The following is a 46737-nucleotide window of genomic DNA, read 5'->3' as shown; positions in this document are numbered from 1 at the left end:
GTCCCGCAGGACCCCGGCGCGCTGGCCCCCGCCGGCCCCCGGCCGCGCCGCCGCTGGGGACGCCTCGCCGTGGTCGCGGCGATCGCCGGACCCGGCCTGGTGGCGGCCAACGCCGGCAACGACGCCGCCGGCATCGCCACCTACGCCACCGCCGGCTCCCAGTACACCTACGGGACCCTTTTCTTCATGGTCCTGGTCACCGTCGCGCTGGTGATGGTCCAGGAGATGGCGGTCCGCCTCGGCGCCCACACCGGAAAGGGCCTGGGCGCGCTGATCCGCGAGCAGTTCAGCCTGCGTCTGACCGCGCTGGCGCTGTTCTGCCTGCTGCTGGCCAACACCGGACTGGTCGTCAGCGAGTTCGCCGGCATCGGCGCCGCCTTCGAACTGCTCGGCGTGCCCAAATGGGCCGTCATCCCCCCGGCCGCGCTGATGCTGTGGTCCCTGGTCCTGTTCGGCTCCTACCGCTACGCCGAGCGCATCTTCCTGCTGATGTCACTGGTGTTCTTCGCCTACCCCCTCGCGATGATCCTGGGCCGACCGCACTGGGCCCAGGTCGGAACCCACCTGGTCATCCCGCACGTCCAGCCCGACAAGGCGTTCATCCTGCTCGGCGTGGCCCTGATCGGCACCACCGTCAGCCCCTACATGCAGTTCTACGCCGCCGCCGGCGTGGTCGACCGCGGCGCCAAACCCCAGGACTACCCGCTGATCCGGGCCGACGCCGTGCTGGGCGCCCTGTTCGCCTGCGTCATCAGCATCACCATCATCATCGCCACCGCCTCCGCCATCGGGGGCACCGGACCGCTGCAGTCCGCCGCCCAGGCCGCCTCGGCCCTCAGGCCCGTCGCCGGGCAGAGCGCCGAACTCCTCTTCGCCCTGGGCCTGATCGGCGCCTCCGCCCTGGCCGGAGCGGTCGTCCCGCTCTCGGCCAGCTACGCGATCGGCGAGGCGGCCGGGGTGGAACGCTCGGTCTCCCGCAGCTTCCGGGACGCGCCCCTGTTCCTGGGGCTGTTCACCGCCCAGATCGCCCTGGGCGCCACTGTCGCCATGACCCCGGTCGACGTCATCAAACTCCTCATCGGCACCCAGGTCCTGCAGGGCCTGATCAGCCCGGTGGTCCTGGTCTACCTGCTCATCCTCACCAACCGCCGCAGCGTCCTGGGCGACGCCGCCAACAGTCCCCGCTACCGCATCGCCGCCACCGTGGTCGTGGTCGCCGTCGGAGCGATGTCCACGATCCTGCTCCTGCAGACCGTGCTGGGCTGGTTCGGCCTGGCCTGATCCGAGCCTGCTCCCGCCGAGCCGCCGGAGGGCCGGGGCGGTTCGTCCGACCGGGCGATGTGCGGGCGTGCCTTCGGACGGTCGCGGCGGGGCGGCTGGCAGGATCCAGGGATGGCCGCGCCGGAGGTACCGCCCAGTCACGACACGCAGTACCTGGACGCGCGGGCCCGCGTGTTCGGGTGGCAGGTGGTCCGTGACCGGGACCGCCTGGTGCTGTCCCTGCCGGACCACACGGTGCACGCGGTGTTCTGGCACGACGGCGGCTTCCGGTACGCGCGGTGCACGGGCCCGGGTGCCGGCGGAACAGAGCTGACGCTGACGCAGACCATCGAGTTCCTGCGGGAGCACGGCGCAACGACACCCCCGCTGTAGCACGGCGGCGGCGGGGTCAAATGGACGTCACCCGGGTGACATAGCACAATTTGTCCGATTCTTACGCGACGCGCATTCTGGAGAGTATGGAGAACGGAGAGGCCGTTTCCCCTGCAGCCACGGCCACCGTCAGCCTCCAGGGGATCGTGACCGGGTGGAGCGAGGGGGCCCGGCGACTGCTCGGCTACTCCGCGGCGGAGGCCGTTGGGCGGGCCGCGGCCGAACTGCTCGCCGACCAGGAGTCGGGAGACTCGGACGGCCGCTCCCCGTCCGGTTCGCAGGAACGGGGCGGGGCAAAGGAGTGGGGCCGGGCGAAGGAGTGGAGCGGTTCGGCCGCGCTCCGGCACCGGGACGGCCGACGCGTCGAGACCGCACTGCACGCGTACCCGTCGCTGGACCGGGACGGCGGGGTCCAGGCGTTCGTCGTCTCCGCAGGCCATGTGTGCGGGCCGGACGGACAGGACTCGGCCCGGCAGCGGCTGGCGCTGCTGAACGAGGCGGGCATGCGGATCGGCACCACCCTGGACGTGGTGCGCACCGCGCAGGAGCTGGCCGAACTGGCCGTACCGCGGCTCAGCGACTTCATCAGCATCGATCTGCTCGACTCCGTGCTCCAGGGCGAGGAGCCGGTCGCCGGCCCGGTCGACGCGGACGTGGTGCTGCGCCGGGTCGCCCACCTGTCGGCGACCGAGGGTGCTCCGGAGGCGGCCATCGGCCTGGGCCAGGTGGACACCTACCCCGGGTACTCGCCGCCCGCGCGCTGCCTGGCGACGGGCAGGCCGCTGCTGAGCAGCACCGCGGACCCCGATGTCGTCGAGTGGCTCGCGCACCACGACTCGAGGAGCAGCACCGTCCGGGACTACGGCTTCCACTCGGTCATGTCGGTCCCGCTGCAGGCCCGCGGGATCACCCTCGGAGTGGCCGTCTTCGCCCGGCTGGGGGATTCGGAGCCGTTCGAGCAGGACGACCTGCTGCTCGCCGAGGAGCTGGCCCGCCGGGCCGCCGTCGGCGTCGACAACGCCCGCCGCTACACCCGTGAGCACACCACCGCGCTCACCCTGCAGCGCAGCCTGCTGCCGCAGGGGCTGTCCGGACAGGCCGCCGTCGAGGTCGCGTTCCGCTATCTGCCGGCCGGTGGCCGGGCCGGGGTGGGCGGCGACTGGTTCGACGTGATCCCGCTGTCCGGCACCCGGGTGGCCCTGGTGGTCGGCGACGTCGTCGGCCACGGCATCCACGCCTCCGCCACCATGGGGCGGCTCCGCATGGCGGTCCGCACCCTCGGCGACGTCGATCTGCCGCCGGACGAACTGCTGACCCACCTGGACGACCTGGTCAACCACCTCACCTCGGACGACGCCGACCTCACCGGCGACCTGGGCGCCACCTGCCTGTACGCGGTCTACGACCCGGTCTCCCGCAGCTGCACCCTCGCCAGCGCCGGCCATCCGCCGCCGGTCGTGCTGCTGCCCGACGGCACGGTCGGCGTGGTCCGGCTCTCCCCCGGCCCCCCGCTGGGCGTCGGCGGCCTGCCGTTCGAGGCGGCCGAGCTGGAGCTGCCCGAAGGCAGCCTGCTCGCCTTCTGCACCGACGGCCTGATCGAGAGCCGGGAGCGCGACATCGGCACCGGTCTCGACCTGCTGTGCCAGGCCCTGGCCACCCCGGGTCCGACACTGGAGGCCACCTGCGACGCCGTGCTGAAGGCGGTGCTCCCCGACAACCCGGTCGACGACGTCGCGCTGCTCCTCGCGCGTACCCGCGTGCTGCACGCCGACCAGGTCGCCACCTGGGCGCTGCCCGCCAACCCCGCGATCGTCGCCGACGCCCGCGCGCAGGCATGCCGCCAGCTCACCGCCTGGGGGCTGGAGGAGTCCGCGTACATCACCGAGCTGGTGGTGAGCGAGCTGGTCACCAACGCCATCCGGTACGGGGGCGTCCCGATCGGGCTGCGGCTGATCCGCGACCGTACGCTGATCTGCGAGGTCTCCGACGCCAACAGCGCCACCCCGCACCTGCGCCGGGCCCGCACCTACGACGAGGGCGGCCGGGGGCTGCACATGGTCGCCCAGTTCACCCAGGGCTGGGGCACCCGGCAGACCCCCACCGGCAAGACGATCTGGGCCGAACAGTCCCTCCCGGTCGGCTGACCATGGCGAAGCACACGCTCGGACTGGTCTACCCACGGGCCGGACGCAACTACACCGCGATGCAACTCGACTTCATCGGCGGAGTCGCCGAGGCTGCCGCGAGGCACGACTACGATCTGCTGCTCTCCCCCGGCGACACGGCCGACGTCCCCTCGTTCCGGCGCATGATCGGCGAGCGCCGGGTGGACGGCGTGATCCTCATGGAGATCCGGCTGGCCGACGACCGGGTCGCCCGTCTCGCGGAGGACGCCTTCCCCTTCGTCACCATCGGCAGGACGCACCAGGCCGACGAGTCGGGATGGGTGGACCTGGATTTCGCCGCCCTGGCGGCCGGCTGCGTGCAGCACCTCGCCGACCTCGGCCACCGCCGCATCGCCTTCGTCAACCGGTCCGAACAGCTGTTCCGGATCGGGTACGGCTTCGCGCACCGCGGGCTCGAAGGATTCACCAGCTCCATCGCCGAGTCCGGGCTCACCGGGCAGGCGTACCACTGCGACGACGACGCTTCGGCCGGGGAGGCCTGCCTGGAGCAGATCCTGCGGGACGACCCGGCGACGACGGCGGTGGTCACCACGAACGAGGCGGCCCTGGGCGGCCTGCTGCTCGGACTGACCCGCACCGGCCGCGCCGTGCCGCGCGACTTCTCGGTCGTCGGGGTGGCCGCCGGGCGCTGGGCCGAGCGGGTGAGCCCGCCGTTCACCGCGGCCGACATCCCCGCCGAGGAGATGACCCGGGTCGCCGTCGACCTGATGCTGGAACGGCTCGCCTCGCCGGACGCCCAGCCCCGGCACGTCCTGTTGAAGCCGCTGATCTCCCTTCGCGCCAGTACCGGACCGAGGCGTCAGCTGTCCGGAGCAGGGTCCGGGGAGTTCGACCTGCTCGGGAACCCCGGGGATCACCAGGATCTCGGGAATCTCGGTGAATTCGGAGAGGATTTCTGATGTCCCGCACCTTCAACCGCCGTGACTTCCTGCGTACTGCGGGCTCAGCGGCGGCTGCCGTCGGCCTGGGTGCGGCCAGTGCGTCCTGCGGCTCGAACCACCAGGGCGGCCGGCCGAGCACGACCACCCTCACCTGGTGGGACTACTTCACCGCGCCGAACTTCCAGGCCGGCATGAAAACGCTCATCGCAGGCATCGAGGCCAACGTCCCCGGGGTGCGGATCCAGCGTCGGACCTACCCCTTCGCCGACCTCGGCAACGCGCTCACCCTGGCCGCGGTCTCCGGTGACCTGCCGGACATCGCCATCATCGACAACGTCTCCATGAACGCCCTGGGCGGCAGCGGCCTGCTGGCCGACCTCACCGACCGGGTGAAGACCTGGGGCCAGGCCGACAAGTACTCCCACGGCCCCTGGGCCAGCTGCCAGGTCGGCGGGAAGACCCTGGGAATCCCCAACAACAGCAACTGCCTCGCCCTCTACTACAACACCACGATGCTGCGCGCGGCCGGCGTGAAACCCCCCACCACCTGGGGTGAGCTGGCGGCCGCGGCGCAGCGGCTGACCAGCGGGGACCGGTTCGGGCTGGCGCTGAGCGCGATCAGGACCGAGGAGGGCGTCTTCCAGTTCCTGCCGTTCCTGTGGCAGTCCGGCGGCGACCTCAGCACGTTCTCCACCTACGGCGCCACCGCGCTGGCCTTCCTCGACGACCTGGCCACCAAGGGCTCCCTCTCCCGCAGCTGCGTCGGCTGGACCCAGCAGGACGTCAACGCCCAGTTCCTCAGCGGGCGCGCCGCCATGCAGATCAACGGCCCGTGGCAGATCCCGACCCTGAGGAAGTCCGACCTGGAGTGGAACGTCGTCGCGCTGCCCTCCGACCGGACGTCCGCCACCTGCCTGGGCGGGGAGAACTGGGTGCTGACGGCGGGAAGCAAGCACCTGGACCAGGCCTGGGAAGCTCTGGAGTACACCCAGAAGCCGTCGGTTCTGGTGCCGTACCTGGAGTCGTTCGGGGACCTCCCCGCCCGCGACGACCTGGCCCGCACCGGCACCTGGGCGTCGGACCCCGCCCTGGAGCTCTTCATCGGCCAGCTGGCCCTCGCCCGGCCGCGGATCTACGGGGCGCACTACGCCGACGCCTCGCAGGCCATCGCCCTGGCCGAACAGGCGGTGCTCACCGGCTCCGCCACCCCGGCCGCGGCCGCGGCGGCGGCCGCCGTCAAGATCAGCACAGCGCTGGGACGGACGTGAGGCCCGGTCGTCCGGGCGACACCGGCCCGCACGCCGCACGCCGACGGCGCACCGGCTACCTCTTCTCCTTCCCTGGCCTCGCCTTCCTCGCCCTGCTCCTTGCCTACCCGCTGCTCTACAACGCCTGGATCTCCGTCCACGACGTGGGCCTGAGCGGCCTGCTCGGCGGGCCGGAACCCTTCAACGGGCTCGCCAACTACCGGGCGACCGCGGCCGATCCCGCCTTCTGGCACGCGGTGCGGCTGTCGGCGGTGTTCACCGCCGGATCGCTGCTGTTCCAGTTCACCCTGGGCTTCGCGCTGGCCCTGCTCTTCGCCCGGCCGTTCCCGCTCAACGGCCTGCTGCGGTCCCTGCTGCTGATGGCCTGGCTGCTGCCCCCGGTGGTCAGCGGCACCCTCTTCAAGTGGATGCTCGACGGCGACTCCGGCGCGTACAACGCCCTGCTGCGGTCGACCGGCATGGGCGCGCTGTCCCACGACTGGCTCAACGACCCGGCCACCGCGCTCGGCGGCGTCATCCTCGCCAACGTCTGGGTCGGCGTCCCCTTCAACATGCTGCTGCTCCTGGTGGGGCTGCACGGAATCGACCCGGAGCTGCACGAGGCCGCCGCCCTGGACGGCGCGAACGCGTGGCAGCGCTTCCGCCGGATCACCCTCCCGCTGATGCGGCCGGTCTCGGTGACGGTGCTGCTGCTCGGCCTCATCTACACGTTCAAGGTCTTCGACCTCGTCTTCGTGATGACCGGCGGCGGCCCGGTGGACGCCACCGACGTGCTGTCCCTGTACGTCTACCAGGTCTTCTTCACGTCCTTCCGCTTCGGCCGGGGCGCCGCCGCGGGTCTGCTGCTGCTCGCCGTGCCGCTGCTCGCGGCCGCGCTCTACGTACGCCGGCTGCGCCGGGAGGCACGTGAGGGGGAGGCGGCATGAAACCGCCCCGCCGTCCCTGGCTGCTCACCGCGACCGCCGCAGCGATCACCGCGGCGTTCCTGCTGCCCGCCTACTGGATGGCCGCCACCAGCCTCAAGCAGCCGGACCGGATCCTGGTCGCGCACCCGCAGTGGGTCCCCGCACCGGTCACCACGGTGAACTACACCGCGGCCTTCGCCGACGGCGCACTGGCCCGGGCGCTCGCCAACAGCCTGGTGATCTCCTGCGGCGTGGTCCTGCTCACCCTGCTGCTGGCCGTCCCGCTCAGCTACGCTCTCGCCCGGCTCCGGATGCGCGGCTCCGGCACCATGGTGCTGGCCCTGCTGATCGCCCAACTGCTGCCCAGCATCGTGCTGGCCGCCCCGCTGTTCATCCTCGAACACCGGGTCGGGCTGGACAACACCTACCTCGGCCTCATCGCCGCGGACACCACCCTCACCCTGCCCTTCGCGGTGATCGTGCTGCGCCCCCTGCTGCAGGGCGTCCCGGTGGAGCTGGAGGAGGCCGCCCTGGTGGACGGCTGCGGGCGGCCCGGCGTCCTGCTGCGCGTCGTCCTACCGGTGATGGTGCCCGGCCTGATCGCGGTGGCCGGCCTCTCGTTCCTGCTGGGCTGGGGCGAGTTCATCTTCGGACTCACCCTCGCCAAGAGGCCCGAGGTGCAGCCGGTGACTGTCGTGCTCAACAGTTTCGTCGGCGCCTACGGCACCTCCTGGGGGCCGCTGATGGCCACGGCCACGATCGTCAGCCTTCCCGTGGTCTGCCTCTTCGCCGTCCTCCAGCGCTTCGTCGTCGGCGGGCTCACCGCAGGAAGCGTCCGGGCCTGACACGGGGTCAGGTCGGACGGTGTCCCCCATCGGCCCCGCGTCCCCACGCGCGCGGGCTTCAGGACCGTACGAGGAGCTGGAAGTCGAAGGCGTAGCGCGAGGCCCGGTAGATGTGGGAGCCGTACTCCACCGCTCGGCCGGTGTCGTCGTACGTGGTGCGCTGCATGGTCAGCAGCGCGGCGCCCTCGCACTCGTCGAGCTGAGCCCCCTCGTCCGTGGTGGCGCTGCGGGCGCCGATGGTCTGGCGGGCGCTGTGCAGGGTGATCCCGGCGCTGCGCATCAGCCGGTACAGGCCGGTGGCCTCCAGCTGCGCCGTCTCCAACTGCAGCAGGCCCGGCGGCAGGTAGTTGCGCAGGCGGGCCATCGGCTCGCCGTGGGCGGAGCGCAGCCGCTCGATGACGATCACCTCGGCGCCCTCCGCGAGGCCCAGGGCGGCGGCGACCTCGGCCGAGGAGGGTTCGGTGTCGTTGCGCAGAACCCTGGTGGCCGGGCTCTGGCCGGCCTCCAGCAGGTCGTCGTAGAGGCTGCTCAGTTCGAGGGGCCGCTTGATCTGGCTGTGCACCACCTGGGTGCCGATGCCGCGGCGGCGGACCAGCAGCCCCTTGTCGACCAGTGACTGGATCGCCTGGCGGACCGTGGGGCGGGACAGTCCGAGCCGCCCGGCCAGCTCGATCTCGTTGCCGAGCAGGCTGCCCGGTGAGAGCCGGCCGTGCTCGATGGCGCTCTCCAGCTGCAGCGCGAGCTGGTAGTAGAGCGGCACTGGGCTGGACCGGTCCACCACGAAGTCGAGGGACGCGGACTCAGGTTTGGACACGTGAGGAGAGTATCCGGCTGTTGCCGTGACAGGAAAGTCTGACATTACATTGTCCTAACAAATAGGACTATTTCTGCTTCAGTGATTGCTGGGGAAGCCCAGGTTGATCCCGCCGTCGGAGGGATCCGGCCAGCGGGTGGTCACGACCTTGCCCCGGGTGTAGAAGTGCACGCCGTCGCTGCCGTAGATGTGGTGGTCGCCGAAGAGCGACTCCTTCCAGCCGCCGAAGGAGTGGTAGCCCACCGGCACCGGGATCGGCACATTGACGCCGACCATGCCCGCCTGGACCTCCAGCTGGAAGCGGCGGGCGGCGCCGCCGTCGCGGGTGAAGATCGCCGTGCCGTTGCCCCAGCGGGAGCTGTTGACCAGCCGGAGGGCCTCCTCGTACGTCTCGGCCCGGACCACGCACAGCACCGGGCCGAAGATCTCGTCCTGGTAGGCGTCGCTCCCGACGGGCACCCGGTCGAGCAGGCTGACGCCGAGGAAGTGGCCCCGCTCATGACCCTCGACGACCAGGCCGGTGCCGTCCACGACGACCTCGGCGCCCTGTGCGGCCGCGCCGGACACATAGCCGGCGACCTTGTCCCGGTGCTCCCTGGTGATCAGCGGGCCCATCTCGGACGCCGGGTCGTCGCCCGGGCCGATCCTGACGGCCCTGGCCCGCTCGGCGATCCTGGCGACCAGCTCGTCGCCGGTCGCGCCGACCGCGACGACCACCGACACGGCCATGCAGCGCTCGCCGGCCGAGCCGTACGCGGCGTTCACGGCGGAGTCCGCGGCCAGGTCCAGGTCGGCGTCGGGAAGCACCAGCATGTGGTTCTTGGCGCCGCCGAGGGCCTGCACCCGCTTGCCGTTGGCCGTGCCGGTGGTGAAGATGTGGCGCGCGATCGGGGTGGAGCCGACGAAGCTGATCGCGTCGACGTCCGGGTGCTCCAGCAGCCGCTCGACGGCGACCCGGTCACCGTTGACGACGTTGAGCACGCCCTCCGGCAGCCCGGCCTCCGACGCCAGTTCGGCGAGCCGGTAGGCAGTGGACGGCACCTTCTCGCTCGGCTTCAGCACGAAGGTGTTGCCGCAGGCGATGGCCAACGGGAACATCCACATCGGCACCATGGCCGGGAAGTTGAACGGGGTGATGCCGGCGACCACGCCGACCGGCTGCCGGATGGAGCTCACGTCGACCCGGGTGGAGACCTGGGTGGACAGCTCGCCCTTGAGCAGCTGCGGTATGCCGCAGGCCAGTTCTACGATCTCCAGTCCGCGCGCGACCTCGCCGAGCGCGTCGGAGTGCACCTTGCCGTGCTCCGCGGTGATCAGCTCGGCGAGCTCGTCGCGATGCGCGTCCAGCAGCTCGCGGTACTTGAACAGGACGCCGGTACGCCTGGCGAGCGAGAGAGTGCCCCAGTCGGCGGCCGCGGCCGCGGCGGCGGCGACGGCCTGGTCCACCTCCTCGACGGAGGCGAGCGCGACCCGCTTGGCCTGCTCGCCGGTGGCCGGGTCGAACACCGGCCCCCAGTTGCCGGAGCCCCCCTCGACCGGCTTGCCGCCGATCCAGTGGTCGATGGTCTTCATGGGAATCAACGTGCCTTTCCGAGTGGGTGGTTCGGCTGTGGGATCAGAGGTGGCGGCGGCGGTCGGCGACCCGCCGTTCGTATTCCTCGCGGGCCTTGACGGCGGCCGGGCGGGTGGCGGTCTGCGCCACCGGCACGTCCCACCAGGCCTGCGCGGCCGGGGCGGTGCCGGTCGGGTCGGTCTCGACGTAGACGCACGTGGGCCGGTCCGACTCGCGGGCGGTGACCAGCGCGGCGCGCAACTCCCGTACGGTGCCGGCGCGGATCACGTCCATGCCGAGGCTGGCGACGTTGGCGGCCAGGTCCACCGGGAGCGGGGCGCCGCTGTACGTGCCGTCGTCGGTCCGGTAGCGGTAGGCGGTGCCGAAGCGTTCGGCGCCGGTCTCCTCGGAGAGGCCGCCGATCGAGGCGTAGCCGTGGTTCTGGATGAGGACCAGGTTGACGTTGATCCCCTCCTGCACGGCGGTGACGATCTCGGTCGGCATCATCAGATAGGTTCCGTCGCCGACCAGTGACCAGACCGGTCTGTCGGGAGCGGCGAGCCGCACGCCGAGGCCGGCCGGGATCTCGTAGCCCATGCAGGAGTAGCCGTACTCCAGGTGGTACTGGCGCGGCGAGCGCGCCCGCCACAGCTTGTGCAGGTCGCCGGGGAGGGAGCCGGCCGCGTTGACGACCACGTCCAGGTCGCCGACCACGGAGTCGAGCGCGCCGAGCACCTGGGTCTGGGTCGGACGGGCGTCCTGGTCCGCCGCGGCGTAGGCCGCGTCGACGATCCGTTCCCAACGCGCCTTGCCGGCACGGTACTCGGCCTCGTAGGCCTGGTCCACGCGGTGGCCGGCGAGCGCCTCGGTGAGTGCCGTGAGTCCCGCCCGCGCGTCGGCGACCAGTGGGCGTGCGCTGAGCTTGTGCGCGTCGAAGGCCGCGACGTTGAGGTTGACGAAGCGGACGCCGGGGCCGGCGAACAGCGTGCTGGAGGCGGTGGTGAAGTCGCTGTAGCGGGTGCCGACGCCGATGACCAGGTCGGCGGTGCGGGCCAGCTCGTCCGCGACGGCGGTGCCGGTGTGGCCGACGCCGCCTAGGTCCGCCGGGTGGTCGTAGCGCAGCGAGCCCTTGCCCGCCTGGGTCGAGCCCACCGGGATGCCCGTCGCCTCGACCAGCGCCTTCAGCGCGTCCTCGGCCTCGCTGTGGTGGACCCCGCCGCCCGCGATGATCAGCGGGCGGCGGGCGGCCCGGACGGCGCGGGCGGCCTCGGCCAGCTCGGCGGCGTCCGGCGCCGGGCGGCGGACGTGCCAGACCCGGTCGGCGAAGAACTCCTCGGGCCAGTCGAACGCCTCGGCCTGGACGTCCTGCGGCATCGCCAGGGTGACCGCGCCGGTCTCGACCGGGTCGGTGAGCACCCGCATCGCCTGGAGGGCGGCCGGGACCAGCATCTCGGGACGCACCACCCGGTCGAAGTACCGCGACACCGGCCGCAGCGCGTCGTTGACCGACACATCGCCCGCCGAGGGGTGTTCCAGCTGCTGCAGCACCGGTTCGGCCGGACGGGTGGCGAAGGCGTCGCCGGGCAGCAGCAGCACCGGCAACCGGTTGACGGTGGCGAGCGCGGCGCCGGTGACCAGGTTGGTCGCCCCGGGGCCGATGGAGGTGGTGACGGCGTGGGTGGACAGCCGGTCGGACTGCCGGGCGTAGCCGACCGCCGCGTGCACCATGGCCTGCTCGTTGCGGCCCTGCAGGTACGGCATGGTGGTCCGGCCGCACTCCAGCAGCGCCTGGCCGAGGCCGGCCACGTTGCCGTGGCCGAAGATCCCCCAGCAGGCGTTGATCAGCCGCCGGCGCCGGCCGTCGCGCTCGGTGTACTGGTGGGCGAGGAACTCCACCAGGGCCTGGGCGACGGTGAGCCGCCGGGTGGATCCGGTCATGGGGTGCCCCCTTCGGGCGCGGTGCGGAACGGCAGCCGCGGGTCGAGGGCCTGGCCGGCCCAGTCGGCCCGGACCCAGGCGTGGTCGGGGTGGTCGCAGATCAGCCAGGCCCGGTCGTCGCCCGGACCGGCCATCACATTGAGGTAGTACATGTCGTGGCCGGGAGCGGCGACCGACGGGCCGTGCCAGCCGTCCGGGATCAGTACCGTGTCGCCGGTGCGGACCTCGGCGAGCAGGTCCGTGCCGCGGCCGTGGCCGGAGGGGGTGACCCGCTGGTAGCCGAGGCCCGCCGTCGCGTGCGAGGGCGCGATCTCGAAGTAGTAGATCTCCTCCAGCTCGGACTCCTCCCCCGGGCGGAACTCGTCGTGCTTGTGCGGCGGGTACGAGGACCAGTTGCCGCCAGGGGTGAGGACCTCGACGGCGATCAGCTTCCCGGTCTCGAAGGCGCCCGCCGCGGCGAAGTTGTTGACCTGGCGGGAGCAGTTGCCGGCGCCGCGCAGTTCGACCGGCACCTCGGACGCCGGCCCGTAGCGCGCGGGCAGGCGCGCGGTGCAGCGGGCGCCGGTCAGCGCGAACCGTCCGCCGGCCTCGGACACGACGGACACGTGGGCGTCGCGCGGCACGTACGCGAAGTCCGTCACCCCGTCGAAGACGCTGCGGCGCCCGTGCAGCCGGAAGGTCTCCCCGTCCGCGGTGACGCTGCAGGAGCCGGCCAGGGGCAGCACGATCCATTCGCTGTCGCGGGTGTCGAAGCCGTGCCGGCCGCCCGGCGGCAGTTCGAGCACGCGGAGCGAGGAGAAGCCCCAGCCGGCGCGCGGGGGGTCGATGTCCACGGCGTACGGACCGCGTGCGGCCCCGCCCGCCGGGAAGTGGAGTCCGGTACCGCCCACGGGTGCGGCCCCCTTGTCGTCGACGCCTGTCACAGCAGGCCCACGGCGGTGTCGACAGCGTTCTCGACGCTGCCGTCCGCCGGGTAGAGCAGCGAGCGGCCCACCATCATCCCCTGGACGGTGGGCAGTCGCAGCGCCTTGCGCCACTTCTCGTACGCGCCCTCCTGGTCCCCGTTGACCTCGCCGCCGAGCAGGACCGAGGGAAGGGTGGAGGTCTCCATGACCGCGGCCATGTCGTCGGGGTCGTCGGTCACCGGCACCTTCAGCCAGGTGTAGGCGGAGGTGCCGCCCAGGCCGGAGGCGATGGCGATGGACCTGGTGACCACCTCGGCGCTCAGGTCGTTCACCACCTTTCCGTCGACGCGGCGGGAGATGAACGGCTCGACGAAGAGCGGGAGCCGTCGCTCGGCCATCTCGTCGACGGCGCGGGCCGCGGACAGCATGGTGGTCACGGAGCCCGGATCGTCGTAGTCGATGCGCAGCAGGAGCTTGCCGGCGTCGAAGTTGAGCCGCGCGAGGTCCTGGGGCCGGTGGCCGGTGAACCGGTCGTCCAACTCGAAGGAGGCGCCGGCCAGGCCGCCGCGGTTGAGCGAGCCCAGCACGACCTTGTTTTCGAGCGCGCCGAGCAGCAGCAGGTCGTCGAGGATGTCGGCGGTGGCGAGCACGCCGTCGACGCCGGGCCGCGACAGCGCGACGCACAGCCGCTCCAGCAGGTCGGCCCGGTTGGCCATGGCGAGCCTCTGGTCGCCGACCGCGAGGGCGCCGCGGGCGGGGTGGTCGGCGGCAACGATCATCAACCGTCCGCTCGGCCCGATCAGGGGGCGGCGCGCCCGGCGCGCCGCGGCTTCGGCCACGGCCTCGGGATGCTGGGTGCGCACTTTGACGAGGTCGCTGATGCTGATGCTCAAGAGAGGCTCACTTTCATGGATTTGCGTGCGGCTGGTCCGCCGGCCGGGGCCGGTCAGCCGCGGGCGAGGACGGCTTCGACCTCGGACTCGGTCGGCATGGCCGAGGAGCAGGCGAGGGCGGAGGCCACGATGGCTCCGGCGGCGTTGGCGTAGCGCATGACGGGCTCCAGGTCCCAGCCGGCCAGCAGGCCGTGGCACAGGGCGCCGCCGAAGGCGTCGCCGGCGCCGAGTCCGTTGACCACCTCGACCGGGACGGGCGGGACCTCGGCGCTGGAGCCGTCGCGGTGCACGGCGAGGACGCCCTTGGGCCCCTGCTTGACCACGGCCATCTCGACGCCGGCGTCCAGCAGTGCCTCCGCGCAGGCACGCGGCTCACGGACACCGGTGGCGACCTCGCACTCGTCGAGGTTGCCGACGGCGACGGTGGTGTACTTCAGTGCCTCGGCGTAGTGGGCGCGGGCCTCGGCCGGATCGGCCCAGAACATCGGCCGCCAGTCGAGGTCGAAGACGGTGGTGCCGCTCCTCGCACGGGATTCCAGGGCTGCGAGGGTGGCCGAGCGGCTGGGCTCCTCGGACAGGCCGGTGCCGGTCATCCAGAAGATCCGGCTGCCGCGGACGGCGTCCAGGTCGAGCTCGCCGGGGTGGATCTCCAGATCGGGTGCCTTGGGCCGGCGGTAGAAGTACAGCGGGAAGTCGTCCGGCGGGAAGATCTCGCAGAAGGTGACCGGCGTCAGGTAGCGGGCGACCGGGGTCACCCAGCGATCGTCGACGCCGAACTCCTGGAGCGCCTGGTGGATGTAGGCGCCGAACGGATCGGCACCGGTCCTGCTGATCACCGCGGTCCTACGGCCCAGCCGTGCGGCGGCGACCGCGACATTGGTCGCCGAACCGCCCAGGAACTTCGCGAAGGTCTCGACCTGCGCGAGCGGCACGCCGGTCCGCAGCGGGTACAGGTCGACCCCGATCCGGCCCATCGTGATCAGGTCGTACGGCTCGGTCATGGGCAGGGCTCCTCGTGATCCGTCACGGGCCGGGGCTGCGCGTCCGGCTGTGCCAGGTCTAGCCCCGCAGGGGGAAGCATGTCAATACTTTGTCATTACATTCGAACGTCTAGACCCTGCGTACAGCATGGCACTACGGTGTCGTTACGTCGAGATGAATTTATGTCCTAACAAAGTCTTGACAGCAGTCCGCCGAGAGAGTTGGCTCCCGTTCAGCAACGGTCGCGTTACCGGCGTCACACTCCGCGACCCGGCCCGCCAAGCCCCGATGCCCTGCTCGGAGTCCCGCTACACCCCTTCCCACCCAGCAGCGGGGTTGCGACACCGACGCCGTTGCGGTCCGCCCCTCCGCACCACGCATGTTGAGGAGAGAACCACCGATGACGATGCCCGTCGACAAGCTGATCCTCGGCTCCGCCCCGGACTCCTGGGGCGTCTGGTTCCCCGAGGACGAGCACCAGCTGCCGTACCAGCGGTTCCTGGACGAGCTGGTCCAGGCCGGGTACGACTGGCTGGAGCTGGGACCGTACGGCTATCTGCCCACCGACCCGGCGCGGCTCGCCGAGGAGGTCGGCAGCCGCGGGCTGAAGGTCTCCGGCGGTACGGTCTTCGGCGCGCTGCACCGGCCGGACCAGTGGGACGAGATGCTCGCCACCGTCCGCAGGGTGGCCGCGCTGACCGCCGCCGCCGGAGCGCACCACCTGGTCTTCATCCCCCCGCTGTTCCGCGCGGAGAAGGGTGGCGCGTTCCTGGAGCCGCCGACCCTGGACGCCGACCAGTGGGCGCTGCTCACCCGGGCCGCCGGCGAGCTCGGCAAGCGGCTCACCGAGGAGTACGACGTCCGCCTCTGCCTGCACCCGCACGCCGACAGCCACATCCAGACCCAGCCGGAGATCGAGCGATTCCTGGACGGGACCGACCCGGAGCACGTCTCGCTCTGCCTGGACACCGGGCACGTCGCCTACGGCCGCGGCGACAACGTGGACCTGATCCGCCGCTACCCGGAGCGGATCGGCTACGTCCACATCAAGCAGATGGACCCGGCCGTGCTGGACGCCGTCGCGGCCGAGGACCTCTCCTTCGGCGAGGCGGTCAAGCGGGGCGTCTGCGTCGAACCCCCGGCCGGCGTACCGGAGATCGGCCCGGTGGTCGACGCCCTCGCCGGACTCGACGCCCCGCTGTTCGTCATCGTCGAGCAGGACCTGTACCCCTGCGCCGCCGAGGTGCCGCTGCCCATCGCCGTCCGCACCAGGCAGTTCCTGGGCGGCTGCGGACTCGGCGCCGCCGGCACGCGGGTCGGCTGAACCCCGGCCAGGACCACCCGCCCCACCGGGCGACCCACGCCCTTCACCGACCTCCCCCGCCGTCCCCCGTCTTCCCCCGAGCACAGCGAGGTGCGAGTAATGATGAACCGCTCACGGAGATCCACCCGCAAGACCGTCCTGGTCGTCGCCGCAGCGGCCACTGCGACCGCCCTGCTCGCCGCCGGCTGCAGCAGCACCGGGGGCGCCAAGGCCGCCTCCGGCGGGTCCGCCGTCTCGGCGGGCAAAGCCGGCACCGCCCACATGACCTTCGCGATGATCACCCACGCGGCGCCGGGCGACACCTTCTGGGACATCGTGCGCAAGGGGGCCGAGGCCGCCGCGGCCAAGGACAACGTCACCCTGCAGTACTCCAACGACCAGGTCGCTTCCAAGCAGGCCGCCCTGGTCAACAACGCCGTCGCAGCCAAGGTCGACGGCATCGCGCTGACCCTCTCCACCCCCGACGCCATCATTCCGGCGGCCAAGCAGGCCGAGGCGGCCGGCATACCGGTGTCCGCCTTCAACCAGGGCGAGAGCTACTGGCAGCAGGCCGGCGCCATCGGCTACTTCGGCTCCGACGAGAAGGTCGCCGGCGCGGCGCTGGCCGACCGGCTCAACACCCTGGGCGCCAAGCACGATCTCTGCGTCATCCAGCAGCAGGGCAGCGTCGCCCTGGAGGACCGCTGCGCCGGTGTGAAGTCCAGCTTCAAGGGCACCACCGACACCATCTACGTCAACGGCGCGGACATGTCCTCGGTGCTGTCGACGCTGGAGGCCAAACTCAAGCAGGACTCCTCCATCGACCAGGTCACCGCGCTGGGCGCGCCCATCGCCCTCACCGCGCTGCAGGCGATCAGCGCCGCGGGCAGCAGCGCCAAGGTCAGCACCTTCGACCTCAACCAGCAGGCGGCGGCGGACATCAAGTCCGGCAAGATCGAGTTCTCGGTCGACCAGCAGCCCTATCTGGAGGGCTACCTGGCCGTGGACGCCCTGTGGCTCTACAAGATCAACGGCGACACCGTCGGCGGCGGCAAGCCCACGCTGACCGGTCCGGCGTTCGTGGACAGCTCCAACATCAGCGCCGTCTACCAGTACGCGGTGAACGGGACGAGGTGATCGGACGATGACTGCCCCCGCCACGACCCCCAGCCCACCCCCCGTCACCGCGTCGGCTGCCAGGCGCACCGCCGACCGCCCGCTGCTGACCAGGCTGCTGGTCCGGCCCGAGGTCGGCGCCCTGATCGGCGCGATCGCGGTCTACATCCTCTTCTGGGCCGTCGCCCCGTCCTTCCGGCCGCTCGGCTCGCTCTCCCTGGTGCTCTACCAGGCGTCCACGCTCGGTCTGATGGCACTGCCGGTCGGCCTGCTGATGATCGGCGGGGAGTTCGACCTCTCCGCCGGTGTCGCGGTCACCACCTCGTCACTGACCGCCAGCATGTTCTGCTACCAGTTCACGACCAATGTGTGGGTCGGGGTGGCGGTGGCCCTCGTCGTCTCGCTGGCCATCGGGTTCTTCAACGGCGTGATGCTGGTGAAGACCAAGCTGCCGAGCTTCCTGGTCACCCTGGGGACCTTCCTGATGCTCCAGGGCCTGAACATCGCCATCACCAAGCTGGTCACCGGGAACGTCGCCACCAACGACATCTCCGACATCCAGGGCTTCGCCTCGGCCCACGACGTCTTCGCGGCCGACATCAGCATCGGCGGCGTCTCGGTGAAGGTCACCGTCTTCTGGTGGATCGCCTCCGTCGCCGTCGGCAGCTGGGTGCTGCTGCGAACCAGGTTCGGCAACTGGACCTTCGCCGTCGGCGGCCAGAAGGACAGCGCCCGCGCCGTCGGCGTCCCCGTCGCCCGCACCAAGATCATCCTCTTTGTGCTGGTCGGCCTGGGCGCCTGGTTCGTCGGCATGCACCAGCTCTTCCAGTTCAACACCGTCCAGTCCGGTACCGGCACCGGCAACGAGCTGCTCTACATCGTCGCGGCGGTGATCGGCGGCTGCCTGCTCACCGGCGGCTTCGGCTCGGTGGTCGGCCCGGCGATCGGTGCCTTCATCTTCGGCATGGTCTCGCAGGGCATCGTCTTCGCCGGCTGGGACGCCAACTGGTTCCAGTTCTTCCTCGGTCTGATGCTGCTCGGCGCGATGCTGCTCAACACGTGGGTCCAGCGCCAAGCGGCCCGAAGGTAGGTGACATCCATGGCAACCACGACCCCTGCGGTGGCGGGTACCAGGCCCGCCGACGGTCAGCCCATCGTGGAACTGCACGACGTGGGCAAGGTCTACGGCAACGTCCGGGCACTGCGCGGGATCGACCTGGCGGTCGTTCCCGGCAGGGTGACCTGCGTGCTCGGCGACAACGGCGCCGGCAAGTCCACTCTCATCAAGGTCGTCTCCGGCCTGCACCGGCACGACGAGGGCGAGTACCGGATCGACGGCGACCCGGTGCACTTCAACACCCCGCGCGAGGCACTGGACCACGGCATCGCCACCGTCTACCAGGACCTCGCCGTCGTCCCGCTGATGCCGGTGTGGCGCAACTTCTTCCTCGGCTCGGAGATCACCCGCCGGGTGGGCCCGGTGCGACTGCTCGACATCGAGAAGATGAAGAAGGTGGCCGACGAGGAACTCCGCGCCATGGGCATCGAACTGCACGACATGGAGCAGCCCATCGGCACGCTCTCCGGCGGTCAGCGGCAGTCGGTGGCGATCGCCCGCGCGGTCTACTTCGGCGCGCGGGTCCTCATCCTGGACGAGCCCACCGCCGCGCTCGGCGTGAAGCAGTCCGGGGTGGTGCTGAAGTACATCGCCGCGGCCCGCGACCGCGGGCTCGGCGTCATCTTCATCACCCACAATCCGCACCACGCCTACATGGTCGGCGACCACTTCACCGTGCTGCGGCTCGGCGCGCTGGAGCTCAGCGCCGACCGCGGCGAGGTCACCCTCGAAGATCTGACCAACCACATGGCGGGCGGCGCCGAACTGGCAGCGCTCAAGCACGAGCTGGCCCAGGTGCGCGGCGTCGACGTGGACGGGCTGCCCGAGGAGACGGACCTCTCCGCGCCCCAGGGCCGGTCTGGACACCAGTGACACGCCCGGGAAGCCAGGAACGCGCAGAAGCCCAGAAAGCCCAGAAAGGCACACCACCATGACTGTCCGGATAGGCGTGATCGGAACCGGCAACATCGGCTCCGACCACATCCGTCGGCTGACCCGCGTCTGCACAGGGGCGCAGGTCACCGCCGTCACCGACATCGACCCGGCCCGCGCGGCCGAGGTCGGGTCCGAGTACGGCGCCCGCGCCCTGGCGACCGGCGCGGAGGTGATCCGGGACGCCGAGGTCGACGCCGTACTGGTCGCCTCCTGGGGACCCACCCACGCCGACTACGTGCTGGAGGCGATCGCCGAGGGCAAGCCGGTCTTCTGCGAGAAGCCGCTGGCCACCACCGCCGAGGACTGCCTGCGCATCGTCGACGCCGAACTCGCGCACGGCAGCCGACTGGTCCAGGTCGGCTTCATGCGCCGCTACGACGCCGGATACCGGGCGCTCAAGCAGGCCGTCGACGCGGGCAGGATCGGCACCCCGCTGATCGCGCACTGCGCACACCGCAACCCGTCCGTCCCCGAGTCCTACACCTCGGAGATGGCCGTGCAGGACACCGCGGTGCACGAGATCGACGTGATGCGCTGGCTGCTGGACGACGAGATCATCTCGGTGCAGGTGCTCACCCCCCGGCGTACCGGCCGCGCCTTCGAGCACCTGCAGGACCCGCAGATCGTGCTCTTCGAGACGGCCAACGGCGTCCGGATCGACCTGGAGGTCTTCGTCAACTGCCGCTTCGGGTACGACATCCGCTGCCAGGTGGTGGGGGAGGACGGCGCCGCGTCGCTGCCCCAGCCGGCGCAGGTCCCGCTGCTCGTCGAGGGCCGCGAGCAGCAGGACGTGCTGCAGGACTGGCGGGACCGCTTCGTCCAGGCGTACGACCGGGAGATCCAGGAATGGGTCGACTCCGTGGCCGCCAAGACCGTCGGCGGCCCCAGCGCCTGGGACGGCTACGCCGCGACGGTGATCACCGACGCCGGTGTCGAGGCGCTCGCCTCCGGCGCGATCGTGCCGGTCTCCATCAAGGACCGGCCCGCCTTCTACGGAGCCGACCTGTGAAGATCGCCATCGATCCCTATATGTTCCGGGCGCTGCCGATCCGGGAGATGGTCCGGACCGTCGCCGAACTCGGTTACGAGTACCTGGAGTTGTCGCCCCGCGAGGACTTCCTGCCGTTCTTCGTCCACCCGCGGGCGGACGACGCGCGGGTGGCGGAGCTGAAGGCCGCGCTACGGGAGACCGGCGTGCAGCTCTCCTCGGTGCTGCCGCTCTACCGTTGGTCCGGTCCTGACGAGGACGAGCGGCAGGCGGCGGTGCGCTACTGGAAGCGCGCCATCGAGATCACCGTCGAACTCGGCTGCCCCCTGATGAACTCCGAGTTCAACGGGCGCCCGGAGCGGGCCGCGGAGAGCGAGGCGCAGTTCTGGCGCTCCATGGAGGAGCTGCTCCCGGTCTTCGAGCGGGAGGGCGTCGGGCTCAACCTGGAGCCGCACCCGGACGACTTCTGCGAGACCAACAACCCGGGCGTCGACCTGGTCCGGGCCGTCAACAAGCCCTGGGTCAACTACCTGTACTGCGCCCCGCACACCTTCCACCTCTCCGGGGACGCCCCGGGCGCGGACATCCCCGCGATGCTGGACTACGCCGGCGACAAGCTGGCCCACCTGCACCTCGCCGACTCCTTCAACCACAAGGGGTCCTCCGGACTGCGCTACATCACCAACCCGCCGGGCAGCCCGGCGCGGATCCACCAGCACCTGGACATCGGACAGGGCGAGGTGGAGTGGGACGCCTTCTTCGGCAAGCTGCGCGCCTCCGGCTTCGACGGGATCGCCACGGTCTGCGTCTTCGCGTGGGAGGAGCGGGCGCGGGAGTCCTCGGCGTACATGCTCGACCGTGTCACCAAAGAACTGGCCGGAACATGACGCCCCGGCGACTGCCGCAGTTCCGCGCGTACTTCGAGGCCCGCAACATCCAGCTGCCGCTGGCCAAGGGCGATGCGGCCTTCTTCAACCCCGCCCTGTTCCACGCAGCGGGCACCAACCGCTCGCCGGACATCCGGCGGATGGCGAGCCTGCTCCAGGTCTCCTCGGCCTTCGGCCGTGCCATGGAGACCGTGGACCGCGAGGCCATGGCGAACGCGGTCTTCCCGGTGCTGCTGCGGCGCAAGGCCGCGGGTGCCGGGCAGAAGTGGCTGTACAACGTCGCCGCCTGCGCCGAGGGCTACCCCTTCCCGACCAACCTCGACCTCGATCCGCCGGTCGAGGGTCTGGCCCCGCCGTCCCAGGCGGACATCGTCCGGCGCGCGCTGCGCGAGGACCGACCAGCGGACGTGCTCCGTGACGAGCTCCGGACCGGCGCCGACCGCCGCACGAGCTGAATAGGAGGACACGCACCCATGGGACTGCTCGAAGACCGGATCGTCCTGGTCAACGGCGGCAGCCAGGGCGTCGGCGCGGCCGTCGCCAGGGCTGCCGCCCGCGAGGGCGCCACCGTCGCCGTCGCCGCCCGCCGCTCGGAACCCGCTGAGGCCCTGGTGGCCGAACTCGCCGACGCCGGGGCCGAGGCCATGTTCGTCCGGGCCGACCTCGCCGACGCCGCCGAGGCGATTGCCGCGGTCCAGGCGGTCGTGGCCGCCTACGGACGGATCGACTGCCTGGTCAACTCGGTCGGGCTCACCTCGCGCGGCTCGCTGCTCGACACCACCCCCGAACTGTTCGACGCGCACATCGCGATCAACCTCAGGGCTCCGTTCTTCGCGATGCAGGCCGCCGTCACCGACATGCTGGCGCGGAAGGCGCCCGGTACCGTCGTCAACATCATCACCTCCTCCGCCCACGGCGGGCAGTCCTTCCTGGCCCCGTACGTCGCCGTCAAGGCCGGGCTCGCCGGCCTGACCCGCAACGCCGCCCACGCCCACCGCTGGGACCGGATCCGGATCAACGGCCTGAACATCGGCTGGACCGCCACCGAGGGTGAGGACGCCACCCAGCGGATCTTCCACGGCGCCGGCGACGACTGGCGCGAGGAGGCCGCAGGCAGGCTGCCGATGGGCAGACTCGGACAACCCGACGAGATCGCCGATTTCGTGGTCCTCCTGCTGTCCGACTGCTCCGGTGTCGTCACCGGCTCGGTCATCGACTGGGACCAGAACGTCCTCGGCGGACTGGACTGAAAAGGCATCACGTGCGTATCGGACTCCTGGGCCTCGGCCGGATCGGCGCGCTGCACGCCGAGACCCTCGCCGGGCTGGACATCGTCGAATCCCTGGTCGTCACCGACCCGTTCACGGGCGCGGCCGAGGCCGCCGCACAGAAGTTCGGCGCCGAGGCGGTGGACTCGCCGGAGGCGGTGCTCGCAGCCGGTGTGGACGGCGTGGTGATCGCCGCCGCCACCGACGCCCACCCCTCGCTCATCCTCGCCGTCGTGGCGGCGGGCGTTCCGGTCTTCTGCGAGAAGCCCGTCGCCCGCACCATGAGGGAAGGCGTCGACGTGGCGCGCGCGGTCCGGGACAGCGGCGTCGAGATCCAGATCGGCTACAACCGGCGCTTCGACGCCGGATTCGCCGCAGCCCGCGCCGCCGTCGTCAGCGGCGAGCTGGGCCCGCTGCACACCGTACGGTCCACCACCCTGGACCCCGAACCCCCGCCGCCCGCGTACGTCGCCGTCTCCGGCGGCATCTTCCGCGACTGCTCGGTCCACGACTTCGACATCATCCGCTGGGTCACCGGCCGCGAGGTCACCGAGGTCTATGCCACCGGAGGCAACCGCGGCGCCGACCACATCGCCGCCGCAGGCGACGCCGACACCACCGCCGCGATCCTCACCCTGGACGACGGCACCCTCGCCGTGGTCTCCAACAGCCGCCACAACGCCCGCGGTTACGACGTCCGGATGGAGCTGCACGGCTTCCACGACAGCATCGCCGTCGGCCTGGAGGACAGGCTGCCGCTGCGCTCCGTCGAACCCGGCACCACGTTCCCGGCAGGAAAGCCGCGCTCCTCCTTCATGGACCGCTTCACGGCCGCCTACCGCGCCGAGCTCGCCGCGTTCACCGAGGTCGTCGCCGGTCGGCGGCCCTCTCCCTGCACCGTCGCCGACGCGCTGGAGGCCGGCTGGATCGCCGAAGCCTGCACCCTGTCGCTGCACCGGCACCGCACGGTGCAGATCGGAGAGGTACGCAGTTCATGAAGCCGTCCGGGGAGGGCCCGTGGTGCCCCGGACGATCAGCTCCGGCCGGAGCACCACGTCCTTCGCCTCGGTGCGGCCCCCGTCCAGGCGCTCGACCAGCGCCTGGATCGCTGACTCGGCCGTCTGCCCGGCGTCCTGGCGGACCGTGGTCAGGTCCACGTGGGAGAGCCGGGCCAGCTGGCTGTCGTCGTAGCCGACCACGGACACCTCGCCCGGCACGTCGACGCCGAGCCGCAGCAGGGAGTCGAGCAGCCCGACGGCGCACCGGTCGTTCCCGGCGACGACGGCTGTGGGCAGCCGGTCCCTCCGGCACAGCTCGTGCGCCGCGCGGACGCCGGAGTCCTCGGAGTAGTCACCCGGCAGCACGGTGATCTCCTCCTGCAATCCGTGCCGGCGCATCGCCTCCCGGTAGCCCCGGCGGCGCGCGGCGGCGCTGAGCATGGACCCGCCGTCGATGTGCGCGATGGACCGGTGGCCCGACTCCACGAGATGGTCCACGGCTTGGCGTACGCCCTGGGCGTCATTGGTCCGCACCGAGTCGAACGGGGTACCCGGCAGCCGGGCGCCGACGGTGACCGCCGGCGTCCCGGCCACCAGCGGGGCGAGCTCCTCGGACAGGGCCCGGTGGCCGATCACCATCAGCGCCTCGCTGCGGAAGCCCAGCAGGTCCCCCACGGCCTCGCGTTCGTCCCGCGCCGCCGTCACCGCGCTCAGCACGACGTTGTAGCCGCGCTGTTCGGCCGCCGGGTAGACGGCCTCGACCAGCTCGGCGTGGAACGGGTCGCTCGCCGTGTACACCACGCCCAGGAAGCCGCTACGCCGGCGCCGGAGCATCCGGGCCGCGGTGTCCGGCTGGTAGCCGCACTCGGCCGCCGCCCGGAACACCCGCTCGCGGGTCTCCTGGCTGGCCCCCTCGGCGCCTCGGAACACCAGGGAGACCAGGGCGCGGGAGACCCCGACACGCGCGGCCACGTCCGCCATGGTCGGCCGCCTCCCTGTGCTCGCCACGTCGCTGCGCCCGCTCATGACAGCCTCACCCAGCCGCCCTGCTCGGCGGAGCCCGCCATGGCGTCCAGTGCCTCGGCACTGCGGACGGCGTCCCGGAGGGTGGCCCCGTACGGCGTGCCCTCGGCCACCGAGCGCAGGAAGGCGTACGCCTCGACGACCTTGAGGTCGTCATAGCCCATGCTGTTGGCCGCGCCCGGTTGGAAGGCGGCGTACTCGCCGTGGCCGGGACCGACGTACAGGGTGCTCACCGGCTGGTCCTGGTACGCCGTCCCGAGGCTGAGGCCGAGCTCGCCCATCCGGCGGAAGTCCCAGAACACCGCGCCCTCGGTGCCGTGGATCTCGAAGCCGTAGTTGTTCTGCTCGCCCACCGAGACCCGGCAGGCCTCCAGGACCCCGCGCGCGCCGGAGACGAAGCGCAGCAGGCAGGACACGTAGTCCTCGTTCTCCACCGGGCCCGACTCGCCGCCCGCCGCCCTGGTGTGGCCGGCCGTGGCACCGGTCGGACGGGGCCGCTCAGCCAGGAAGACCGCGGTGTCGGCGACCAGCGAGTCGATCTCACCGAGCAGGTGCCGGGCGAGGTCCACGCCGTGCGAGGCGAGGTCGCCCAGTACTCCGCTGCCGCCGCGCTCGCGCTCGTACCGCCAGGTCAGCGCACCGTCGGGGTGGGCGGCGTAGTCGCTGAACAGGCGGATCCTGGCGTGGGTGACCGTGCCGAGGGCGCCGGAGGCGATCAGCTCACGGGCGGCGGCCACGGCCGGCGCGTTGCGGTAGTTGAAGCCCACCGTGCCCTGGACTCCGGCCCCGGCGGCCGCGTCGGCGACCGCCCGCGCGTCGGCGGCGGACAGCCCGACCGGCTTCTCGATCCAGATGTGCTTGCCCGCCCCGGCCATGGCGACGCCGATCTCGGCGTGCAGGAAGTTCGGGGCGGCGATGCTCACCACGTCGACCCGCGGATCGGCCGCCACCTCCCGCCAGTCGTCCAGCGCGCTGGCGAAGCCGAACTGATCGGCGGCCTGCTGCGCGCGTCCTGGCACCTCGTCGGCGACCGCGACGAGCTCCGGACGCACCGTCAGCTGCGGGAAGTGGTGCAGCACCCGGGCGTACGCCTGGGTGTGCACCCGGCCCATCCAGCCGAAGCCGACCACCGCGACGCCGAGCCGCCGACGCTTCTCCATGGCCCACACTCCGTTCCGTGTCGTGCTCTCGCACGGCGCCTTCGCAGGGCGCACGCCATGCGTACGTCATGCATATGTCTTGACATGAAACCAGGCTCGGGCCAGGCTGTCTAGCACGTGCCACTAGCACGTGCTAGACCCTGCTGGTAGGAGGTCTCCGCCATGAAGGCCGTCGCTGTCCACCACGTTTCGATCTGCGTCACGGATCTCGCCGAGGCCGTGGACTTCTACACCCGGGTGCTCGGCCTGACCCTCCGCCATGATCGGCCGGCATCGCTCGGCCCCGGCGCCTGGCTCGACGCGGGAGCACAGCAGCTGCACCTCGTTCACGCCGACCCGCCGCCCGCCCGAGGCCAGCACTTCGCGGTGCTCGTCGAGGACTTGGACGAGGCAGTGGCCGAACTCCGGGCTGCGGGGCTCACGGTGAGCGCGCCTGTCGCCATCGGCAGGGCCCGCCAGTCCTTCCTGTCCGATCCGGCGGGCAACGCCGTCGAACTGCACGAAGCCGCTCGCTGAGCCGAACTTCCCTGAACGCACGAAGGGTTGTCCCCATGAAGCAGGACTCCATATGAAGCAGGACTCCATCGGGGTGGCGGTCATCGGCGCGGGTATGGCCGGCCGCGCGCACCTGAACGGATACCGGACCGCGTCGACCCTCTACGGCCTCGACCTGCCGGAGGTGCGGCTGGTCGCCGTCGCCGACGCCCACGAGCCCTTCGCCCGGGACGCGGCCGAGCGCTTCGGCTACCAGCGCGCCGAGACCGGCTGGGAGGCGATCGCCGCGGCTCCGGACATCGACGCGGTGAGCGTCGTGGTCGCCAACCACCTGCACCGCGAGATCGTCGAGGGCCTGCTGGCGGCGGGAAAGCACGTGCTGTGCGAGAAGCCGCTGGCGCCCACCGTGGCCGACGCGCAGGCCATGGTGGACGCGGCGCCCAGGACCGACCGGGTCGCGGCCACCGGTTTCACCTACCGCCGCTCTCCCGCGATCAACGCGATCCGCGAGCAGGTCGCCCAGGGTGCGCTGGGGCCGGTGCGGCACTTCAACGGCCACTACTGGTGCGACTACGGATTCGACCCGGACGCCCCGATGAGCTGGCGCTACCTGGGCGCTCCCGGGACCGGGGCGCTCTCGGACATCGGCAGCCACCTGGTGGACCTGGGCGAATTCCTGTGCGGCCCGGTCCGGAGCGTGCGCGGCACGGTCCTGTCCACTCTGGTGCCGGACCGGCCGCGGGCCCTCGGCGCGGTCGTCGGTCACGCCGCCGGCGTCCAGGTCAGCGAGGTCCGGGAGCGGGTGGAGAACGAGGACGTCGCGACGTTCACCCTCACCTTCGAGAGCGGCGCCGTCGGCACCTTCTCCGTCTCCCGGATCGCCTACGGACTGCCCAACTCCCTCGGCTTCGAGGTCTTCTGCGAGAACGGCGCGGCCACCTTCGACCTCGCCAGAGCCGCCGAGTTCACCATCGCGGGGCCCGGATCCCCCGACGCGGTCAACGGTTACCGCCAGGTCCTCGCCGGCCCCGCCCACCCCTACCTCACCCGCGGCCTGCCCATGGACTTCCCCGGCGTCGGCTACGGGCAGAACGACCTCTTCGCCTTCCAGGCCCGCGCCTTCCTGGAGCAGATCGCCGGCCTCGACCGCCTGCCGCGCTGCCCCACCCTCGCCGACGGCCTCCACAACCTGAAGGTGCTCGACGCCGTCGTGGCCGCCGCGGACGCGGACGGCAGGAGCGTCAGCGTCCTCCAGTCCACTCGGGCATGACCACTCGGGCATGACCACACGAGCAACACCCCACGACGAGGAGCCCGCATGAAGCTCGGTGCCTACACCGCCGTCCTGCACGACAAGCCGCTCCCCGAGGCCCTGCGCATCCTGCGCAGCCTCGGGCTGGACAGCGCGGAGATCAACTCGGGGGGCTTCCTCCCTGCGCCCCACCTGCCCGCCGCCGAGATCCGGGCGAGCCGGGCCGCTCGCGAGGAGTACCTGGCACAGTTCGCCGCGGCCGACGTGACCCTGACGGCGCTGAACTGCAACGGCAACCCGCTGCACCCCGACCCCGAGGTCCGGGAGAAGCACGGCAACGACGTCCGGGAGGCCATCGAGCTGGCCGCGCTGCTGGGCGTCAAGCGCGTCGTCACGATGTCCGGACTGCCCGCGGCGGACCCCGGCGGCCGTCTGCCCGCCTGGAGCGTCCTGCCCTGGGACAGCGCCTACCTCGACGCCCGCGACTACCAGTGGAACGAGGTCGCGATCCCCTACTGGAAGGACATCCAGGCCAGGGCCGCGGCCGCCGACGTGAAGGTGTGCATCGAGATGCACCCGCACAACCTGGTGTACAACCCGGGCACCATGGAGCGTCTGGCCACCGCGATCAACGCGACGCACGTCGGCGCGGAACTGGATCCGAGCCACCTGTTCTGGCAGGGCATCGACCCGGTCGCGGCCGTCGAGAAGCTCGGCAGCCTGGTCTGCAATGCCGCCGCCAAGGACACCCGGATCAACCCCGAGGCCCGGGTCTACGGCGTGCTCGACGACCGCCATGAGCGCGTCCTGCCCGACGAGCCCGGCGCGGTCTCCCTCGGCGGCCGCTACACCCTCAGCCGCTGGCCGAAGAGCGCCTCCTGGGACTTCGTCGCCGTCGGCCGCGGCCACGACATCCCGTTCTGGACGGACTTCCTGCGGGCGCTCCACGCCGTCGACCCGGACATGGCGGTGAACATCGAGCACGAGGACCAGGAACTCGACCAGGTCGAGGGGCTCCGCCTGGCCGCCGAGAACCTCAAGGCCGCCGCCGCGGCAGCGGGGATCTGACGGGATCCGAGCGCCGGTCCGAGCGCCGGTCCGAGCCGGTCCGCCCGGAAGGGGACGGTCGCCGTGGTGGGGCTTTGACGGCCCACCACGGCGCACTGCCGCGCGTGAGGCGCACCCTCCGTCTGCGGACCGTCGCGAGCGACCGCGGCAGGACCGCGCCGGCGGTCTCCGGCGAGCCTCGAATCCTGCCCGGCCCCTTGACGGCCCATCGTGTTACCGGTAATTCTTTGCCATGTCACCGCGGGGTTAACCGGAGCGACGTCACTACGACACTCTCCGACCCTCCGCCCATAAGACACTTCTGAGCTGCGCATACAAGCGCCCGAGGCTCACCCTCACCCTGTCCGCAGCCACACCTCTGGGGTACCAAAAATTGTGACCGGTAACATTTCTGCCAACAGGCCAACCCCATTGGTGGTCGGCGAGGTGGGGTCGGCGGCTCCGGAAGGCAGCCGACCGGCCCCGGTCGGCCGGGCCCGGCGAGAGCGCCGATATCGCGTGCGGGAGTCGATCGAGGCGTATCTGCTGATCGCGCCCAGTCTGTTCGGTTTCGTGGCGTTCCTGCTGCTGCCGATCATCGGGGTGTTCGTGCTCTCGCTCTTCAGCTGGGACCTGATCGGCGACCCGCACTTCGTCGGACTGGCCAACTACCGCACTCTCGCGGGCGACCACGGTGCGTGGAACGCCCTGGACAACACCCTCTACTACGTGCTGCTGAACATCCCGGCGCAGACCGTCCTGGCCCTGCTGCTCGCCATCGCGCTGAACCGGAAGCTGCGCGGGGGCAAGGTCTTCCGGGTGCTGTTCGTCCTGCCCTGGATGGCCATGCCGGTGGCTCTGGGCATCGTCTGGACCTGGGTGTTCGACCCGCGCAACGGCGTCGTCAACCACCTGCTGGCGCTGGTGGGCGTGGCCGGGCCGAACTGGCTGACCGACAAGGGCTGGGCGATGCCGGTGATCGCCTCGGTGAACGTCTGGCAGTACACCGGCTACACGATGCTCTTCCTGCTGGCCGGCCTTCAGGCGATCCCGCAGACGATCTACGAGGCCGCCGAGGTGGACGGGGTCACCGGCGTGCAGCGCTTCTTCCGGATCACCCTGCCGCTGCTGCGCCCGTCGATGCTGTTCGTGCTGGTCACCAACGTGATCGGGTCGTTCCAGGTGTTCGACACCGTGTACGTGATGACCCAGGGCGGGCCCGGTGACTCCACCACCACGATGAACTTCTACATCTACCAGCAAGCGTTCCAGCTCTTCCACGCCGGCTACGCGTCCGCCCTCTCGATCGTGCTCTTCGTACTGATCCTGCTGGTCACGGCCTGCCAGTTCCTGTACTTCCGCAAGCGCACCGTCTACGACTTCAGCTGAGAGCCGCCGCCATGACCACCCGCCTCCTCCGCCGCTGCCTGCTCTACCTGGCCCTGGTCCTCGGCGCCGTCGTATCCGTCGCCCCGTACCTCATGACCTTGAACTCGTCGTTCAAGGACACCCACCGGATCTTCGCCACCCAGGCGTGGACCCCCGCCGTGCCTCCGACGTTCGCGAACTTCACGCAGTTGTGGGGCAAGTACCAGATGTCCGGCTTCCTGCTGCACACGCTGCTGGTCGCGGTCGTGATCACGGTGGGCCAGGTGACGTTCTGCACCTTCTCCGCCTACGCCTTCGCCCGGCTCAAATTCCCCGGCCGCGACCTGCTCTTCGCGGTGTTCATCGCCACCATGATGGTCCCCCAGATCGTCACGCTGATCCCGCTGTTCCTCGTGATGAGCAAGCTCGGCCTGGTCGACAGCTACGCGGCGCTGATCCTGCCCACCGTCTTCGGCACCCCGTTCGGGATCTTCCTGGTGCGCCAGTACCTGCGCACCATCCCCGCGGACCTCGAAGCCGCCGCCCGTATCGACGGGGCCGGGACCTGGACCATCCTGTGGCGGATCATCCTGCCGCTGAGCCGGCCCATCATGGCGACGCTGGCGACCGTCACCTTCATCTCCAGCTGGAACAACCTGCTGTGGCCGCTCATGGTGACCGACAGCGAGCGCATCACCGTGCTGACGGTGGGCATCTCGGCGCTCCAGGGCCAGTTCGCCTCACAGCTCAACATCGTGCTGACCGCCTCCGCCCTCGCCCTGCTGCCGCTGATCGCCGTCTTCCTGACGTTCCAGCGCCACATCGTCCGTTCGATCGCCCTCACCGGGCTCAAGTAGCGCCACCGCCCGGAACCGACCGGCTGTCACGCCCTCGTGCACAGCCGCCCCCCTGAAAACGCACCGAGAAAGTGGGACCCCATGCTCAGAAGAAGCCTGGCCGCTGCCGTCACCTGCGGCATGATCGCCCTCACCGCCGCTTGCGGATCCGCCAGCTCCTCGACCGCCTCCGGCCCGGTGACCTTGAACTACATGATCTGGGACGCCGGCCAGAAGCCCGCCTACCAGAAGTCGATCAACCAGTTCGAGGCCACCCACCCCGACATCAAGGTGAACATCGAGGTGGTCGCCTGGGCCCAGTACTGGAGCAAGCTGCAGACCTCGGCCGCCGGCGGCGACATGCCCGACCTGTTCTGGGACCACCTGTCCTACCTGCCCCAGCTCGCCAAGCGCGGCATCGTCTCCGACCTGAGCGCCAAGATCGCGGCCGACAAGGTCGACACCAGCGTCTACGACCCGAAGCTGCTGAGCCAGTGGACCTCCGGCAGCACCGTCTACGGCCTTCCCAAGGACTGGGACAGCATCGCCACCGTCTACCGCTCCGATGCGCTCAAGGCCGCCGCTGTCACCGCTGCCCAGCTCGGCGCCAGCAACTGGAACACCACCGACGGCGGCAGCTTCGTCGCCCTGCTGCAGAAGCTCACGGTCGACACCAAGGGCAAGCACCCCAACGAGGCGGGCTTCGACGCGAGCCATGTGAAGCAGTACGGCATCGCCCTGGAAGCCCCCAACGGCCAGCAGGACTGGTGGGACTTCGGCGTCCAGAACGGCTGCAAGCTCCAGGAGAAGGCCTACGGCACCTGGACGGTGAACAGCCCCGCGTGCGTGGCTGCGATCAAGTTCGAACAGGACCTGATGTACAAGTGGCACGTCGCCGCGCCGGGCACGGTCACCAACACCCCCAACGCCGCCCAGCTGCCGCAGATCCTCGCCCAGGGCACCGCCGCGATCACCTTCGACGGAGACTGGGACCTCACCTCCTTCTACGCCGGCCTGCCGAAGGGCGGCTGGGGCGCGACCACGCTGCCCAGCGGCCCGGTGGGCTCCGGCACCGTCTACAACGGCCTCACCGACGCGATCTACGCCCACACCAAGCACCCGGCGCAGGCGTGGGAGCTGGAGAAGTGGCTCGCGTCGTCCACCTCGGAGAAGATCGTCGCCGACGCGGGCACCGTGTGGCCCGGTATCCCCAGCCTCACCGGCGGCTTCGCCGACGCCTGGAAGCAGAAGGGCGTCGACGTCTCCGCGTTCGAGACCGAGACCAAGGGCACCACCATGGGCTACCCGCTCACCACCACGGGTTCCGCCTTCAACACGGTCGTCCTGAAGGACCTCAACCAGGTCTGGCTGAACCAGATGGCGCCGCAGGCTGCTGCCGACGACGTCACCCGGACGGCCAACGCCGCAGCCGGCAGCGGCAACTGACCCAGCAGCCGGTTCGGTCCTCCTGCCGGACCCCCGAGCTCACGCGGGAGCGATAACATGCCCGACATGGCCTCATCCGAGCGAGTCACCAGCATCTGGGACATCGCCCGTATCACCGGGGTCTCGCATCAGACCGTCTCCCGAGTGATCAACGGCAAGACCAACGTCAAGGCGTCCACCAGGGAACTGGTGCTGCGCACCATCGAGGAGCACGGCTACACCCCGAGCACGGTGGCGCGGGCCCTGGCCGGAGGCACCGCGCGGACGCTCACCGTGCTCACCGTGAACACCGAGCTGTACGGGTGCGCGGCCACCCTGCGCGGCATCGAGGAGGCCGCGCGCCTGGCCGGCTTCACCGTCGCCATCAGCGTGCTCGAACCGGGAGCGGCCCGCACCGCGCGGGACGTGGAGGCGCGGCTGGGCAACCCGCGCACCCCCGCGATCGTGATCGCCTTCGAATCGGCCGGGGTGCGCGCGCTCAGTGCGCTGAACGCGCTGAGCGACGACTCACCGGTCGTGGGAGTGGTCGAGCGTCCCGACAGCCAGGCGGCGGCCATGGCCGCCGATCCGACCCGGGTCTGGATCGACGACCGCAGCGCCGCCGCCCACGCCACCGGCCAGCTGCTCGGCCTGGGACACGAGACCGTGCACTACCTGGCACCGCCGTCGTCCACCGCGCAGCTCGGGCAGCGCGGCCTGGGATGGCAGGAGACCCTGGTGGCAGCCGGCCGCCGGGTTCCGGACCCGGTCGACTGCGAGTGGACCCCGCGCGCCGGCTACCTGGCCGGCCGCGAGCTACTGGTGGATCCAGCCGTGACCGCGGTCCTGTGCGGCAACGACGACCTCGCGCTCGGCGTCCTGCACGCGGCTCGCGAGCGGGGACGCGCCGTGCCCGACACGCTCAGTGTCGTCGGCTTCGACGACGCCCCGCACTCGGCCTACGCCGCCCCCACCCTGACCACCGTCCGGATGGACTTCGAGGGCCTTGGGCGGGCCGCCTTCGCGCGGCTGCACAGCCTGCTGGAACCCGAGGCCCCGGCCCTGCCCACGCTGTGGGAGGAGCCGGAACTCATCGTCCGGGAGAGTGCCGGGCCGCTGCGCCGCACCGTCTGACCATCTCGACCTGACCACCTCGACCTGACCATCTCGACCCGACCGTCAGTTCCCGGCTGACGTACGCCGGTCCCGGCGCAGCCGCCTCGGGGTCGAAGCCGATTCGCACACCGCCACATGTTACCGATAAACCTTAGTGAAAGGCCGTCATGCCTCTGTGCGCCCCCGTCGTCGAACACGCCGCCATCAGGCTGTGGGTTCTCTCGGGTCGATCGTCCAGCCTGGTGCTGCACGTAGGACCGGACGAGCTCCTGCAGAGCCTGCACTGGGGGCCGCGACTGGACGTCGAGCAGGCCGCTTCCCTGCTGGAGCAGCCCGAACCGCGGTCCCGCAGCGTCGAGGACCCGGCTGACGGAACCCTGGCGCTGAGTCCCACCGGCGGTTACCGGTACGCCCATGCCGGGCTGCAGATACGTTTCGCCGACGGCACCCGCACCCTGGACCTGGCCTTCCGGGGCGCCCGGGTCGAGGGCCAGGACACCCTCGTGCTGTCCTTCGAGGACCGCTGCCACCCGCTGGCGGTCGAGGCCTTCTTCCGGGTCGTGGCGGACACCGACGTCATCGAACGCCGCATGGTGGTGCGGCACACCGGCGGCCCGGAGGACGAACCGTTCGAGGTCCTCCGGGCCGATTCCGCGACCTGGGTGCTGCCCGGACTGGAGGACTACCGGATCAGCCAGGTACGCGGGCAGTGGGCCGCCGAGCACCAACTCGACCGCACCCGGCTGCCGTTCGGCGAGACCCGGACCGCCAGCCGGCGCGGCATCAGCAGCCACCACGCCAATCCCTGGGTGATGGTCGACGACGGCACCGCGAGTGAGCAGGTCGGCCAGGTCTACGGCTGCGCGCTGGCCTGGAGCGGGAGCTGGGAACTGGTCGCCGAGCGCACCGGCGAGGACCGGGTCGCCCTGTCCCTGGGCGCCGACCACCCGGGCTCCCGGATCGCCCTGGCGCCCGGCGAGGAGTGGCCGACCCCCGTCTGCGCCGGGCAGTTCACCCACGGCGGCTTCGGCGCCGCGTCCCGGGCCTGGCACCGCTACCTGCGCTCCCACGTCGTGCCGCACCCGCAGGAGCTGCGCCCGGTGCTGTACAACTCCTGGGAGGCCACCGGGTTCGACATCAGCCTGGAGGGCCAGCTCGCGCTCGCGGACCGCGCCGCCCGACTGGGCGTGGAGCTGTTCGTCATGGACGACGGCTGGTTCGGCGCCCGCACCCACGACGCCGCCGGCCTCGGCGACTGGACCCCCAACCCGGACCGCTTCCCGGACGGCCTGGCCCCGCTCACCGACCATGTCCACAGCCTGGGCATGGCGTTCGGCCTGTGGGTCGAGCCGGAGATGACCAACCCCGACAGCGACCTCTACCGCTCCCACCCCGACTGGGTCGTCCACGCCCCCAACCGCCCCCGCACCGAGGTCCGCAACCAGCTGGTGCTGGACCTGTCCCGCGACGAGGTGGCCGCCTTCGTCCACGACACCGTGGACCGGCTGCTGCGGGAGAACGCCGTCGACTTCCTCAAGTGGGACATGAACCGCCCGCTGACCGAGGTCGCGGACGACCGGATCTGGTCGGCCTACGTGCGGAACCTCTACGGCATCCTGGACCGGTTGCGGGCAGCCCACCCGGCCGTGCGCATCGAGAACTGCTCCAGCGGCGGGGGCCGCACCGATCTGGGGCTGCTGGCCCGCACCGACCAGACCTGGATCTCGGACAACACCGACGCCGCCGACCGGCTGCACATCCAGCACGGTTTCTCCCAGCTCTACCCGGCGCAGGTGATGGGGGCCTGGGTCACCGACAGCCCCAACCCCTTCACCGGCCGGACCACTCCCCTCGCCTACCGGTTCCACGCGGCCATGGCCGGCGTCCTGGGCATCGGCGCCGACCTGGCCTCCTGGGACGAGGCCGAACTCGGGCGCGCGGCAAGCCTGGTGGCCCAGTACAAGGCGATCCGCCCGACGGTCCAGCAGGGCCGCCAGTACCGGCTGCGGCCGCCGGTGCGGAACCTGTCCGCCGTCCAGTACGTGAGCGCCGACCGCAGTGAGGCGGTCGTGTTGGCCTTCCGCCTCGAACGCCGGTTCGGGCGCACCGACCCGGCACTGGCGCTGCGCGGACTGGACCCCGCCGCCCGCTACCGCGAGGCCGGCACCGGCCGGGTGCACCACGCCGCCGTCCTGCTGGCACGGGGCCTGCCCCTTGATCTTCCCGCCGACGACCGGGCGAGCAACCTCGTCCACCTGCAGCGGGTCGAGCACCAACCCTGACAGGCCGCACGGCCTGCCCACCCAGACCTTCCGCCGTCGAGGTGGGAGGGGAAAGTCAGGTGCACCATGCTACTTCGCGCACCCGCCCCCGGCGGCACCGCGACCCGCCGCCGCAGAACGGCCCTGGCCGGCACCCTGCTGGCGGCCGCCCTGGCCACCACCGGCCTCACGGCCCCGCAGCAGGCCTCGGCCGCGACCCAGACCTTCACCGTCGACCTGGGCACCACCACCGGGAACGTGCTCGACGGTGCCAGCGGAGCGCTGTACGGGATGAGCGACAACGGCGTCCCGGGCGACAACCTGCTCGCACCGATCAACCTGACCACCGGGTCGCAGAAGCCGCCGAACGGCCTGCAGCACCCCAACGGCGACATCCTCCAGGTGGCGCCGCAGTTCTTCCGCGACGGCGGCGGGACGATGTTCACCAACATCCAGGACGAGTACTCGACCTGGCCCTACACCAACCCGGGCATCTCCAGCTACCTGACCACGATCGACACGGCCGTCAATGCCGTGAAGAGCGCATCGTGGGCGAGCAAGGTCGTCTTCGTCCCGTTCAACGAGCCGGACGGCAACTGGTACACCGGCCTGACCAGCAGCAACAGCAGCACCTACGCGTCCGCGCTGAGCAGCTTCGAGTCCGACTGGACCGCCGCCTACCAGCGCATCCGCGCCGACTACCCGGCTGCGAAGATCGGCGGTCCGAACACCGCCAACTTCGACACCCAGTTCTTCGGGGACTTCCTCACCTACGCCAAGGCCAACAACGAGCTGCCGGACGTCTTCACCTGGCACGAGCTCAACTCCGGCTCGCTGGCCAACTTCCGCGGGCACTACAGCACCTACCGCTCCATGGAGAGCGCCCGCGGCATCAGCGCGATCCCGATCAACATCGACGAGTACGCCGACCGCACCGACCTGTCCGTCCCCGGCCAGATGATCCAGTGGACGACCATGTTCGAGGACGAGAAGGTCAACGCCATGCAGGCGTACTGGGACGTCGCCGGCAACATGGACGGCAACACCGTCCACACCGACATCCCCAACGGCTCGTGGTGGCTGTTCCACTGGCTGGCCGGAATGACCGGACAGACCGTCAAGGCCACCCCGCCGCAGGCCAACACCACCGACACCCTGCAGGGCACCGCCTCGCTGGACACCACCCGCAAGCAGGCCCAGGTCGTGCTCGGCGGCTCGGCGACCGACACCAACGTGGTGATCAACAACATTCCGTCGGCCACCTTCGGCAGCAAGGTCGAGGTCACCGTCCAGGCCCTGGGCTGGAGCGGCTACGAAGGCGCCTCCGCGCCGCCGCAGACCGTCTCCCGTGCCGCCTACACCCCCTCCGGCGGCTCCATCACCGTGCCGCTGACCGGCCTCGACGCCATGTCCGCCTACCGCGTCCTGGTCACCCCCGACGGCGGCGGCAGCGCCACCGCCCCGACCGTCCCGTGGAACGCGTCCTACGAGGCCGAGAGCGCCGCCGTCACCGACGGCACCGTGGTGACCCAGACGGGCTACGCCACCTCGGGCGGCAAGGACGTCGGCTACCTCACCGCCTCGGACAGCAAGGTCGCCTTCACCGTCTCCGTGCCCAGCGCGGGCAGCTACAACCTGCGCGTCTTCTACGGAAACGAGAACGGATCCCCGTCCCAGCAGGTGCTGCGCGTGGACGGCGCCAACCCGCAGTTCGTCGACTACCCCTCGACCCTGAACTGGCAGTACCGCTCCACCGTGACCGTGCCGCTCACCCTGACCGCGGGCAGCCACACGATCTCACTGGCCGTCACCGACCCGACCCTGGGCACCTCGGCCGGCCAGGTCACCCTGGACAAGATCGACCTCACCGCCGTGCCCAGCAGCGCGGAGAGCGTCTACGAGGCCGCGTTCGCCGCCACCACCGGCAGCGCCTCCTACGACTACAGCACCGTCGGTGAGACCGGCACCGGCGCGGTGGTCCTGACCTCCGGCGGCGCCACCACCTTCGACGCCTACGCGCCGGCCGACGGCTACTACACCGTCAAGACCGACTACACCTCCACCGGCGGCAGCTCCACCCTGGCCCTCAATGGCACCGCGGTCGCCACCCTGGCCTCCAGCGGCGGCAGCTCGACCACCGCGAGCAGTCGGCTCTTCCTCAGCGCCGGCGTCAACCGCGTCACCCTCAGCCCCAACAGCGGCACCACGCTGTCGCTGCGCGACCTGAAGCTCGACGGCACCGGCGACACCACCGGGGTGACCACCTACGAGGCCGAGAACGCCACTCTGGCCGGCAAGGCCGTCGTCCAGGCCGACACCTGGGCGTCCGGCGGCAAGGACGTCGGCTACGTCGGCAACGGCAGCGCCAACAGCCTCACCTTCGGCAGCGTCACCGCCGCGGCGGCCGGCCGCTACGCCGTCATCGTCCACTACTCCGACAACGACCGGTCGGGTACCGGCAACTACAACACCAACATCGAGTCCCGCACCGCCCAGCTGAGCGTGAACGGGGGCACCGCCACGACCATCACCTTCCGCAACACCTACAGCTGGAGCGACTGGTGGACCCTCCCCACCACCGTCACGCTCAACGCCGGCAACAACACCCTGGCCTTCGCCAACTCCTCCGCCTACGCACCCGACATCGACTCCATCCAGATCGCCCCCGTCAACGGCTGACCCGAAGCCGGCACGACGACGTCCGTTCCGCCCCGACCCGTCGGGGCGGAACGGACGCGACGGACGCGAGCGGCGCCGTGCGGATCTCGGTCCGGGTCATGCCGGGCCTCCTCGCCGGCACGGCGTCTACCCCTGCGAGCCGCTACGACACATCGGCCTCAGCCCGGCCATGGCGCCGATGGAGTGCCCGCGCGGCCCGACGGAGCGGCGATTCCGGCTCACTCAACGGAGTCGCCGCAGCAGGTCCGGCAGGCCGGCGACCGAATCGAGGACGTGGTTCGGTTCACCGTTCCCCCGCCTCGGCGCGCCCGGGGCCGCCTTGCCGGTACGGACCAGGACACCGGTGATCCCGTACTGCTGCGCCGCCAGCACGTCGGACTCGATGTCGTCGCCGACCATGACGGCCTCGCCCGCTGTGGCGTCCACCTGCGCCAGGGCCCCGGCGAAGAACGCCTCGGCCGGCTTGCCCAGCACCTCCGCCCGTACGTCGGCCGCGTACTCAAGCCCCGCGACGAAAGCGCCGCTGTCGAGCCGCAGCCCCTCCCCCGTCCGCCAATAGGCGTTGCGGTGCATCGCGACCAGCCGCGCCCCACCACGCAACGCGGCGAATGCACGGTCGAGTGTCCGGTACTCGAACTCCGGTCCGGCGCCGCCGACCAGGACCACTTCGGCGTCCTGCGGCGCGTCCACCAGTTCGAGAGAGGCCAGATCCTCACGGATGTCGCCACTGTTCAGCAGCAGGCACCGGCTGCCCGCCAGCCGGGCGGCCGCAGCCGCGGGCGCGGTGAGCACGGAACCGGCGTCGACCGGGAAGCCGGCCTCGGCCAGCGCTTCGGCGATGGAACGCCGCGACCGCGAGGTGGTATTGGTGAGCAGCACGTACGGCACACCGTCCTCGCGGAGCTCCCGCAGGGCCGCCACCGCGCCCGCGATCGGCTTCCAGTCCATCGTCAGTACGCCGTCGATGTCGAGCAGCGCCACCTTGCTCCGTCCCATGCCCCGACGATAACGCCGACCGACGCGATCACCGGTGGAGTGAAGTGGTGGTGTCTCTCCGCCTTATGGCTGTTCAGGCGTCGCGGTGCCGGATCAGGGTGAAGCCGATGGCGAGGGCGAGCGCCGCGTAGAGGCTGAGTACGCCCAAGCCGCCCGTGGGGCTGAGGCCACCGGTTTCGCGGTGCAGCGAGTAGACGGCGTCGCCGCCATCTCGCTCATCAGGTGACTGGACAGGAACACGGTCCGGCCCTCAGCGGCGAGGGCCTTGAGCAGAGTGCGGATCCACAGCACACCCTCCGGGTCGAGGCCGTTGACCGGCTCGTCGAAGATCAGCACCGGTGGGTCGCCGAGCAGCGCGGCGGCGATACCGAGGCGTTGCCCCATGCCCAGTGAGAAGCCGCCCGCGCGCCGGTCGGCGACGCCGAGCAGCCCGACCTGCGGGCAGGTCTGCCATGTCGATCTCCTTCGATGGCTTCGGCGTAGCTTCGGTCTTGCTCCACCGCGGCTTTGAGATACAAAGTGTCGCCATCAATCCATCATGTCACTGAGTGGTCGGCGTGTACTCTGATGGGGTGCCGAAGCTCTGGAACGAGACGATCGAGGCGCACCGCAACTCGGTGCGCGAGGCGATCCTGGACGCCACCGCGGCGCTGGTCGCCGAGCACGGGCCGCTGTCGGTGACGATGTCCCAGGTCGCCGAGGCAGCCGGGATCGGGCGCGCGACGCTGTACAAGTACTTCCCCGACGTCGAGTCGATCCTGGCCGCCTGGCACGAGCGCCAGATCGGCGAGCACCTGGCCCAACTCTCCGACGCCGCCGAGCAGCCGGGCGATCCGAGCGAGCGCCTGCAGGCCGTACTGGAGCGGTTCGCGCTGATCTCCCACCAGCACATCGGCGACCACAGCACCGACGTCGCCGCGTTCCTCCACCGCAGCGAGCACGTCGCGGGCGCCCAGCAGCGGCTCCACGGCTTCGTGGCCGAACTCCTCGCCGAGGGCGCCGCCAGCGGCGACCTGCGCGACGACGTCGCCGCCGACGAGCTGGCAGGCTACAGCCTGCACGCCCTCACCGCCGCCGGCAGCCTCCCCGACCAGGCGGCAGTGCGTCGCCTGGTCCAGGTCACCCTCGCCGGTCTGCGCCCGACCGACACGCCCGTCGAGCCGTCAACCCGTGCTGCGGGAAAGACCCGTAGCCACCACCAGCCGCACCGCCATCACCGCTCCGAATCCACCTGACCTGCGACCCAGGAGGCCCCTTGGGCCACCGCCATACACGGGGCGCCCAGTGCTGACCCGTGCAATCGGGCGCCGGGGTGGTGCTCCGGCGCCCGACCGCTCGCGTATCAGCTGACATGCAGGGTCAGTTGGGCGGTGTGCAGGGTGCCGACGGTCTGGAACTGGAGGAACAGGCGCCAGTTGCCGGAGGCGGGCAGTTCGGCGTGGAAGGTCAGGGTGGGACCGCCGTGGTCGCCGCTGACCGCGGTGGTGGGGTGCAGGTGGGCGAATGCCTGGTCGCCTTCGTGGAAGGCGGTCAGGTGGGCGTAGGTGTCCAGGTAGGGCTGGAGGTCGGTGACCGGCTTGCCGTCGCGGCTGATCGTGACGGTGAGCGGGTGGGCCATGCCGGCCATCAGGTCCCCGGACACGGTGGCGGTGTAGCCGTCGACGGTGGTGCTCGTCGCGGCCGGGGGCAGGGCGGCGGTGTTCGCCATACCGGGGACGGTGACGGTGCGGCTGAGCACGACGTCGGTGCCCTTGCCGGCGCCGGTGGCAGGGGTGAAGGCGGCGAACAGCCGCCAGTCGCCGGGGGCCGGCGCGGCCAGCTGCGCGGTCCAGGTGCCGTCGGCTGCCATGGTGGGGTGCACGTGCTGAAACCCGGTCAGGTCGGAGCGGATCGCGTAGAAGTGGAGCTTCTTGGTCTGGTCGACGGTGTAGTCGGTGACCGGCTTCCCGTCCGGGCCGGTGATGGTGAAGCGGTACCCGGCGGGCTGGCCCGCGGGCAGGGCGGCAGTGGCGGAGGCGAAGGTGTAGCCGTTGCTGCTGGAGGCCAGACCGGTGCCGCCGGCCATCGCGGCCATGCCGGCCATCGACGCCGTCGCGGACGGCGGGGCGGTGGCGGTGGGCATGGTGCTGGCGGGCATGCCGGACATCGCAGGCATACCGCTGCCGGTGTTCGTGGACGCACATGCGGACAGGGTCAGGGACAGGGCGGCAGCGCCGGCGGCGAGGAGGGTGCGGCGGCGCGAAGGCAGGTTCGAGGACATCACAGGGAGGCTTTCCAGGAGGGCGCCACCATGGGGTGGCGCGCGGGACGGGCAGGACCGGGCCGGGCCCCCGACGAGGCGGGGTCCGGTGGCCTGCTCAGGTCCGCGCGACGCACACCTGGAGGAGGAGGTCACGCCCGCTGCCCGGCGGTCCTCGGCGCCGCGATCCTGCCTGCGCCCGAGTGCGTCGGCGCACCACCGCGCCCATCGCCGCCAGAGCCGCTGCCCAGACCAGCGAAGGAAGATGCAGGGCGGTGGAGCGCACCGGGGTGGACACGCACAGGCTGCCCATGCCCGCCGTGGCAGGTACCAGGACCGGGCCGTGCCCATTCGGCAGTTCCGCACTGGAGGTGGCCATGACCGCGTGCACGGGGGTCGTCGCGGCCGAGGTCACAGGCATCGCGCCGTGGCAACCGCCGGCGGCGGCGGGGCCGCCGTGCATGGCGAACACGGCCAGCAGCAGGGCGCAGATCGCAAGCAGGCGGGTGCCGCGCGCATTCCGCGACGGTGACTGGCCCATCCCTGCCCTCCTCTGCCGTGGCCCGGGCCTCCGGTCGACGGCCACTGGGTCCAGACGATACCGCCCCCGGGTATCGCCGGACGGGCGAATCGGACACAGAGGGCGTCCCTAGCGGCGCGCGGGGGCTCGGCTGGCGCCGGTCATCCGGGCATCAGGTGGCGCACGTGGCAGCGGGCTTCAGGTGGCCGGCGCGCGAGCCAGGCAGCGGCCCCCGTTCAGACTGCGCCGATGGCGGCCAGTACGAGCCACGGAAGCCGGGGTGGCCAAGTGGCGCCGGCTGCTTGCGGGTCACTCCACCTTCGTGTTCAGTCGCTGCTCCAGTGCCTGGTACAGATCGTGCCAGGAGGCGGCGAACTTGGCGACGCCCTCGTCCTCGAGGACGTGGACGACATCCTCGTAGGAGACCCCGACGGTCCGCAGATCGTCCAGTACCCGCTGCCCGGCGGCGTACTCGGCGCGGACGGTGTCACCGGTGATCCGCCCGTGGTCGGCGACTGCACGCAGGGTGTCCTCGGGCATGGTGTTGACCACGCCGTGGGCCACGAGCTGGTCGACGTAGCGGGTGTCGTCGTAGGCCGGGTCCTTGACGCCGGTGGATGCCCACAGCGGGCGCTGCGGCCGGGCGCCGGCCGCGGCCAGTGCCTGCCATCGCGGTGTGGCGCAGTGCTGCTCGTAGTGCTGGTAGGCCAGCCCGGCGTTGGCGATCGCGGCCTTGCCCCGCAGTGCCCGCCCAGCGGGACTGCCGGTCCGGTCCAGGCGGCGGTCGACCTCCGTGTCGACGCGGCTGACGAAGAACGACGCGACCGAGGCGATGCCTGACAGGTCGCGACCGGACTTGCGGGCCTGTTCCATGCCGTCGAGGAAGGCGTCGAAGACCTTGTCGTAGCGGTCCAGGGAGAAGATCAGGGTCACGTTGACGCTGATGCCCTCCCCCAGTGCGGCAGTGATCGCGCCCAGGCCCGCGACGGTGGCGGGGATTTTGACGAAAAGATTCGGACGGTCGACCAGCCACCACAATGCCCTGGCCTCGGCGAGCGTGGCGGCGGTGTCATGGGCGACGCGCGGATCCACCTCGATCGACACCCTCCCGTCCAGCCCGTCGCTCGCCTCGTGGACCGGGCGGAGCACGTCGCAGGCCCACCGAACGTCGTAGGCGGTGAGCAGCCGGACGGCCTCCTCGACGCCCACGCCGCGACGGGCCAGGTCGCCGATCTGCTCGTCGTAGCGGGTGCCGGCGGTGAGGGCCTTGGCGAAGATGGTGGGGTTGCTGGTGATGCCGACAACCCTCAGGTCCTGGATCAGGTTTTCCAGGTCGCCGCTGGCCAGCCGTTCGCGGCTCAGGTCGTCCAACCAGATCGACACCCCTTGGTCGGCCAGGCGGTCGAGGTTCTGGTTCATGGTCTTCTCCTTTGCTTCGGCGCCGACCGGTGGGGTCCGGCTCTCAGCGTCCGCAGCCGCTGTCCCCTGCGGAGGGAGAGTCGCCGGGCTTCAGGGCGCGTAGTTCGACGCAGCACACGCCGGGCCGGGGCGCCAGGACGGCGGTGGTGGTGTCGCTGCCCAGGCCGCGGAGGTAGCCGGTCAGGAACGCGTGGTTGATGCCGCAGACCAGCTCAGGTGCCTTGACGGCGAGGGCGTGGAAGGGGCAGTTGAGCAGGCGGACCAGGGTGGGCGCCGTCCGCTGGGGTTCGAAGCCGTACGGCTCCAGGCCGGCTGCGGCCACGGTGAGGCCGCGCTCGGGGCCCAGTCGCCCGGGCCGCACGCGGTCACGTTCGGCCGCGCCGGCGGCCTCGCCGCGGCAGCCGGCCACGCGCAGGGCCGCCTGCTCTGCGGGCTCTGCGTCCCACTGGGCGGTGACGGCTTCGGTGAGAATGTCGGCGAGCATCTCGTAGCGGCGCGCGGGGATGCTGACCTTGTCAATCCCCTCGAATCGTGGAGACCTTCCTTATGCGGTTCGGTCCTGCTGAATGTGTTCGGCTCGCGTGTTGCTGATGATCCGTTCGAACTCGATGGGCGGATGGCCGGCTGCTGAGGTGTGTCTGCGGCGGGTGTTGTAGAAGTCGGTGATCCAGGTGGCGATCTTGATCCTGGCTTGGTCGCGGGTGGTGAAGTGCTGCCGGTGGATGTACTCGACCTTGATCAGCGAGTTGAAGCTCTCGGCGGCGGCGTTGTCCAGCGCCGAGCCCACGCGCCCCATCGACTGCACCACGCCCAGGCGGGCGCACAGGCCGTTGTAGGCATCACTCGTATATTCACTGCCGCGGTCGCCGTGGAAGATCACGCCGTCCACCTGGCCGCCCCGGGTGGCGGCCGCCATCTTCAGGGACGCGCAGACCAGAGCGGCGTCGTGCCGCTCGCCCATCGCGTAGCCCAGACAGCGACGGGAGAACAGATCGATGACCGTGGCCAGGTAGAGCTTGCCCTCGTCGGTGTCGATCTCGGTCATGTCACCGACCCACAGCACGTCCGGCGCCACCGCGTCGAAGCTGCGGCGGACCAGGTCGGGAGCCGCTCTTCGTTTGCCCTGGCGGGTCAGCGAGCGCCGTCTTCGTGGCGCCTTGCGGCCCTGCAGGCCCAGGCCGGCCATGACCTCGGCGACGGTGTTCACCGAGACCCGCCAGCCCTCGGCCCACAGGTCCAGCGTGATCCTCGGCGAGCCGTAGGTGCCACCGGACTCCCGGAAGGAGTGCGTGATCCGTTCCTCCAGCGCAGCCCGTCTGACCTCGCGCTTCGTCGGCTCGGCCGGCCTGCGTCGCCACTTGTAGAACCACGCCTGGGACACGCCCAGGGCGCGGCAGGCGACGGTGTGCGGGATACCGTGCACGGTCCTCTGGTCGCTGATCGCCCCGACGAGCGCCGCCGGGTCCGCCGCAGCTACTTCACCCACAGGACCATGCAGCGTTTGAGGACATCACGCTCCATCGCCAGCTCCTTGTTGTCCCGCCTGAGCTGCAAGTTCTCCCGACGCAGCCGCGCCAGTTCCTCGCTCTCCCCGGACCCGGCCACCCCGGCCTGCCGTGCGCGGGAGACCCAGGTCGCCAGCGTGGTCTCGTTGATCCCCAGGTCCCGTGCCACCTCTGCAAGGGTCTTGCCGGTCTCGGCGACGATCCGCACAGCCCCCTCACGGAACTCCGCGTCGAATTTCCGCCTCTTTTCCGCCATGTCTCCCAACTTCCCCTCCAGTCATGGTCTCTACGCTACGAGGGGAGGGTCAGCCCTATTCTCCTGCATCTTGAGTGGGCGATCCCCACCGGAGGTGGGCGAGAGTGACCGAGCAGCTGTCCGACACCGACATCCTGGACGCCGTCGCCAGGCGGCTCCACCGGCGCAGGAGCAATCTCCCCCATCTCTCCCCGTCCGACGCGGAGATTCTCACCGACACCGTCGTCGACCTGTACACCGAATGGTGCGTGGAGGAGCGCCGTGAAAAGCCCCGGACAGCCAAAGGCGACAAGGACCTGTCCGGCCAACCACGGTACGAAGAGCTGGCCGAATATGCGCTCGACCCGCCCGTCTACCCGTACCACAGCCGCACCATGCATCTCGTGCGGCGCGGCTCGGAACGGTCCACCGTCTGCGCCTGCGGCGACGGGCGACTGCTCTGCCGCACCTGCGGTGCGCGCGGTTGGATGCAGTGCCCGCCCGACCAGTTGTGTGACGCTTGCGAAGGCGTGGACTCCTGCGACCGCTGCATCACCGGCACCGGTCGGCGCCGCAGCCGACCAATCGAACGTCCCGCCGGCACCCTGCGCACCCGGGTCACCTGCAAACGGTGCGGCAACAAGCAAGCGGCTTGCCCCGGTTGCCTGGGGCGGGGCCGCGTCCGTTGCAAGGAATGCTCAGGGGACGGACAACTCACCTGTCAGGACTGCAAAGGCGGACGGACCATCCCCGATCCGGCATGCGACGGAACCGGGAAGTTCACCCACTGGACCGCTGGCATCATCACCAGAACCCCCGGCCGCGCGACGAAGCGGCTGTGCGGGCTGCCGCTGCCGCCGCCGGTCCGATGGGCGCTTCGCCAGGCCACCCCGCAAGAGACCCGAGTGGACAACAGCACCGAGCTGCCCGCGGACCTGGACCCGGGGCTCGCCAAGCAGCTCATGCCCCACCTGGCCAAACAACGTGGCGAGGTGGGACGACGCACCCGTATTCGCCAAGTGCCGCTCGCACGCGTACTCGTGCACCAGTCGCCGCACTTGCTGCTCTACGTGCTCCCAGGCCTTCCGCAGCCCCGAGTACTGCTGCTGCCCGCCCGCTCACTGGTGCTGAAGGCGCTGGGTACCCTGGTCACCGCCGCAGCACTGGTGACCGTGGTGCTGCTCCTCACCTGAGAACGGATCCGTGCACGCAACAGGCCTGCGGGGCTCAAGAAGTCGTCGGCTGAGATCCTGGTCCTGCGGCATGAGAACACCGTGCCGTGGCGGCAGTTGGCCTCTCCCGTGCGCTACGAGCCGGCGCACCGGCTCTGGTTCCCCGCCGACACTATGCCCATCCGGACCTGCGGATGCTCCTGCCCAGCTCCAACAGGCAAGACCTCGTCGGTGAGCTCGTCAGGACCGTCAACGCGCTCATCGACCAAGTCGCCTCGAGCGACCCGGAGCGACTCAGCGGAGAGACAGCGCCTGTGAGGGCAGCGAGTCGACCTGCGGCGCCGTAAATGCCCATGCCCGCAAGCTACAGCGTGCCACCGACACGCCACTGAATTCCGGCCCCTCGGCCGGGCAAGCGGGTCAGATGGTCCGATCCCCGGCGCCTGCGGCACGGTCGGCGCGGCTACGCGACCGCGTTCAACAGGTCGGCGAGCAGCTCCGGCCGCTCCAGTGCGATGAAGTGGCCCGCCCCGGGCACCTGCGTGAAGTCGGCGC

41 protein-coding genes and 3 pseudogenes are annotated in these 46737 nt (G+C 71.1%); 27 read left to right on the top strand and 17 right to left on the bottom strand.

Annotation, left to right across the window (positions count from 1 at the left end; all coding sequences use genetic code 11):
• From TR46_RS00490 to TR46_RS00460, 7 genes are all read left to right on the top strand, one after another.
• Positions 1–1281, top strand: a 1281-nt coding sequence (locus tag TR46_RS00490; protein WP_369405971.1) for an NRAMP family divalent metal transporter, incomplete at its 5' end; no start/stop codon positions are given.
• Between the two features lie 111 nt (positions 1282–1392).
• Positions 1393–1653, top strand: a complete 261-nt coding sequence (locus tag TR46_RS00485) for a hypothetical protein (RefSeq protein ID WP_042391792.1) — start codon at positions 1393–1395, stop codon at positions 1651–1653.
• A gap of 86 nt (positions 1654–1739) precedes the next feature.
• A complete protein-coding gene (locus TR46_RS00480) occupies positions 1740–3797 on the top strand; it encodes an ATP-binding SpoIIE family protein phosphatase (protein WP_042391790.1) in 2058 nt (685 codons plus the stop codon).
• A gap of 2 nt (positions 3798–3799) precedes the next feature.
• Positions 3800–4738 (top strand): LacI family DNA-binding transcriptional regulator, encoded by a 939-nt coding sequence (locus TR46_RS00475; RefSeq protein ID WP_052432463.1) that lies wholly within the window; start codon positions 3800–3802, stop codon positions 4736–4738.
• Positions 4738–5988, top strand: a complete 1251-nt coding sequence (locus TR46_RS00470) for an ABC transporter substrate-binding protein (protein WP_042391789.1) — start codon at positions 4738–4740, stop codon at positions 5986–5988. Before TR46_RS00475 ends, TR46_RS00470 begins: the two co-directional genes overlap by 1 nt.
• Positions 5985–6914, top strand: a complete 930-nt coding sequence (locus tag TR46_RS00465) for a carbohydrate ABC transporter permease (protein WP_042391787.1) — start codon at positions 5985–5987, stop codon at positions 6912–6914. Before TR46_RS00470 ends, TR46_RS00465 begins: the two co-directional genes overlap by 4 nt.
• Complete coding sequence (locus tag TR46_RS00460) at positions 6911–7738, top strand: carbohydrate ABC transporter permease (RefSeq protein ID WP_042391784.1); 828 nt, start codon at positions 6911–6913, stop codon at positions 7736–7738. The genes TR46_RS00465 and TR46_RS00460 overlap by 4 nt, the downstream gene beginning before the upstream one ends.
• A 58-nt stretch (positions 7739–7796) precedes the next feature.
• On the opposite strand, the gene TR46_RS00455 is transcribed toward TR46_RS00460, so the two are convergent.
• From TR46_RS00455 to iolC, 6 genes are all read right to left on the bottom strand, one after another.
• Complete coding sequence (locus TR46_RS00455; RefSeq protein ID WP_042391782.1) at positions 7797–8552, bottom strand: GntR family transcriptional regulator; 756 nt, start codon at positions 8550–8552, stop codon at positions 7797–7799.
• Positions 8553–8630: 78 nt separating this feature from the next.
• A complete protein-coding gene (locus TR46_RS00450) occupies positions 8631–10124 on the bottom strand; it encodes a CoA-acylating methylmalonate-semialdehyde dehydrogenase (protein ID WP_042391778.1) in 1494 nt (497 codons plus the stop codon).
• A gap of 43 nt (positions 10125–10167) precedes the next feature.
• The gene (gene iolD, locus TR46_RS00445) at positions 10168–12042 is read right to left on the bottom strand and encodes a 3D-(3,5/4)-trihydroxycyclohexane-1,2-dione acylhydrolase (decyclizing) (protein WP_042391776.1); all 1875 of its coding nucleotides are present in this window, start codon (positions 12040–12042) and stop codon (positions 10168–10170) included.
• The gene (gene iolB, locus TR46_RS00440) at positions 12039–12932 is read right to left on the bottom strand and encodes a 5-deoxy-glucuronate isomerase (RefSeq protein WP_042392165.1); all 894 of its coding nucleotides are present in this window, start codon (positions 12930–12932) and stop codon (positions 12039–12041) included. The genes iolD and iolB overlap by 4 nt, the downstream gene beginning before the upstream one ends.
• Positions 12933–12961: 29 nt before the next feature.
• Positions 12962–13840, bottom strand: coding sequence for a Cgl0159 family (beta/alpha)8-fold protein (locus TR46_RS00435; RefSeq protein WP_042391773.1), 879 nt, complete (start codon positions 13838–13840; stop codon positions 12962–12964).
• 53 nt (positions 13841–13893) lie between these two features.
• A complete protein-coding gene (gene iolC, locus TR46_RS00430) occupies positions 13894–14841 on the bottom strand; it encodes a 5-dehydro-2-deoxygluconokinase (RefSeq protein WP_042391771.1) in 948 nt (315 codons plus the stop codon).
• A gap of 380 nt (positions 14842–15221) precedes the next feature.
• Between iolC and TR46_RS00425 the strand changes: the two genes are divergently transcribed.
• The 9 genes and pseudogenes from TR46_RS00425 to TR46_RS00385 all read left to right on the top strand — a co-directional run bounded on the left by TR46_RS00425 (position 15222) and on the right by TR46_RS00385 (position 23434).
• A complete protein-coding gene (locus TR46_RS00425) occupies positions 15222–16145 on the top strand; it encodes a TIM barrel protein (protein WP_042391769.1) in 924 nt (307 codons plus the stop codon).
• 102 nt (positions 16146–16247) lie between these two features.
• Complete coding sequence (locus tag TR46_RS00420; protein ID WP_042392163.1) at positions 16248–17261, top strand: substrate-binding domain-containing protein; 1014 nt, start codon at positions 16248–16250, stop codon at positions 17259–17261.
• Between the two features lie 7 nt (positions 17262–17268).
• Positions 17269–18330 carry an ABC transporter permease gene (locus tag TR46_RS00415; RefSeq protein ID WP_042391767.1) on the top strand — a complete coding sequence of 354 codons (1062 nt, stop codon included), beginning with the start codon at positions 17269–17271 and terminating at the stop codon, positions 18328–18330.
• A 9-nt stretch (positions 18331–18339) separates the two neighbouring features.
• Positions 18340–19230, top strand: a complete 891-nt coding sequence (locus TR46_RS00410) for an ATP-binding cassette domain-containing protein (protein ID WP_042391765.1) — start codon at positions 18340–18342, stop codon at positions 19228–19230.
• A gap of 58 nt (positions 19231–19288) precedes the next feature.
• On the top strand, positions 19289–20302 hold the full coding sequence (locus tag TR46_RS00405) for a Gfo/Idh/MocA family oxidoreductase (RefSeq protein ID WP_042391763.1): 1014 nt from the start codon (positions 19289–19291) through the stop codon (positions 20300–20302).
• Positions 20299–21168: a sugar phosphate isomerase/epimerase family protein gene (locus tag TR46_RS00400; RefSeq protein ID WP_042391761.1), complete on the top strand. Its 870-nt coding sequence runs from the start codon at positions 20299–20301 to the stop codon at positions 21166–21168. Before TR46_RS00405 ends, TR46_RS00400 begins: the two co-directional genes overlap by 4 nt.
• 8 nt (positions 21169–21176) lie before the next feature.
• Positions 21177–21623, top strand: a pseudogene (locus tag TR46_RS00395) (phytanoyl-CoA dioxygenase family protein); the annotation flags it as partial.
• A gap of 18 nt (positions 21624–21641) precedes the next feature.
• Positions 21642–22418 carry an SDR family oxidoreductase gene (locus TR46_RS00390; protein WP_042391759.1) on the top strand — a complete coding sequence of 259 codons (777 nt, stop codon included), beginning with the start codon at positions 21642–21644 and terminating at the stop codon, positions 22416–22418.
• Between the two features lie 11 nt (positions 22419–22429).
• On the top strand, positions 22430–23434 hold the full coding sequence (locus TR46_RS00385; RefSeq protein ID WP_042391757.1) for a Gfo/Idh/MocA family protein: 1005 nt from the start codon (positions 22430–22432) through the stop codon (positions 23432–23434).
• On the opposite strand, the gene TR46_RS00380 is transcribed toward TR46_RS00385, so the two are convergent.
• Entirely contained in the window at positions 23429–24415 is a 987-nt protein-coding gene (locus TR46_RS00380) for a LacI family DNA-binding transcriptional regulator (RefSeq protein WP_084717661.1), read from the bottom strand. The genes TR46_RS00385 and TR46_RS00380 overlap by 6 nt on opposite strands.
• 41 nt (positions 24416–24456) lie before the next feature.
• Complete coding sequence (locus TR46_RS00375) at positions 24457–25617, bottom strand: Gfo/Idh/MocA family protein (RefSeq protein ID WP_042391752.1); 1161 nt, start codon at positions 25615–25617, stop codon at positions 24457–24459.
• Between the two features lie 162 nt (positions 25618–25779).
• Here TR46_RS00375 and TR46_RS00370 point away from each other — a divergent pair, with 162 nt between their 5' ends.
• From TR46_RS00370 to TR46_RS00330, 9 genes are all read left to right on the top strand, one after another.
• Positions 25780–26133, top strand: a complete 354-nt coding sequence (locus TR46_RS00370; protein ID WP_042391750.1) for a VOC family protein — start codon at positions 25780–25782, stop codon at positions 26131–26133.
• Positions 26134–26185: 52 nt separating this feature from the next.
• The gene (locus TR46_RS00365) at positions 26186–27382 is read left to right on the top strand and encodes a Gfo/Idh/MocA family protein (protein WP_042391748.1); all 1197 of its coding nucleotides are present in this window, start codon (positions 26186–26188) and stop codon (positions 27380–27382) included.
• Positions 27383–27430: 48 nt separating this feature from the next.
• Complete coding sequence (locus TR46_RS00360; protein ID WP_042391745.1) at positions 27431–28432, top strand: sugar phosphate isomerase/epimerase family protein; 1002 nt, start codon at positions 27431–27433, stop codon at positions 28430–28432.
• Between the two features lie 498 nt (positions 28433–28930).
• Positions 28931–29800 carry a carbohydrate ABC transporter permease gene (locus TR46_RS00355; RefSeq protein WP_042391743.1) on the top strand — a complete coding sequence of 290 codons (870 nt, stop codon included), beginning with the start codon at positions 28931–28933 and terminating at the stop codon, positions 29798–29800.
• An 11-nt stretch (positions 29801–29811) separates the two neighbouring features.
• The gene (locus TR46_RS00350; RefSeq protein ID WP_042391740.1) at positions 29812–30636 is read left to right on the top strand and encodes a carbohydrate ABC transporter permease; all 825 of its coding nucleotides are present in this window, start codon (positions 29812–29814) and stop codon (positions 30634–30636) included.
• 81 nt (positions 30637–30717) lie between these two features.
• Complete coding sequence (locus TR46_RS00345; RefSeq protein WP_042391738.1) at positions 30718–32061, top strand: ABC transporter substrate-binding protein; 1344 nt, start codon at positions 30718–30720, stop codon at positions 32059–32061.
• 66 nt (positions 32062–32127) lie between these two features.
• Positions 32128–33174, top strand: coding sequence for a LacI family DNA-binding transcriptional regulator (locus TR46_RS00340; protein WP_236655155.1), 1047 nt, complete (start codon positions 32128–32130; stop codon positions 33172–33174).
• 224 nt (positions 33175–33398) lie between these two features.
• Positions 33399–35438 (top strand): alpha-galactosidase, encoded by a 2040-nt coding sequence (locus TR46_RS00335; protein ID WP_369405970.1) that lies wholly within the window; start codon positions 33399–33401, stop codon positions 35436–35438.
• 66 nt (positions 35439–35504) lie between these two features.
• A complete protein-coding gene (locus tag TR46_RS00330) occupies positions 35505–38096 on the top strand; it encodes a CBM35 domain-containing protein (protein ID WP_052432462.1) in 2592 nt (863 codons plus the stop codon).
• Positions 38097–38318: 222 nt separating this feature from the next.
• On the opposite strand, the gene TR46_RS00325 is transcribed toward TR46_RS00330, so the two are convergent.
• Together TR46_RS00325 and TR46_RS39025 are read right to left on the bottom strand one after the other, a co-directional pair.
• The gene (locus TR46_RS00325; RefSeq protein ID WP_042391731.1) at positions 38319–39092 is read right to left on the bottom strand and encodes an HAD-IIA family hydrolase; all 774 of its coding nucleotides are present in this window, start codon (positions 39090–39092) and stop codon (positions 38319–38321) included.
• Positions 39093–39290: 198 nt separating this feature from the next.
• Positions 39291–39608 (bottom strand): annotated as a pseudogene (locus TR46_RS39025) (AAA family ATPase); the annotation flags it as partial.
• A 56-nt stretch (positions 39609–39664) separates the two neighbouring features.
• Between TR46_RS39025 and TR46_RS00320 the strand changes: the two are divergent.
• A complete protein-coding gene (locus TR46_RS00320) occupies positions 39665–40327 on the top strand; it encodes a TetR/AcrR family transcriptional regulator (RefSeq protein WP_042391730.1) in 663 nt (220 codons plus the stop codon).
• Positions 40328–40434: 107 nt separating this feature from the next.
• Here the strand turns inward: TR46_RS00320 and TR46_RS00315 are convergent, their stop codons facing one another.
• From TR46_RS00315 to TR46_RS00290, 6 genes are all read right to left on the bottom strand, one after another.
• Positions 40435–41352: a DUF8832 domain-containing protein gene (locus TR46_RS00315; RefSeq protein WP_042391727.1), complete on the bottom strand. Its 918-nt coding sequence runs from the start codon at positions 41350–41352 to the stop codon at positions 40435–40437.
• A 97-nt stretch (positions 41353–41449) separates the two neighbouring features.
• Positions 41450–41872, bottom strand: coding sequence for a hypothetical protein (locus tag TR46_RS00310; RefSeq protein WP_042391724.1), 423 nt, complete (start codon positions 41870–41872; stop codon positions 41450–41452).
• A gap of 288 nt (positions 41873–42160) precedes the next feature.
• Positions 42161–43270, bottom strand: coding sequence for a transaldolase (gene tal / locus TR46_RS00305; protein WP_042391722.1), 1110 nt, complete (start codon positions 43268–43270; stop codon positions 42161–42163).
• A 43-nt stretch (positions 43271–43313) separates the two neighbouring features.
• Positions 43314–43754, bottom strand: coding sequence for a helix-turn-helix domain-containing protein (locus tag TR46_RS00300; protein WP_174505077.1), 441 nt, complete (start codon positions 43752–43754; stop codon positions 43314–43316).
• A gap of 60 nt (positions 43755–43814) precedes the next feature.
• On the bottom strand, positions 43815–44756 hold the full coding sequence (locus TR46_RS00295) for an IS3 family transposase (protein ID WP_201776355.1): 942 nt from the start codon (positions 44754–44756) through the stop codon (positions 43815–43817).
• Positions 44744–45031, bottom strand: coding sequence for a transposase (locus tag TR46_RS00290; protein WP_042391720.1), 288 nt, complete (start codon positions 45029–45031; stop codon positions 44744–44746). Before TR46_RS00290 ends, TR46_RS00295 begins: the two co-directional genes overlap by 13 nt.
• A 104-nt stretch (positions 45032–45135) precedes the next feature.
• Here TR46_RS00290 and TR46_RS00285 point away from each other — a divergent pair, with 104 nt between their 5' ends.
• On the top strand, positions 45136–46203 hold the full coding sequence (locus TR46_RS00285) for a hypothetical protein (protein ID WP_042391718.1): 1068 nt from the start codon (positions 45136–45138) through the stop codon (positions 46201–46203).
• Positions 46204–46645: 442 nt separating this feature from the next.
• On the opposite strand, the pseudogene TR46_RS45265 reads toward TR46_RS00285, so the two are convergent.
• A pseudogene (locus tag TR46_RS45265) lies at positions 46646–46737 on the bottom strand (alpha/beta fold hydrolase); the annotation flags it as partial.

Source organism: Streptacidiphilus carbonis, assembly GCF_000787775.1.
GTDB classification, from domain to species: Bacteria; Actinomycetota; Actinomycetes; order Streptomycetales; family Streptomycetaceae; genus Streptacidiphilus; species Streptacidiphilus carbonis.
The sequence above is the reverse complement of the archived record's forward strand: the minus strand, read 5'-3'. Positions and strand labels throughout refer to the sequence as shown.

Bases quoted from the DNA above. Each gene is read 5' to 3' on its own strand.
- TR46_RS00330 (WP_052432462.1), top strand. From the start codon at position 35,505: ATGCTACTTCGCGCACCCGCCCCCGGCGGCACCGCGACCCGCCGCCGC.
- TR46_RS00350 (WP_042391740.1), top strand. From the start codon at position 29,812: ATGACCACCCGCCTCCTCCGCCGCTGCCTGCTCTACCTGGCCCTGGTC.
- TR46_RS00375 (WP_042391752.1), bottom strand. From the start codon at position 25,617: ATGGAGAAGCGTCGGCGGCTCGGCGTCGCGGTGGTCGGCTTCGGCTGG.
- TR46_RS00340 (WP_236655155.1), top strand. From the start codon at position 32,128: ATGGCCTCATCCGAGCGAGTCACCAGCATCTGGGACATCGCCCGTATC.
- TR46_RS00345 (WP_042391738.1), top strand. From the start codon at position 30,718: ATGCTCAGAAGAAGCCTGGCCGCTGCCGTCACCTGCGGCATGATCGCC.
- TR46_RS00290 (WP_042391720.1), bottom strand. From the start codon at position 45,031: ATGGCGGAAAAGAGGCGGAAATTCGACGCGGAGTTCCGTGAGGGGGCT.
- TR46_RS00360 (WP_042391745.1), top strand. From the start codon at position 27,431: ATGAAGCTCGGTGCCTACACCGCCGTCCTGCACGACAAGCCGCTCCCC.
- TR46_RS00365 (WP_042391748.1), top strand. From the start codon at position 26,186: ATGAAGCAGGACTCCATCGGGGTGGCGGTCATCGGCGCGGGTATGGCC.
- TR46_RS00480 (WP_042391790.1), top strand. From the start codon at position 1,740: ATGGAGAACGGAGAGGCCGTTTCCCCTGCAGCCACGGCCACCGTCAGC.
- TR46_RS00450 (WP_042391778.1), bottom strand. From the start codon at position 10,124: ATGAAGACCATCGACCACTGGATCGGCGGCAAGCCGGTCGAGGGGGGC.
- TR46_RS00310 (WP_042391724.1), bottom strand. From the start codon at position 41,872: ATGGGCCAGTCACCGTCGCGGAATGCGCGCGGCACCCGCCTGCTTGCG.
- iolD (WP_042391776.1), bottom strand. From the start codon at position 12,042: ATGACCGGATCCACCCGGCGGCTCACCGTCGCCCAGGCCCTGGTGGAG.
- TR46_RS00370 (WP_042391750.1), top strand. From the start codon at position 25,780: ATGAAGGCCGTCGCTGTCCACCACGTTTCGATCTGCGTCACGGATCTC.
- TR46_RS00485 (WP_042391792.1), top strand. From the start codon at position 1,393: ATGGCCGCGCCGGAGGTACCGCCCAGTCACGACACGCAGTACCTGGAC.
- TR46_RS00315 (WP_042391727.1), bottom strand. From the start codon at position 41,352: ATGTCCTCGAACCTGCCTTCGCGCCGCCGCACCCTCCTCGCCGCCGGC.
- tal (WP_042391722.1), bottom strand. From the start codon at position 43,270: ATGAACCAGAACCTCGACCGCCTGGCCGACCAAGGGGTGTCGATCTGG.
- TR46_RS00470 (WP_042391789.1), top strand. From the start codon at position 4,738: ATGTCCCGCACCTTCAACCGCCGTGACTTCCTGCGTACTGCGGGCTCA.
- TR46_RS00420 (WP_042392163.1), top strand. From the start codon at position 16,248: ATGAACCGCTCACGGAGATCCACCCGCAAGACCGTCCTGGTCGTCGCC.
- TR46_RS00380 (WP_084717661.1), bottom strand. From the start codon at position 24,415: ATGGCGGACGTGGCCGCGCGTGTCGGGGTCTCCCGCGCCCTGGTCTCC.
- TR46_RS00405 (WP_042391763.1), top strand. From the start codon at position 19,289: ATGACTGTCCGGATAGGCGTGATCGGAACCGGCAACATCGGCTCCGAC.
- TR46_RS00415 (WP_042391767.1), top strand. From the start codon at position 17,269: ATGACTGCCCCCGCCACGACCCCCAGCCCACCCCCCGTCACCGCGTCG.
- TR46_RS00460 (WP_042391784.1), top strand. From the start codon at position 6,911: ATGAAACCGCCCCGCCGTCCCTGGCTGCTCACCGCGACCGCCGCAGCG.
- TR46_RS00300 (WP_174505077.1), bottom strand. From the start codon at position 43,754: ATGCTCGCCGACATTCTCACCGAAGCCGTCACCGCCCAGTGGGACGCA.
- TR46_RS00410 (WP_042391765.1), top strand. From the start codon at position 18,340: ATGGCAACCACGACCCCTGCGGTGGCGGGTACCAGGCCCGCCGACGGT.
- TR46_RS00475 (WP_052432463.1), top strand. From the start codon at position 3,800: ATGGCGAAGCACACGCTCGGACTGGTCTACCCACGGGCCGGACGCAAC.
- TR46_RS00325 (WP_042391731.1), bottom strand. From the start codon at position 39,092: ATGGGACGGAGCAAGGTGGCGCTGCTCGACATCGACGGCGTACTGACG.
- TR46_RS00425 (WP_042391769.1), top strand. From the start codon at position 15,222: ATGACGATGCCCGTCGACAAGCTGATCCTCGGCTCCGCCCCGGACTCC.
- TR46_RS00390 (WP_042391759.1), top strand. From the start codon at position 21,642: ATGGGACTGCTCGAAGACCGGATCGTCCTGGTCAACGGCGGCAGCCAG.
- iolC (WP_042391771.1), bottom strand. From the start codon at position 14,841: ATGACCGAGCCGTACGACCTGATCACGATGGGCCGGATCGGGGTCGAC.